The following is a 57671-nucleotide window of genomic DNA, read 5'->3' as shown; positions in this document are numbered from 1 at the left end:
GACGACGCGGGCTTCACGGTCGTACGCGAGGAGGACGGCCTGTTCCGGGTGCGCGGTGAGAAGCCGGAGCGCTGGGTGCGGCAGACCGACTTCAACAACGACGAGGCCGTCGGGTACCTCGCCGACCGGCTCAACCGGCTCGGTGTCGAGGAGGAGCTGGTCAAGGCCGGCGCCCGCGCCGGGGACGGCGTGGCCATCGGGCCCGAGGAGAACGCCGTCGTCTTCGACTGGGAGCCGACCGTCATGGCCGGCGCGGAAATGCTGGGCCGGCGTGGCGAGGACCACCGCCTGGAGGCGCAGCGGCCGGCGGTGCAGCGACGCCGGGACCGGCAGGCCGAGCGGGACGAGGCGCAGCAGGAGTTCGACGAATTCGAGCCGTTCTAGAACCGGCGTTCGCCCGCTGATCGACCGTCCGACCCGTTGCGGCAAGGGAGTGTTTCCCGGGCCGTGACGGGTCTTCTGTTGTCTCCTTGCTTGTCATGCACGTGCATCCCTGAATTCAGCGGGCGGACCGCCCGGGCGCGTGAGCTTCCCCTTGTCCAAGAGGCCAGCGAGGCAAGGGAGTTCGCCGATGACCGGTGCCGTATCGCCCGACCGACGCCGCTTTCTGACCGCATCAGCCGCCGTGCTCGGCGCCGCCGCCTCCGCCCAGCTGTGGCTGCCGTCCGCCGCCAGAGCGGCCGAAACCCCGCTGCCCGACGGGGTGTTCAGCCTCGGCGTGGCCTCCGGCGACCCGCTGCCCGACGGCATCGTGCTGTGGACCCGGCTCGCCCCCGACCCGCTGAACGGCGGCGGTATGCCCGAGCGCACGGTGTCGGTGGAGTGGGAGATCGCCGAGGACGCGCGGTTCAGCAGGGGCGTGCGGCGCGGAGTCGCCCAGGCACGGCCCGAGTACGGGCACAGCGTTCACGTGGATGTACGGGGGCTGCGTCCGGGGCGTGACCACTGGTACCGCTTCCGCACCGGCGGTCAGCTCTCGCCCACCGGCCGCACCCGCACCGCACCGAGCCGGCAGAGCTCCGGCGGCACCCTGCGCGTCGCGCTCGCCTCCTGCCAGAACTGGCAGCACGGCTACTTCACGCCGTACGCCGACATGCTGGCCCAGGACCCGGACGTCGTGGTGTTCGTCGGCGACTACATCTACGAGTCCGTACCGTCGGCGACGGCCCTGCGCCGGCACGAGGGGACCGGTGAGCCGTACAGCCTCACCCAGTACCGCAACCGGTACGCCCAGTACCGCACCGACCCGGACCTCGGGGCGATGCACGCGAACGCCCCGTTCGTGGTCACCTTCGACGACCACGAGGTCGACAACGACTTCGCCGGCGACATCCCGCAGGACCCCGACAAGCAGCCGCACGACGCGTTCGTGGCCCGGCTGACCGCGGCCTACCAGGCGTACTACGAGCACATGCCGGTCCGTGCGAGCGCCCTCCCGAACGGCCCCCACATCCGGATGTACCGCCACCTGGAGTTCGGCCGCCTGGCCCGGCTCAACGTGCTGGACACCCGGCAGTACCGCAGCGACCAGGCGACCAGCCAGGCTGGCGCCATGGACCCGTCGCTCACCATGCTCGGCGCGGACCAGAAGCAGTGGCTGCTGAACAACCTGCACAACTCGCCCGCCCGCTGGAACCTGATCGCCTCGCAGATCATGATGGCCGAGACCGATCTGCTGGTCGGCGAGGGCAAGCAGTGGTTCTACGACGCCTGGGACGGCTACCAGGCCGAACGCAACCAGTTCCTCAAGGAGTTCAGGAGCGTACGCAACCCGGTCGTGCTGACCGGTGACCGGCACCTGACGATGATCAGCGACCTGAAGGAGGACTTCGCCGACCCGGACTCCGCCGTCGTCGGCGCCGAGTTCGTCGGCACCTCCATCTCCAGCAACGGCGACCAGGACCAGGCCGCCTTCCGCAAGGAGTGGGACCCGCGCATGCCGGACAACCCGCACTGGAAGCTGCTCGACGCCCACCGCGGCTACCACCTCTTCGACATCCGCCGGGACGGCATCGACGCACGGGTCCGGGTCGTCGACACGGTGCGGCAGCCGAAGGCGACACCGAGCACACTGGCCAAGCTGCGGGTCGAGGCGGGCCGGCCCGGAGTGCGGCTGGTCTGACGCCCCGTACGGGATACGCCCTGGGTCTCACCGGAGTCCCAGGGCGTTTTTCTTGCCCTCGCCGAGACCGAAATGCTGCGGAATCTTGACCAGGAATTCCGCGCCAATGAGCTGCCGGGCGGGCTGTATTCGCGGCTGATACGCAATGGCGCTGTGATGCACATGAAGAACACGTGCAGCCCGTCGCCGCAGGACGTGAAGATCTGCACCCGAAGGCCGCGGCGCCGTGCGGTACACGGCACCCGTCACGTCGCGTACCGTTCACCAGACGTCTTCCAAGGAACTGGTGAAGGTCCTCGGTCACCGCTGAGCCGTCACCAGGTCACTCTCGGCAATCGCCAACTCCCTGTGGAGTTACTCACAGCAATTCCCGAGGTGCCCCTGGAAGGTCTCGCCGGTTCACCAGGGCCGCAAGGTGAATGACAGGTTGCGCGCACATATGCGGTGGCCATCGCTCACCTTGCATCGCGGTTACCCGGAGTGGGACCATTTGCAAGTTCCCAGTCGCCCCAAGGTAGGTCACCTGTGTCACAGCACATAGCCAAGCCCCGTACCACCGCAGTGATCCTGGCCGGCGGTACCGGTCAGCGCGTGGGTCTGTCGATCCCGAAGCAGCTGCTGAAGATCGCCGGCAAGGCAGTCATCGAGCACACGCTGACCACCTTCGAGAAGGCCGACTCGATCGACGACATCATCGTGCTGATGGCGCCGGGTTATGTGCCCGACGTGGAGAAGATCGTCGCCAAGGCCGGGTTCACGAAGGTCTCCAGGATCATCGAGGGCGGCTCGACGCGGAACGAGACGACCGAGCGCGCCATCTCCGCCCTCGGCGAGGGCCTGGCCGAGGGCGAGGACCTCAACGTCCTCTTCCACGACGCCGTCCGCCCGCTGCTGTCGCAGCGTGTCATCGACGACTGTGTGGCCGCACTCGAGCGCTACCAGGCGGTCGACGTCGCCATCCCGTCCGCGGACACCATCATCGTGACCCGCACGCACGGCGAGGACGGCGAGTTCATCACCGAGATCCCGGACCGCTCCCGGCTGCGCCGCGGCCAGACCCCGCAGGCCTTCAAGCTGTCCACGATCAAGCGGGCCTACGAGGTCGCGGCCGGCGACCCCAACTTCCAGGCCACGGACGACTGCACGGTCGTGCTCAAGTACCTGCCGGACGTGCCGATCCACGTCGTCGCGGGCGACGAGTACAACATGAAGGTCACCCAGCCCGTCGACGTCTTCATCGCCGACAAGCTGTTCCAGCTCGCCTCCACGGCCGCGCCGGAGCAGAACGGCGAGGAGGACTACCGCGAGCTGCTCACCGGCAAGACCGTGGTCGTCTTCGGCGGTTCGTACGGCATCGGCAAGGACATCTGCGAACTCGCCGGGTCCTACGGCGCGAACGTCTACGCGCTGGGCCGCTCCACCACCGGCACGCACGTCGAGAACCCGGAGGAGGTCGACGACGCGCTGTCCAAGGCGTACGCCGAGACCGGGCGCATCGACTACGTCGTCAACACGGCGGGTGTGCTGCGCATCGGCAAGCTGGCCGAGACCGACAACGCCACCATCGAGGAGGCGCTGAAGGTCAACTATCTGGCGCCGGTGCAGATCGCCCGTTCTGCTTACAAGTACCTCGCCGAGACCAAGGGCCAGTTGCTGCTGTACACCTCCAGCAGCTACACCCGCGGCCGCGCCGAGTACAGCCTCTACTCCTCGACCAAGGCCGCCATGGTGAACCTCACCCAGGCCCTGTCCGACGAGTGGGCCGGCGACGGCATCCGCGTCAACTGCATCAACCCGGAGCGCACCGCCACCCCGATGCGCACCAAGGCCTTCGGCCAGGAGCCGGCGGGCACGCTGCTGTCCTCCGAGGCCGTGGCCCGCACCTCGCTCGACGTGCTGCTGTCCGAGCTGACCGGCCATGTCATCGACGTCCGCCAGCAGGACCCGACGGCCGACGCGAGCAGGGCCTCCGGCTTCGAGCAGGCGCTGGCCGGCGTCCTGGACCGTCAGGACGGCGTGTAATATTGACGCCCATTAGATTTCAGTAATTCAGGCCTCTGTGTGCGCCCGTTAACGGGTTGTTCGCAGAGGCCTGAATCCGTACGCGAACAAAACCGGCATCCCCCTCCAAGAGCAGGTTTCCCAAGTGATTTCCACCGCTATACGCGTCGCCCGGGTGGGCAGCGCGGCCGAGCTGGCCGCGGCGGCCCTCATGATGCTGGGCTTCCCGGTGCTCATGCTGGCCGCGCTCGTCCCGAGCGTTCCCGCCTTCGCGGCCGCGGCCGCCGCGACGTATCTGGCGGACCACTATCTGCACCGCAAGGGCAGCTACCTGATCAACCGGCTCAGCAAGGTCCGGGCCGGTCTGTCGATCCGCTTCCTGATCCGGCAGCTGCTCCTGGTGCTGCTGCTGGCCCGGCTGTCCCTCTCGGACGACCTGATCTTCTACGGCGCGATCGCCTGCTTCATCGCCTTCTACGGCCTCCAGGCCCCGCACGGCGCCCTGGTCACCCTGATCCGCAACCGCCGCCGGATGCCGGTCGCCACCCGCAATGTCGACCTGGCCTCCCGCGTCCGCATCCCGGACGCCCCGCCGCGCGGGCTGCTGCACCGCTCGGCCGAGAAGATGCTCCACCTCGACCTCGCCGCGGTCGTCGGCGTGCTGGTCTCGGCCGCCGTCGACTCGGCCGTGGCCGGATTCGTCGGCATCGGTGTGACGCTGGTCCTGGGCTGCGGGTACGTCCTCGCCCTGATGCCGTACGTCCGCGGCCGCCGGATCCCGCCGCGCGCCGAGGTCGTCCTGGCCGCCGTCGACGACTGGCTGCGCGAGTACCGGCCCGAGACGGTGCTGTACTTCTCCGGCTCCAAGGACTCGGCGTACCAGGTCAACATGTGGCTGGAGACCATGGAGCAGCTGGACTCCAGGCCGCTGATCATCCTGCGCGAGCGGGCCATCCTGGACCGCATGGCGCCCACCACCGTCCCGGTCATCTGCGTGCCCGGAGGGGTGCACCTGATGAACATGGACCTGTCCACGGTGCGGGTCGCGCTGTACGCGGCGAACGTCGGCAAGAACATCCACATGCTGCGCGTCCCGACCATGAAGCACGTCTTCATCGGCCACGGCGACAGCGACAAGCTGGCCAGCGTCAACCCGTTCAGCAAGGTGTACGACGAGGTGTGGACGGCCGGCCGCGCGGGCCGCGACCGGTACGCCATCGCCGACGTCGGCGTCCGCGACGACGACATCGTGGAGGTCGGCCGCCCGCAGCTGGCGCCGATCGAGACCTGGCAGGGCGTGCCGGAGGGTCGTATCCCGACGGTGCTCTATGCGCCCACCTGGGAGGGCTGGGACGGCAACCCGGGCAACACCTCGCTCGTGCTCGCCGGCGAGAACATCGTGAAGAAGCTGGTGAAGGCCGACCCGCCGGTCCGCGTCCTGTACAAGCCGCACCCCTTCACCGGCACCGTCAGCAAGGAGGCCGGCGCCGCCCACCGGCGCATCACGGCGCTGGTCGAGCAGGCCGCCGCCGAGCGCGCCGCCGACCCGCGCTTCACCGCCGACGCAGCCGCGCAGGCCGCCGCCAAGGCCGAGCTGGCCCGGATCGAGGCCCGGCTCGCCGAACTGTCCGGCGCCGGCGGTGAGAAGGGCGACGAGGCCGAGGCGACCCGCGACGGCCTGATCGACGTACGCAAGCACGAGGAGATCGCCCGGCTGCGCGCCGAGTGGAACGACGCCTACTGGCGCTCCTTCCCGGCGTACGAGCACCGGGTCATCACGGGCGCCGAGCCGCGTCTGTACGACTGCTTCAACGTCTCCGACGCGATGGTCTCCGACATCTCCAGCGTGGTCTCCGACTTCATCGCGAGCGGCAAGCCGTACGCGGTCACGGACTCCGCGGAGCTGGGCGTGGAGGAGTTCAAGCGGCAGAACACCGCGGTGCGCGCCGCCACGATCCTGTCCAACAGCGCCGCCGAGCTGGGCGAGCTGCTGGCAGCGGTGCGCGACCCCGCGGCCGACCCGCTGGCCGAGGACCGGGGGGAGCTGAAGCGGTACCTGCTCGGACCGGACGAGCCGAAGTCCATCGACCAGTTCAACACCGCCGTGGCGAACCTCACGCTGAAGGCCGAGACCCGCAACCTCGGCCAGGAGTCCCGGGCCGCGGCCGGTGCCGTGGAGGAGGTCGAGCCGGAGGACGCCGAACAACCGGCGCGCTGACCGGCCACCCGTAACAACCCCTGTCGGCCCCCGAGAAGCACCTGCTTCTCGGGGGCCGAACGTTTTGCCCCCTTCGCTCGTACTGTGACTTGAGTCACCAACGTGGCTGACCAGGGCAACCGCTTGCCCCAGTGGACCGTCTACTAAGAAGCGATAGAGGAGATACGGGAGGAATCTTCCGTTAACTGGGGGGAAATGTGACCGTGACGCAGCCTGATGTCAGTGTGATCATCGGGGCGTACGAAGCGATGCCGTATCTGGTCGAGTGCCTGGCGTCGGTCGAGGCGCAGACCATCGATCCGGAGCGCATCGAGGTCATCGCGGTCGACGACGGGTCGACCGACGGTACGGGGGAGTACCTGGAGGAGTTCGCGGCCCGCGCGCCCATGCCGGTCACGGTGATCCGGCAGGAGAACTCCGGCGGGCCCAGCGGCCCGCGCAATGTCGGCCTGGGCAAGGCGGCCGGGCGGTACGTGTTCTTTCTCGACGCCGACGACCGGCTGGGCGCCGAGGCGCTGGAGCGGATGGTCGCCATGGCCGACCGCAACGGCACCGATGTGGTCCTCGGCCGGGTCGTGGGCGTCAACCGCTCGGCACCCAAGTCGATGTGGGGCAGGACGCTGGAGCGTACGGACGTCTTCTCGTCCAAGATCAAGTTCACGCTCAGCGCGCAGAAGCTGTTCCGCCGCGAGCTGCTGGAGCGGCACGGGATGCGGTTCGACGAGTCCCTGTGGACCGGCGAGGACGCGCTGTTCACGATGGAGGCGTATCTGCGGGCGAACGGCGTCTCCGTGCTCGCCGACTACACCTGCTACTACTTGGTGGGCCGCGAGGACGGCAAGCACGTGACGAAGAGCGGCAGTTACACCCTGCGCTTCGACTCCGCGCGCGCCCTGATGCAGCTGATCGCCGACCTGGTCCCGGCGGGTGAGCGACGCGACGCGCTGATGGTCCGCCCCTTCCTGGTCACGCTGCTGCCGCAGTTCGGGCCGAAGTTCCTCACGGACAGCGAGGAGGTACGGCGGCACAAGATGGAGCTGGCGAAGCCGCTGATGGAGGCGTACTGGCGGGACGGGATCGGACGCCGCATCAAGGTCCAGGAGCGGCTGCGGCTGCATCTGGTCGCCGAGCAGCGGCCCGAACTCCTCGTGGACGTCCTGCAGTTCCTCAAGGCCAAGAAGCAGCCGGCGGCTCTCCTGGAGAAGAAGGGCCGCCGCCTGTACCTGGCCTACCCCCACTTCCGCGACCGCGCGGCCGGCGTCCCCGACTCCGTCTACCTCGCCGAGCCGCACGAGGCCCGCCCCTTCCCGGGGTACCGCGAGGGGGGCGCCGAGTCCCTGCTGCGCAGGGCGGCGCGCAAGGCGCGGCGGATGCTGACGTCACGCTCGTCCACGCCCGGTGGACGGGCGGCTGCGGCATGAAAACGCGGGACGAGGCGGGGGAAAATCCCTCCGCCTCGTCCCGCAGTTCCAGGTGACGGCCGACTGCCGTCCCGATCTACTGCCGTCCGGACTGCAACGCGCGTCGCAGCGGGCGTCCCACCACCTTGCGGGCCTTCCGGTAGACGGAGGTGGTGCTCGGCGCGGGCGGCTTGGCGGCCGGCTTCTCGGTTGCCCGGGACTGCGCCAGCTCCTTCTTCAGCTTCGCGTTGTCCGCGGCCAGTTCACTCATCCGGCTCTGCAGCCAGCCGAACCGGGAGGTGAGCGAGGCGATGTCCGTGTCTATCCAGGGGCGGATGCCCGCCGGGAAGGGCAGCGCACGCAGCCGCTCCTCGAAGGCCGCGCCCCCGTCGCCGTGCGTGAACGTGTTGTCCAGCCCGTTCCGGCTCAAGAACCCCGTGAACCGCTCGAATCGCTCCTGGTGACCGCCCATGAACGCACCGAAGTCGGCCGTTTCGTACAACTGCGCCGGGTCCAGGTCCTCGGGCAGGTCGTGAATCGTGCGGTGCGGGATGTCGAAGTAGCGGCACAGCTCCAGCGTCCGCGAGTCACCGCACAGCACGGTCGCGGGCGTACCCGCGAGCAGGGCGGCGATGTTGCCGTGGATGCGTGAGCCGAAGGAGAAGTCGAAGTCGCGCAGGTCGTCGATCCAGGTGACGGGGTCGATGTAGACGCGGACCTTGTCCTCCCGGTACATCGGGTGGTCCGGGTGTGTCGGCATCGCGGTGACCAGACCGTTCGGTCCCGCCACCTCCCGCCAGTGCAGCTGCCGCGCGTCGGTGAGGTTCTGGCCGATGAAACGCAGGTGCGGATAGCGCTGGTGGGCGCGGGCGATGACCCGGTCCAGGCCCTGCGACTTCACCGCGCTGTGCGAGCCGTTGACCGCGACACGGGAGGCGGCGGTCAGGGCGGGTGCGTCCTTGTGGACGGCGAGGTCCTTGCCGTACATGAACAGCGACGGGCAGCCGATGACCTCGACGTTCCGGAACCCCATGTCCTTGAGGTACTTCTCGGTGAACTCGCCCCGCACCCCGATGGACGCGCTGCGGTCCAGCACCGCCGACACGAACTCCCGCACGCTCGGCTCCATGGCCTTCAGCCGGGACGGGTCGTAGTCCAGCCCCGCCTGCGCGCCGACGCCCATGACGACCACGGGGATGCGGAGCTGGGTGATGAGCCGGGTCAGCCGCTTCAGCATGGGCTCGAAGGAGGGGCGGAAGGCGTTCGCCAGGGGGACGACGAAGACGTCGTACTGCTCGTTGATCCGTCCGGCCGCGGCGACGTTGGTCCGAATCCCGTTCGAGACCACCTCGGTGTGCGGCGTCTGGAGGATCTTGTGTGCGGCGTCGCTGAAGATCAGGTTGCCGGAGTTGGTGGCGATCACGTCCCGGTGGAGGGCTTCTTCGACGGGAACGACGTCGAAGGGGCTCTTCCCCGATCTGAGGAGTATGCGCTGCACGCGACGATCTTGAGATGACACAGCGTTCAGATTAAGTTTGCTCTGTCTTCTATTGCCATAGACAACCTGTACAACCTTTTTGCCGTATGCGAACCGTGAGCAAACGGCTACGCCCCGCCTGTCCGGAGGCTGGACCGATGCGCGGCTCCCGTTCCCCTTCGCGTAGATTGCGGGCGGGGCAGCCGAACCTACGCGAGGGGACAGACAGCAAGGTGGCAGCGGCAAGGCAGGACGTGCACGAGGCCCGCAGGATCGTCGTCAAGGTGGGTTCCTCCTCGCTGACCACCGCGTCCGGCGGTCTGGACGCCGACCGGGTCGACGCACTCGTCGACGTCCTCGCCAAGGTGCGCAGCGGGGGAGAGAAGGAGATCGTGCTGGTCTCCTCCGGCGCCATCGCCGCCGGACTCGCCCCGCTGGGCCTGCGCCGCCGCCCCAGGGACCTCGCCCGCCAGCAGGCCGCCGCCAGCGTCGGCCAGGGGCTCCTGGTCGCCCGCTACACCGCCTCCTTCGCCCGCTACGGCACCCGAGTCGGCCAGGTCCTGCTCACCTCCGACGACATGAGCCGCCGCGCCCACCACCGCAACGCCTCCCGCACCCTCGACAAGCTCCTCGCCATGGGTGCCCTGCCGATCGTCAACGAGAACGACACGGTCGCCACCGACGAGATCCGCTTCGGCGACAACGACCGGCTCGCCGCGCTCGTCGCCCACCTCGTACGGGCCGATCTGCTGGTGCTGCTCTCCGACGTGGACGGCGTCTACGACGGCGACCCCACCAAGCCCGGCACCTCGCGGATAGCGGAGGTGGCGGGACCGGCCGACCTCGCGCAGGTCGAGATCGGCAGCGCCGGCAAGGCCGGCGTCGGCACCGGCGGCATGGTCACCAAGGTCGAGGCGGCCCGGATCGCCGCCGCCGCCGGCATCCCCGTGGTGCTCACCAGCGCGATCCATGCGGCCGACGCGCTGACCGGCCAGGACACCGGCACCTACTTCCACCCCACCGGCAAGCGCTCCGCGGACCGGCTGCTCTGGCTCCAGCACGCCTCCGCCCCGCAGGGCTCGCTCACCCTCGACGACGGCGCCGTGCGCGCGGTCGTGGAACGCCGCAAGTCACTGCTGCCGGCCGGAATCGCCGCCGTCGAGGGCGAGTTCAGTGCGGGCGACCCCGTCGAACTGCGTGACGGCGCCGGGCGCGCGGTGGCCCGCGGGCTCGTCAACTTCGACGCCAGGGAAATCCCCCGGTTGATAGGCCGCTCGACCCGGGAACTGGCGCGGGACCTGGGACCGGCCTACGAGCGGGAGGTCGTCCACCGGGACGATCTGGTGCTCCTCCACCGGTGAGGAACGACGATCGGGTGATCCTCGGCCGGTGAAGCGCGCGGTGCAGGCCGAAAACGGGGGGAACGCCCCGCAAAAAGCGCCCGCCCTGAGGTGGACGTTGCGCAAAACGGCCCCGCGAGCCCTGGCGGCCTGCTCAACTTTGTCTCAGGCACATCCCGCACGAGCACGGCTCGACCCCGGCTCGACACCGCGCAAAGGAGGCCGTCGTGAGACGAGTACGCCCTGGGGCAGCGGCGTCCCGCGGCGGTTCCCCCTCCCGCGACTCCGGCCGCCGCACTCCCGGCGAGGAGCGCGCCCTCACCAGCGTCGCAGCCGGGGAGCGGTACGCGGGCGAGGAGCCCGAGGACATCCCCCGCCTGTGGCACATCACCCTCAGCGTCTCCGGCGAGGCCGCCCCCGTCGAAGAGCTGCGGCGCGCCCTGGAACAGCTCGCCCACGACCACCCCTTCCTGCTGACCAGCCGGTACGCCGACGACCACGCCGAGATCCGGTACTGGGAGGAGGCCCGCGATCTGCACGACGCGGCCGCCGTCGCGCTGCGCCTGTGGGGCGAGCACCGGCAGACCGCGGGACTCCCGCCCTGGGAGATCGTCGGCCTGGAGGTCATCGACCGCGCCACCTACCACCAGCGCATCTCCGAGGGATATGGCCCACCACCGGCCAGCCCGGTGGGCGTCCACCCCTTTTGAGGGCATTCGAGCCTGTCTCGGGGTGTGGAACGGTCGATGGACGGTCCCGTCCGGCGCACTACCCTTCCCTCATGACCACGCTCTCGCCGTACGACTCCATGACCCCGGTCACCCGGGCCGCCTACCGTGCCAAGGCCGCCGCCGCCGACCTCGCGCCGCTGCCGCGGGCCGTGAAGGACGACGCGCTGCTCGCCATCGCGGACGCGCTCGAGGTCCGTACGAGCGAAATCGTCGAGGCCAACGCCAAGGACGTCGCCAAGGCCCGCGAGGCCGGCACCAGCGAGGCCATCGTCGACCGGCTGACCCTGACCCCGGAGCGCGTACGGGCCATCGCCTCCGACGTGCGGGACGTCGTCGCGCTGCCCGACCCGGTCGGCGAGGTCGTCCGCGGCTCCACCCTTCCCAACGGCATCGACCTGCGCCAGGTCCGCGTCCCGCTCGGCGTCGTCGGGATCATCTACGAGGCCCGGCCGAACGTCACCGTGGACGCCGCCGCCCTGTGCCTGAAGTCCGGCAACGCGGTACTGCTGCGCGGCTCGGCCTCCGCGTACGAGTCGAACACCGCCCTCGTCCGGGTCATCCGCGACGCCGTGGGCGGGTCCGGGCTGCCCGCCGACGCCGTACAGCTGGTGCCCGGCGAGAGCCGCGAGAGCGTGCGCGAGCTGATGCGGGCCCGCGGACTGGTCGACGTGCTGATCCCGCGCGGCGGCGCCTCGCTGATCCAGACGGTCGTCCAGGAGTCGACGGTCCCGGTCATCGAGACCGGCACCGGCAACTGCCACGTCTACGTCGACGCCCACGCCGACCTCGACATGGCCCTCGAGATCCTGATCAACTCCAAGGCACAGCGGGTCAGCGTGTGCAACGCTGCCGAGACGCTGTTGGTCCACCGGGCCATCGCCGCCGAGTTCCTGCCGCGCGCGCTGGACGCCCTCGCCGAGGCAGGGGTCACCGTGCACGCCGACGAGCGGGTGCTGGCGTACGCCAAGGACACCAAGGCGACCGTCGTCGAGGCCACCCCGGAGGACTGGGAGACCGAGTACCTGTCGTACGACATCGCCGCAGCCGTCGTCGACTCCCTCGACAAGGCCGTGGAGCACATCCGGCTGTGGACCTCCGGTCACACCGAGGCCATCGTGACGACCTCCCAGCAGGCCGCCCGCCGCTTCACCCAGCTGGTCGACTCCACCACGGTCGCCGTGAACGCCTCCACCCGCTTCACGGACGGCGGTCAGTTCGGCTTCGGCGCGGAGATCGGCATCTCGACGCAGAAGCTGCACGCACGCGGCCCGATGGGGCTGCCGGAGCTGACCAGCACGAAGTACATCGTCACCGGGGACGGACACATCAGGCGCTGAGAAGCGCGGCACCGGCATATGCGGCGGACACGCGCCCCCGGGGCGCGTCCGTGCCCGGCGGAGACGTCTCAGCAGGCGGATGAATTTCCATACCGTCTGCCCAAATTGACCCCCCAGGTCTACTCTGGAGCCGTGCCGGAGGACGTGGGGGGCACGCCGTTCCCTGACGGCTGGGAGCCCGACGACGACCACGACCGCGGGGTGTCGGACGAAGAGTTCGCCTCCGTGGTCTTCGACGAGGCCTTCGTACAGGCGGCCGTGGTGCACGAGCCGACCGCCGTCGAACGCCTCCTGGCCGCCGCGCAGGCCAGAGCCGAGGCCTCCGAGGCGGAGGCCCGCCGGGCACACGGCAGAGGCGAGCGGTACGACGACGGATACGGCGCCGACGACCCCGGTTTCGGCCGCGACCCGGACTTCGACGACCTGGACGACCCCGAGCTCCTCGACAGCCGCGACGGCATGCCGGGACCGTACGGAAAGCAGGTCCGCTGGCACCGCCCGGTCGCCTGGCTGCTCGCCCTGGTGATGGGCATCGGCATGGTCGCGCTGGCCTTCGCCGCGGTCTACCGGGGCGCCTCCTCGAGCCGCCAGGACCAGGTCCCGCCGCCTGCCTCCACCGGCCTGGAGCAGGGCACCTCGGCCGCCCCCTCCGCCTCCGCCGACTACTCCCAGCCGGCCGTCTCCGCGGTTCCGCGCACGCCCTGAACGCGCCCTGCGCAGGCATGCGCCATTCTGGTGAGTACCTGTCAGAAGTTGTGGTGTAGCAGGGCGTTTACCGGAGCTCCGGGAGACCTACTCTGAAGTTATGGGCGGGCCTGGAGAACCACCCGAGGGGACACCCGACGGCGCCTCCAACGGTGCGGAAGACGAATACCGATCCGTCGTCTTCGACGAGTCGTTCGTCCGCGCTGCCCGCCTCCAGGAGTTCTCCGCGCAGGAGCGCCTGACCGACCACGCGCCCGCGGTACGCCGCCGACCGCCCCTGCGCCGGGGGCTGTCCCGGCAGGCGCTCGTCCTGGTCGTGCTGATCGCCCTCGCCTTCGGCACCGCGATCTACATGGGTGTACGGCACCCCTACCAGACCCCGCAGGCCCGCCAGCCCGTCGAGCCCCTGCGGATGACCGTCATCCCGCTCGCCCCGCAGGGCAGCGTGCCCGGCGCCACCGACCCCGAACAGCTGTACGCCAACAGTCCGGCCGCGCAGTTCCGCACCGGCGCCGAGGGCATACCGCTGCCCGCCGCCCGGCGCACCACGAACTTCTCGGAGGGCCAGGTCGTCACCGCCCTGACCACCGCCAAGGACTACATCGTCCGCTCCTCGCTCTACCCCGAGGTGCTCACCGGCGAGCAGGTCCGGCCCGTGCGGGTCCTGCTCGACCCCGGCCAACTCGACCAGTTCGACCGCAGTTTCGAGGTGCCCTCCGCCGACGGCCGGCACGCCCCCACCGGCTGGCTGGTGCGCTTCGACCCCGCCCACGCCGAACTGGCCGACCGTGAGATCCGGGTGCAGGGCAGCCTGCAGGTCACCGAGCCCGACTCGGCCACCCTCGAGGTCACCGCGGACCACACCTTCGTGTACGCGCTGCGACCGGCCGACGCCGGTGCGAAGGCCGAGGCGTCGCTGTTCACGGTCCGCCGCGAGCTGCACTTCCGCTTCGACCGCGACGACCTGCGCCTGCACCAGGCCCAGCTGGTCGGCTCGCACGTCCAGGCAGGCCCGCTGTCCTGCGCCGAGGACGCCGCCGGCCGGCTGCGCCCGCTGCTCGCCGGCCAGACCCCGAAGGCCGGCGGCCCGGCCGGCACGGACCCGTACGCCCCGCACGGCGCGACGGCCCTGTGCGGAACGCTGGCGGACGGCGCCCAGCCGAAGGTGAACGCCGGACCGCCCTAGGGTTTGCCCTAGTCGCGCGGCGGCTGGTCCTTGGGCGGTGTGTCGGCGGAGCCGCCCGTGAAGCCGCCGAAGCCGCGCCGTACCCGGCTGCCCAGGTCGCCGGCGCCGCCCGCGATGTCGGTGACCAGCTTCATCAGCGGGTCCTTCGAGGCGCGCACATGGCCCGCATAGTGCGAGGCCGAATCGCGGAAGGAGTCCGAGACCGAGGTGTCCTTGTCCTCGTCGCGCCGCGGGTAGTGGCCGTCCATGATCCGCTGGTAGTCGCGGGAGGCCGCCCACTTCTTCAGCTCGGCCGCGCGCACGGTGGTGAAGGGGTGGGTGCGGGGCAGCGTGTTGAGGATCTTCAGCACGGAGTCGCGCAGGTCGCCGCCGGCCTCGTACTCCTCGGCCTGCTCCAGGAACGCGTCCACGTTCATCTCGTGCAGGTGGTTGCCGCCCGCGAGTTTCATCAGGCCGCGCATCGAGGCCTGGAGGTCCTGACCGACCAGCAGTCCCGCGCGGTCGGCGGACAGCTCCGACTTGCGGAACCACTCGCGCAGCGCGGTCACGATCGCCATGATCGCGACGCCGCCCAGCGGGATCCAGGCCACCCGCAGGGCGAGGTTGGTCAGGAACAGCAGGATGGTGCGGTAGACGGAGTGCCCGGACAGGGCGTGGCCGACCTCGTGGCCGATGACCGCCCGCATCTCCTCCTCGTCGAGCAGCTCGACGAGCCCGGTCGTGACGACGATGATCGGCTCGTCCATGCCGATGCACATCGCGTTGGGCTGCGGATCCTGGTTGACGTACATCGGCGGGACCTTCTCCAGGTCCAGGATGTAGCAGGCGTCCCGCAGCATGTCGTTGAGGTGGGTGAACTGCCGGTCCGAGACGCGTACCGAGTCGGACAGGAACAGCAGCCTCAGGCTCCGCTCGGGCAGCAGGCCGCTGAGCGCCTTGAAGGCCGTGTCGAAGCCGCTCAGCTTGCGCAGCGCGACCAGGGCGGAGCGGTCCGCCGGATGCTCGTACGCACGTGAGGAGATTCCCGGGAAGCGCCTGCGCTGCCGGCTCGGCACGTGCTCGTGCCCGTGCTGCTGGTGGCCGTCGTCGGACATGTCTTCCCCCATGTGCGTCGGTGTGCCCTGTGTGCTCTGCGCGCTGTTGTCCGCGCGCTGTTGTCTTTGCGCTTTCTTGTACGCCCCCGAAGCAAGGCCCAGCCTAGGCGGAGATACCGTGGACGGGCAGTACAGCGAAGGAGTCCCGCACCATGGAGCACCACCCCGCAGCCGCCTGGCTCACCGAGGCCGCGAGCGCCGCCCAGCAGCAGGGGGCGGGGAATCTTCTCCGGGTCGTACTGATCGTGATGGTGGTCGGTTGTGTGCTGACCGCCTGGTTCCTGCTTCGGGGTTACAGGCGGAAGGACGACTGAGCGCCCCGGAAGGTTGCCCGATGGCGGAGTCGGGGTGATCGCGGCCGAGGCGCCCGCTTACGATGAGCCGACGTCTTTATCCCGCCCACACGCGATAGGTTCTGCCGAAGATGAGCTTCCACAGCGCCGCAGCCCAGTTGGTCACCCTCGCCGCCGAGGGCGAGGAGCACGGCGGCAACCACGAGAGCCTGAATGCCCTGGTCACCGGCGGCGGCGCGTTCCTCGCCCTGATGCTGCTGCTGTGGATCACCACCCGCTTCAACCGCGACCGCTGAGTCCACAGACCGGGCCGGTAGGGTCTGCACGCATGGGAGAGCAGGACATGCCTACCGGTCCGGCACATGACACGACGAGCGGCAAGCGCCGCCTCGGCGTCATGGGCGGAACGTTCGACCCGATCCACCACGGGCACCTGGTCGCGGCGAGCGAGGTCGCCGCGCAGTTCCACCTCGACGAGGTGGTGTTCGTGCCCACCGGGCAGCCGTGGCAGAAGACCCACCGCAAGGTCTCCCTGGCCGAGGACCGCTACCTGATGACGGTCATCGCGACCGCCGAGAACCCCCAGTTCTCGGTGAGCCGTATCGACATCGACCGCGGTGGGCCCACCTACACCGTGGACACCCTGCGCGATCTGCGCGCGCTCAACCCCGACACGGACCTGTTCTTCATCACCGGCGCCGACGCCCTCGCCCAGATCCTGACCTGGCGGGACAGCGAGGAGCTGTTCTCCCTCGCCCACTTCATCGGCGTGACCCGGCCCGGTCACCACCTCAACGACCCCGGGCTCCCCGAGGGCGGCGTCTCCCTGATCGAGGTGCCCGCCCTCGCCATCTCCTCCACGGACTGCCGTGCGAGAGTCGCCAAGGGCGACCCCATCTGGTATCTGGTGCCGGACGGAGTCGTGCGCTACATCGCCAAACGAGAGCTGTACCGCGGCGAGTGAGCCGAGAGGGGCACCGGTGAACGACCGATACGACGCTGGTCACGGGGGCGACCAGTACGAGCTCGTCGGCTACGACGAGTACGGCCGGCCTGTGTACCGGCAGGTGCCGCAGCAGCCGTCCCCACAGCAGCCGTACGACCCTTACACACAGCAGGGTTACGGCTACGACCCGTACGCGACGGGCCAGCAGCAGCCGGTACCCCCGTACGACCCCTACGGGACGGGGCAGCAGCAGCCGGTGCCGTCGTACGACCCGTACGGGACCGGCCGGCAGCCCCGCGTCGCCGAGCAGACCGCCTACATCCCGCAGCAGGCGGGCCCGGTCGAGGAAGCCGTACGGGACGACCGGGATCACCGGGGCGACCCGGCGTACCAGGACGACCGGGACTACCGCACCGAGCAGTTCGCCTTCGTCGAGGACCCCGACGGGGACTCCGAGGACGTCATCGACTGGCTGAAGTTCACCGAGAACCGCACCGAGCGTCGCGAGGAGGCCCGGCGCCGCGCCCGCAGCCGCCTCATCGCCCTGGTCGTCGTCCTGGCGCTGGCCGCGACCGGCGGTGTCGGCTACCTCTGGTACGCCGGAAAGCTCCCCGGACTGTCGTCGTCCGACGACAAGACCGGCGGTACGACGACCGCGACCGCGCAGAAACGCGACGTGATCGTCGTCCACCTGCACGACACCAAGAAGGGCGGCACCTCCACGGCGCTGCTCGTCGACAACACCACCACCCAGCAGGGCACCACCGTCCTGCTGCCCAACGCCCTCGCCCTGACCGGCGACGACGGCACGACGACCCTGGCCAAGTCGGTCGAGGACGACGGCTCCTCCGGCACCCGCGAGGCCCTGGACACCGTCCTCGGCACCTCGATCCAGGGCACCTGGCGCCTCGACACCCCCTACCTGCAGAACCTCGTCGACCTCGTCGGCAACATCGAGATCGACACCAACGCCGACGTGCCCGACCCCGAGGCCAAGAAGAAGGGCGAGGCGCCCCTCGTCAGCAAGGGCGAGAGCCAGACCCTCAGCGGCAAGATGGCGGTCGCCTACGCCACCTACCGCGCCTCCGGCGAGGCCCAGAACGCCCAGCTGGAGCGGTTCGGGCAGGTCATGCAGGGCGTGCTGCGCAAGATGTCCTCCGACGCCCAGGCCGCGACGACCACCGTGCAGACCCTCGCGCAGATCCTCGACCCGTCGCTCACCGACAAGGACCTCGGGACCTTCCTCGCGGGCCTCTCCGACCTCGCCAAGGGCGGCGACTACAAGACGGCCATGCTGCCCGTCCAGACCGACGGCACACTGAGCGCCCAGGCCAGCGACAGTGTGGTCAAGGACGTCCTCGGCGGCACCGCGAAGAGCCCCGACCAGGACGCGGCCGTCCGGGTCTCCGTGCGCAACGCCAGCGGTGTGAAGGACAACACGGAGAAGGCCCGGGTGGTCCTCCTCAACGGCGGATTCACCTTCCTGGAGGCCGGTACGGCAGGCAGCGCCCAGGCCGCCTCCGAGATCACCTACGCGGACGCCGCCGACAAGGAGAACGCCACCGAGGTCGCCAAGACCCTGGGGCTTCCGGAGGACGCGGTGGTCAAGGGCAAGGTCTCCGCGAACGCGAACGTGTCGGTGGTGCTCGGGCAGGACTACGAGCCGGCCTCGGGCGGTTAATCGCGTGGGGTGCCGTCGGCGGTCCGTGAGACCCTTGAGGACAAGTGACCGCCGACGGAAAGCCATGTAGTGACCGCAACAGACCGATCTCTCGAGCTCATCAACACCGCCGCCCAGGCGGCCGCCGACAAGCTCGCGCACGACGTCATCGCCTACGACGTGAGCGATGTGCTGTCGATCACGGATGCCTTCCTGCTGGCGTCCGCGCCCAGCGACCGCCAGGTCAAGTCGATCGTCGACGAGATCGAGGAACGGCTCCAGAAGGAACTCGGCGCCAAGCCGGTACGCCGCGAGGGCGACCGCGAGGCCCGCTGGGTGCTGCTGGACTACGTCGACATCGTCGTCCACGTCCAGCACAGCGAGGAGCGGGTCTTCTACGCCCTGGAGCGGCTGTGGAAGGACTGCCCCGAGCTCGAGCTGCCCGCCGACGCCAAGGCCACCCGTGGCAAGGCCGAGGAGCACGCCAAGCTGAAGGCCGCCGAGGAGGCCGCCGAGGCGGGCGGTGAGTGGCGGTGAGCGCCACCGGGGAGGTGACCGGCGCGAAGCCGGGCCGCGGCCGCCGCGTCATCCTCTGGCGGCACGGCCAGACCTCCTGGAACGTGGAGCGCCGCTTCCAGGGCACCACCGACGTCGAGCTGACCGAGACCGGCCTGGCCCAGGCCCGCCGCGCCGCCCGGCTGCTGGCCTCCCTCAAGCCCGATGCGATCGTCTCCTCGGACCTGCAGCGGGCCGCGAACACGGCCGCCGAGCTGGCCGCGCTGACCGGCCTGGAGGTCAACCACACCGAGGCCCTGCGCGAGACCTACGCGGGCGTCTGGCAGGGCCTGACGCACGACGAGATCATCGCCCGGCACGGCGAGGAGTACGCCGTGTGGAAGCGCGGTGAGCCGGTGCGCCGCGGCGGCGGCGAACTGGAGACCGAGGTCGCCGACCGCGCCGCCCCGGTCGTGCTCCGGCACGCCGAGAAGCTGCCCGACGACGGCACGCTGGTCGTGGTCAGCCACGGCGGCACCATCCGCACCACCATCGGCCGTCTCCTCGGCCTGGAGTCCCGCCACTGGGAGAGCCTCGGCGGGCTCTCCAACTGCTGCTGGTCCGTCCTCGGCGAGGGCGCCCGCGGCTGGCGGCTGCTCGAGCACAATGCCGGCACGCTGCCGGAGCCGGTGCTCGGCGACGACGACTGAGCGGCGGAGTCCACCAGGGGCCCGGATTTCACTTTCCGGCAGGTCGCAGGCTAAAGTTCTTCTTGTTCGCCCCGCCGAGCGGGGCGAAACACCATGCGGCTCCGCCGCGTGGCGCCAGGGGCTATAGCTCAGTTGGTAGAGCGCCTGCATGGCATGCAGGAGGTCAGGAGTTCAATTCTCCTTAGCTCCACGGACGAATCCCGTCCCCCTCAGGGGGCGGGATTTTTCGTTGTCGCCCGCTTGAGCAGTCGGGGCCCGGGAGGCGTATACCTCTCTGGGAGGCGCGCCCGGGCTGCCGTGTCCGGACTGGTACCAAGGCGTCGCTGACCGTATTGGTCCGGTCGTGGCAGAATCAAACGGCCGGAAGGGGGCGCGGCCCGACGGGAGGGAGTAGCGATGCCTGCGAGCATCCTCGAGGAGGTCGGCCACCTCCTCGGCGGAGCGGCGTTGATACGGGACACGATCACCCGCCTCAGCTGCCCTTCCTGCGGTTCCGCGCATGTCGCCCAGGTCCTCGGGGACAACGGTGGCATCTCGTACGTGTGCACGGCCTGCGGCCACAGCTGGAGCTGATCGATGGGTGCACACAGGCGGAAGTGCGACTGGTGCGGCAGCGGCACGCCGATCGTCCGCGACATGGAACCGGTGAACCCCGACTACCAGTACTGGTGCGAGGAATGCGCGCGGGCGCTGATCATAAAGGGCGACCCGATCGAGACGTACCGCGAACTGGAGGGCGAGCCGATCTACGGCCGCCTCCTGGAGGAGCACTGCACGCTCAAACGGTTCTACTCGTTCGTGACGGCCTGACCTCTGCTGCGACCCTGCCCGCCGAGGCCGCGGCGAGCCCGAGGAAGAGACAGCCCGTGGCCGCGTAGAGACCCGAGAGAATGAACTCGACGCCGCCCTGGTCGAGTTCGGGCCGCCCCGGGCCATGTGGTACCCACCACAGGGCGTACGAGCAGAACACCAGCAGCGTGCCGACGGCGACCGCACGGTGTCCGCGCGCTGCCAGAACGAGCACCACGGGTACGCACCACACCCAGTGGTGCGACCACGACACCGGGCTGACGAGCAGCGCCGTCACCGCACAGCAGGCCACCGCCCACGCCCGTTCGCCCCGCAACTCCGCCACCACCGCCACCGCCAGCCCCGCCCCGGCGACGACGGCCGCGACGGCAGCCCAGACGGCGCCGGGATCCGGCGTGTGCAGCAGCCGGGCGAGGACGCCGCGCAGGGCCTGGTTCGCCGTCTCCTCGGCATACCCGACCCGGCCGGTCCGGAAGACCATGTGGGTCCAGAACCGCCACGAGTCGTACGGCAGGACGGCCGCCGCGAGGACGGTCGCGCCGGCGAACGTGACCGCCGCCCCGCGCGCGTGCCGCAGCCAAGGGCCGCTGCGACGCCCCCGGTGCGCCACGACACCGGTGGCGAGCAGGAAGACGGCGAACAGAGCGGGCGTCAGCTTGACGGCCGCCGCGAGCCCGATGCCCACGCCCGCCCAGCGGTCGGGACGCCGTGCCAGATCCCACAGCACCAGCACCGCGAGCAGCAGATTGACCTGCCCGTACCGCAGCGTCGTCCACACCGGCTCGCACCACACGGCGACCGCCGAGACCCACCAGACCGTCGCCACGCGCGCGTGCCCCACGAGCCGCAGCGACAGCCGCACCAGCACCACAAGGAGGGCGAGGTTCCCGGCCGTCGCCAGCGTGCGCAGGCTCTCCGTGTCGGGGAGTGTCAGCGGGGTGAACAGCAGGGCCGCGAACGGCGGGTAGGTGGCGGGCAGTTGCGCCCAGGTCGCCCGCAGCGCGTACAGATCGCCGCCCGCCCGTACGGTCGCGCCCTCGGCCCGGTACACCATCAGGTCGAGCATCGAGACGTGCGCGGCCCGCTGGGCGATCCAGAACGCCGCGAAGGAAACGAGGCACGCCGTAAGGGCTACCGGCACCCGACGGTGGACGGCGGAGAACGCGATCACGGTCACGGGGGTCGACCATAGCGGTCGTATCGGCTCAGAACGGAAACGATTTGGTGATGCCCCGGGTAGACCGTGTAAAGTTGGCGTCGCCGCCGGGGAAACCGGGCGGAACAATACAAGGGGCTATAGCTCAGTTGGTAGAGCGCCTGCATGGCATGCAGGAGGTCAGGAGTTCAATTCTCCTTAGCTCCACGAGTGCGAGGGCGACCTGCGTCCGCTGAAAAGCGCGGACCGGGTCGCTCTCGTCGTTTTCTGCGCGGCTGCGCCGCGCGTGGCGGGGTCTCTGCCACCCGCGACCCCCATGGGCCGTCCATGCGGCCGTCGGCCCGGAGCAAGCGCGGCACGGCCGACCGGAGTTGAAGGGGCCACCCCTGGACGGGACGGCCCCTTCCTGCGTGCTCAGCGGCCGAGGGCGCGGCGGCCGCGGCCCTGGGAGAGGACCGGGAGGTTGCTGCGGGCGGGCGCCTGGGAGCGGGTGTCCTCCTCGATGCGCAGGGCGAGGGCCGGGCAGCGGCGGACCGCGCGCAGCGCCTTCGCCTCGGCGTAGCGCGGGACCTGGGCCTGCGCGACCGTCGGGAAGCCGTCGGCGCCGAGTTCGAAGACCTCCGGGAGGATGTCGGCGCACAGCCCGTGGCCCCGGCACAGCGTCCAGTCGACGTAGATCTTCTGACGGCTGGGACCGTTCTCCTCGGACTCGCCGCCGCCCGGGATGCCCGTCGGGGCCCTGCCGCCCTCGAAGAGCGGCAGAACGCCCTGCACGGGTCGTCCGCAGCCGTTTCCGAGGACATGGGCCGCCAGGTCGTCGGTGAAGGCCTTGACGGTCGACTCCAGGAACATCGCCGAGCCGTCCGGGTGCGAGCATGCGCCGCGCCGTTTCACGTTCTTGGCGACCTGCTTGAGCGCCTCCAGGGCGGCCGGACCGCCGCCGTTGAGGATGTCCTCCATGCCGCGCGCGGCGGCCGGCAGACCGAGGTAGCAGGGACCACACTGGCCCGCGCTCTCCTCCGCCAGCCACTGCGCCACCCGCAGCGACTCGCCGAGCGGGCAGGTGTCCTGACTGATCGGCAGGATCGCGCCGGCACCGAGCGAACCGCCCACCGCGTCGAGCGAATTGCGGGAGACGATCGCCTCGTTGACCGTCGCCGCGTCGATCCACTTGCCGTGGTAGCCGCCGGTGAGCACACCCTGCGGGACGGGCGGGGCGCCGGCCAGCTGGAGGACGTAGCGCAGCGGCACGCCCGTGGGGACCTCGATCACCATGGGGCGGGCGACCGCGCCGGAGACCGTGAGCATGACGGTGCCCGGCTCGTCGTACAGGCCGGTGTTGCCGTAGCGCTCCGGGCCGATGCGGGCGGCGATCGCCAGCTGGGCGAACGTCTCGGCGTTGGACAGGAGTGTGGGCGCGCCGCCGACGCCGCTCTGCGAGGCGCTGATCTTGCGGCCGGGCGGGATCGCCGGGCCGCCGTCGATGGAGCGGATCAGGGATGCGGCGGCTCCCGTGACCATACGGACCGGATTCCGCTGCACGCGCGCGCGGAGTGCCGATCGGCGTCCGTTGCTCAGGCCGCGTTCGGCGAGCGCGGCCTCCATGGAGCGTTGCGTGGACTCACGGGTGACCCCCACCACGAGCGTGCGGGCACCCAGTGCCTCGGCGCACAGCAGGGCGCCGTCGAGGATCAGATGCGGGGCACGGTTGATCAGCACCGTGTCCTTGCGGCAGGCCGGTTCGTCCTCGCTGCCGTTGACGACGACCACCGGCCGGACGCCGCGCTTGATCGCCGACTCGGCGACCGAGCGCAGCTTCTTGTGGAAGGGGAAGCCCGCGCCGCCGCGGCCCTTGAGGTTGATGCGTTCGGCGAGCTGCGCGAGCTGCTCGCCGCCCATGGGTTCGAGCGGCCCGTGCACCTTCAGGTGCATGGGCAGATCGAGTCTTTCGACAAGGTCGAAGCCCGACGTGAGCTGGGGAAGACCGACCACGCGGACTTCTGGGACGTCGGGCAGGGCCTCGTTCACTTATAGCCTCCGGAAGGCGTGTTCCAAGCTTCGCCCGAACCCGGTGCGTCGAAGTCGTAGGACGCACCGGGCAGTGTTTCAGTGGTGGGACCGCTGTTGTACGTGTCACTCGGGTTGTACGTGTCATTGAGGGTGTTCGACTCACCGGTGTCGTACACATCACTCCCGCCGTACCCGCTGGCGCCCGGATTGCCATAGGCCGGGATGTTGTATCCCGTGTCCTGGAGGGGGTCGTAGGCCGACGGGGGCGCCTCGCCGACGGGGGGCGGGGACGGGATCGGCCAGGATCCGGACGTGCTGCCGCCGGAGTCCATGCGCGGGAGCGCCTCCGTGGGCTGTGCGTCGAACGGCAACTCCATACGGGCGGTCTGGTCGGCTGCGAAGGACTGCTGGGGGCGTGGAGGTGCCGAGACGGCGCGGTACGCCGCCGAGAAACCGTTCGCCGGTTCCGGGCGGGCAGGGCGCTCGGCGGTCTCGTACAGCGGTCCTGAAGGTGCCGCCGTACGCGGCTGGGAGTCTCGCTGGTTCTCGTAGCCCGGCAGCGCGGACTCGCCCGCCCGGGCCCGGCTCTCCTCCAGTTGCTCCCGGCGGGGCGCCCGCTCGGTTCCCAGGAGCGCGGTGATCCGGTCGGCGACCCGGCGCTTGACGGGGCGGGGCGCCGCGCGCAGCGCGAGGGCCGCCCCGACGCCGATCAGGGACAGTACGTACAGGAACACGAAGAACGGCTTTGCCGAGCGACCCGCGTAGAGGCCGTGGACCAGCGCCGCACACCACGCCGGGTAGGCGAGCATGTGCATGGCCCGCCAGCGTGCCGCGACGGGCGCCGGGGACGCGAAGCGGTTGCGCAGGATGCCGGTGATGGCCACGAAGATCATGATCAGACCGGCCAGGGTGCCGAGTCCGATGAGGAAGCCTCTGCCCATGACCTCGTCGTCGTTGGCGAGGAGGAGCCCGAAGGGGATCACCGCGGCGATCCACGTGGTGTGGTCCAGGGCCAGCTTGGTCACGATGTGGACCAGCAGGAAGACGATCGAGGCGACGGCGGTGGTCCGGTGCACCGCCTGCGCCAGGATCCGTCGGCGGGCGTCGAGGAGGATCCGGTCCTGGGCGACGAGTCCCCAGATCACCGAGCAACTGAGGCAGACCAGTGACAGGACGCCCGCGCCGAAGTCGAGGAAATAAGCGAACGAGTCGTCCGCCGTGCTGTCGTCCGTGGTCACGACATTCCTCCCGACATCACGACGAAGGGCGGGAACAACAGAACGGCAGCGGCCGCCTCGAGGGCCGGCCGGCCCGGCCGGGGAAGCGGGCTGCTAAGAGGACAAGGGTCCATGGGGTGACTCCGAGCGGTATGGGAATGCGGTCCCGTGCCGCACTCTAGGCGCCGCCATACCGATGGGTACGAGGTTTGAGTTATTGCGCTGTTATCAAAGGACAATGAGCTTGTTGTGATGTCCCTTAGCGGCGGTTACGCGAAGTAACCTTTGACCATTGTTCAGTGTTCCGGGGGTGACACCGGTGCCGGACGTGCCCGAAAGGCCGTCGCGGGCCGCTCGACGGCTGCGGTACCCTGGCGCCATGCGTGCCGTACGCCTTCTGCTTAGCGGGCCGCGCTGATCAGTCCCGGCCACCGGGTCAACCGAGTGGGCCGGAATCGGCGCGGCGTCCCCTCCTGTGCGAGGGGATTTTTCGTTTCCTGACGTGACAGCCGCTGGCAGAGACGATCGATGGAGCTTTGAGGATCATGAGCGAGACGAACCCCGCTGCCGCCGCAGCCGTGCCGGCGGAGGCCGCGCCGCACCGCTACACGGCCGCCATGGCGGCCGAGATCGAGGCACGCTGGCAGGACTTCTGGGACGCCGAGGGTGTCTACGCGGCCCCGAACCCCGAGGGTGACCTGGCGGGTGACCCCGAGACGGTCGCCAAGCCCAAGAAGTTCATCATGGACATGTTCCCGTACCCCTCCGGTGCGGGCCTGCACGTCGGCCATCCCCTGGGCTACATCGCCACCGATGTGTTCGCCCGGTTCCAGCGGATGACCGGCCACAACGTCCTGCACACCCTGGGCTTCGACGCCTTCGGCCTGCCCGCCGAGCAGTACGCCGTGCAGACCGGCACGCACCCGCGCGTGTCCACCGAGGCCAACATCGAGAACATGAAGTCCCAGCTGCGCCGGCTGGGCCTGGGCCACGACAAGCGCCGGTCGTTCGCGACGATCGACCCGGACTACTACAAGTGGACCCAGTGGATCTTCCTGCAGATCTTCAACTCCTGGTACGACGACGAGGCGAACAAGGCCCGCCCGATCTCCGAGCTGATCGCCCAGTTCGTCAGCGGCGAGCGCGCGCTGCCCGGTGGGCGCTCCTGGAACGAGCTGAGCGCCGCCGAGCGCGCCGACGTCCTGAGTGAGTACCGCCTGGCGTACGCCTCCGACGCGCCGGTCAACTGGTGCCCCGGCCTGGGAACCGTGCTGGCCAACGAGGAGGTCACCGCCGACGGCCGCTCCGAGCGCGGCAACTTCCCCGTCTTCAAGGCCAAGCTGCGCCAGTGGAACATGCGCATCACGGCGTACGCCGACCGGCTGCTGGACGACCTGGAGCAGCTGGACTGGCCCGAGGCCATCAAGCTGCAGCAGCGCAACTGGATCGGCCGCTCCGAGGGCGCCCGCGTCGACTTCCCGATCGACGGCGAGCGCATCACGGTCTTCACCACACGCCCGGACACCCTGTTCGGCGCGACCTACATGGTGCTGGCGCCCGAGCACCCCCTGGTCGAGAAGTTCACGCCCCAGGAATGGCCCGAGGGCACCCACCAGGTGTGGACCGGCGGCCACGCGACCCCGGCCGAGGCCGTCGCCGCGTACCGCGCGCAGGCCGCCTCGAAGTCCGACGTCGAACGGCAGGCCGAGGCCAAGGACAAGACCGGCGTCTTCATCGGCGCGTACGCGACCAACCCGGTCAACGGCGAGCAGGTCCCCGTCTTCATCGCCGACTACGTCCTGATGGGCTACGGCACCGGCGCGATCATGGCCGTTCCGGCGGGCGACCAGCGCGACTTCGAGTTCGCGCGCGCCTTCGAGCTGCCGATCCACTGCATCGTCGAGCCGACCGACGGTCGTGGTACGGACACCTCGACATGGGAGGACGCCTTCTCGTCGTACGACGCGAAGATCGTCAACTCCGCCAACGACGAGATCTCCCTGGACGGCCTGGGCGTCGTCGACGCCAAGGCGCGCATCACCGAGTGGCTGGAGCGCAAGGGCATCGGCGAGGGCACCGTCAATTTCCGCCTGCGCGACTGGCTGTTCAGCCGCCAGCGCTACTGGGGCGAGCCCTTCCCGATCGTCTACGACGAGGAGGGCATCGCCCACGCGCTGCCCGAGTCGATGCTGCCGCTGGAGCTGCCGGAGGTCGAGGACTATTCGCCGCGCACCTTCGATCCGGACGACGCCGACACCCAGCCCGAGACGCCGCTGTCGCGCAACGAGGAGTGGGTCAACGTCACCCTGGACCTGGGCGACGGGCCGAAGAAGTACCGGCGCGAGACCAACACCATGCCCAACTGGGCCGGTTCCTGCTGGTACGAGCTGCGCTACCTGGACCCGCACAACGACCAGAAGCTGGTCGACCCGGAGATCGAGCAATACTGGATGGGTCCGCGCGAGGGTCAGCCGCACGGCGGCGTCGACCTGTACGTGGGCGGCGCCGAGCACGCCGTGCTGCACCTGCTGTACGCGCGCTTCTGGTCCAAGGTGCTGTACGACCTGGGGCACGTCTCCTCGGCGGAGCCGTTCCACAAGCTGTTCAACCAGGGCATGATCCAGGCCTACGTCTACCGCGACAGCCGCGGTATCGCGGTGCCGGCCGCCGAGGTGGAGGAGCGCGACGGCGCTTACTACTACCAGGGTGAGAAGGTCTCCCGGCTGCTGGGCAAGATGGGCAAGTCCCTGAAGAACGCGGTCACTCCGGACGAGATCTGCGCCGAGTACGGTGCCGACACGCTGCGGCTGTACGAGATGGCGATGGGCCCGCTGGACGTCTCCCGGCCGTGGGACACGCGCGCGGTGGTGGGCCAGTTCCGGCTGCTGCAGCGGCTGTGGCGCAACATCGTCGACGAGGCCACCGGTGAGGTGACGGTCGTCGACGGGGAGCCCGACGAGGAGACGCTGCGGGCGCTGCACAAGGCGATCGACGGTGTGCGCGGGGACCTGGAGGGCATGCGGTTCAACACCGCCATCGCCAAGGTCACCGAGCTGAACAACCACCTGACCAAGGCGGGAGGCCCGGTGCCGCGGTCTGTCGCCGAGCCGCTGGTGCTGATGGTCGCGCCGCTGGCGCCGCACATCGCCGAGGAGCTGTGGCGGAAGCTGGGGCACACCGATTCGGTGGTGCACCAGGACTTCCCCGTCGCCGACCCGGCGTACGTGGTCGACGAGACCGTGACCTGTGTCGTGCAGGTCAAGGGAAAGGTCAAGGCGCGGCTGGAGGTGTCGCCGGCCATCTCCGAGGAGGAGCTGGAGAAGGCGGCACTGGCCGACGAGAAGGTCGTCGCCGCGCTGGGCGGGGCCGGGATCCGCAAGGTGATCGTGCGGGCGCCGAAGCTGGTGAACATCGTTCCGGCGTAGGCGGCTGCGGCTGACGGTCGTCCCCTAAGGGCTGGTTCGCTGGTCCGTGCGGGGAGGTTCGGGGTTCTGTGCGGGCAGGTTCGGGGTTCTCCTGGAACTCCGGGCCTGCCCGCCTCGTTTACCGTTGAAGAGCGACGCGGTGCCGGCCGCGGCGGGGTTGAGGAGGAGCATCGTGGAAGCAGTGTTCGCAGTGTTCGCCCTTCTCCTCGTGCTCTTTGTGGTGCTCGGCGCCTATGCCACCGTGAAGGTCGTCGGCGCCGCCAAGCGCGGCGTGGACCGCACCATCACGCAGGCCCGCCGCACCGTCGAGGACCACACGCTGCGAGCCAAGTCCTTCGCCCAGCCCGGCCCCGCGGGCGAGATCGCCCAGCTGCGGCTGTCACTGCGGACATCGATGCGGGCCACCCAGGACGCGCTGCACGCGGGTGCGGCCGAGGACGAATCCCTGAAGGAGGCCCTCGGTCTCTTCCAACGGCTCAGCGCGCACGGGCACGAACTGGACGACGAACTCAGGCGCCTGGAGTCCGAACCGGACCGGACGACGCTCGCCGAGCGGCTGCCCACGCTGCGCGAGCGCACCGAGCGCATCACACGGTCGGCCGACTCACTGCGCTGGGCCGCCCGCGACCGGGCCCACCGCTTCGCGGACGACGACCTGGACTCCCTGAGCACACAGATCGACGTCGAGGCCGGCGCCCTGCGGCACTGGACCACCTCCGACACCTCGGCGACGCCGCCCCCGTGGCCGGAGGCACCGGCGGCCGACGCGGCGGCGCCCCAGCAGACCTGGCCGGAAACCCCGCAGCCGAACACGGCCGAGGAACCGACACGCCCCGCCATCACCCCGCCGGGCCCGCGCCCCACCTACCCCTGGCAGAAGAAGCCCCGCCCCGAGAGCACGACCTGAACCTCCCGCTCCCGCCCGTTTCCGTGGCGAGCCGAGGCCGGCCCCGGCACAGGTGAGAGGGCCGGGCTGCCGCCCGGGCGCTACGCCAGGTAACCTCCAGCTCATGTCCCGCCATGTCGCGATCGTCACCGATTCAACGGCCTACCTGCCGCCACGGACGATGGAGCGCCATGGCATCACCGCGGTGCCCCTGACCGTGGTCCTCGGTGACCGGGCCCTCGAGGAGGGCACCGAGATCTCGACCCGCTCCCTGGCCCAGGCGCTCCAGAAGCGACGCCCCGTCACCACCTCACGCCCCAGCCCCCAACTCTTCGCCGAGACCTACCGCAAGGTCGCCGAGGCCGGCGCCACCGGCATCGTCTCCCTGCACCTGTCCGCCGAACTGTCCGGCACCTACGACGCGGCGGTCCTGGCGGCACGGGAGGCTCCGGTGCCGGTGCGCGTGGTGGACACCGGGATGATCGCGATGGCGCTCGGCTTCTGCGCGCTGGCCGCGGCGGACGCGGTGGACGCGGGCGGCACGGTGGACGAGGCGGTCACGGCCGCGGAGAAACGGGCCGACGGGACGTCCGCCTACTTCTATGTCGACACCCTCGACTATCTGCGCCGCGGCGGCCGGATCGGCACCGCGCAGGCGCTCTTCGGCTCCGCGCTCGCCGTGAAGCCGCTGCTCCAGCTGAACGGCGGCCGTATCGAACCCCTGGAGAAGGTCCGCACGGCGTCGAAGGCGATCGCCCGGCTGGAGGAGATCGCGGCCGAGCGGGCGGGCGGTGCGCAGGTCGACATCGCCGTCCACCATCTCGCCGCGGCCGACCGCGCGTCGGCCCTGGCGGACCGCTTGCGGGCGCGGGTTCCGGGGCTGGCCGACCTGCATGTGAGTGAGGTGGGGGCGGTGATCGGGGCGCATACGGGGCCCGGGTTGCTGGGCGTTGTGGTGTCGCCGCGGTGAGGGGGCGTCGGCACGCTGTGTTCACCCGTGTGGGTGGCGAGGTTTTCCACAACTGGGCGGTAGTCCCCGGGAATTGAGCAAGATCATCGCGAGGGTGCGGCAGTGCCGGATCCTCGTCGCATGGCACTTCGATCACGCACTCGCGCAGCATCCGTCACCAGCGGACCGGGCCGAGGTCCCGCCTCCGACGGCCGTACCCTCCATCGTCATCGCCATCACCGTCGCCGTCCACCGGCGCGGGGCCGGAGCCGCAGTCGGCATGCGTCCGCAGAGGAACTCCGTCGACGGGCCGAGGTGCTCTTCGCCGAACGGGCCGGGGAATGGCGGGAGTCGGGAGCGGGGCCTCCGGTCGAGGAGCGGTCAAGTTCTGGGGAGGCCAGGGGGCCGGAGGCGAACCCCGGTGGCGAGGAGACGTCAACTGCGCCTGTCGGGGCGGGGGCCGGGTCCTGGCGGGAGCGGGCCGGACTTGCCGTGCGGGAGCGGATGCCGCTGTGGTTGCAGGCGAGGTGTGGCCTGGAGCGGCGGAGCGTGCTTGCGCTCACCGTGGTGCTCGTCGTCGCCGCCGGCTTCGCCGTGCAGCACTTCTGGACGGGGCGGACGCAGTCCGTGCAGGCGCCCGAGGTGGTCAAGGCGGCGGCTCCGTACGGAGTTCAGGAGGCCGAGCCTGCCGCGTCGGGCTCGCCGCCAGGCCCGGCCGGCGCCACCGGCACGCCCGTTGCCGAGATCGTGGTGGACGTCAGCGGAAAGGTGCGCGAACCCGGGATTCACCGGCTGCCGGCCGGTTCGCGGGTCGCCGACGCACTGCGCGCGGCCGGTGGGGTGCGTCCCGGCACGGACATCGACGGCCTCAACCGCGCACGCCTCCTCGTGGACGGTGAGCAAGTGGTCGTCGGCGGACCCCCACCCGTGTCGGCACCGGGTGCCCCCGCCGGAGTACCCGCGGGAGCAGCACCCGGGGTCCCGGCGGGACCCGTCTCCTTGAACACCGCCACGGTGGAACAGCTCGACACGCTGCCCGGCGTCGGCCCCGTGCTCGCGCAGCACATCATCGACTACCGCACGCAGCACGGTGGCTTCCGCTCGGTGGACGAACTGCGGGAGGTCAACGGCATCGGCGAGCGACGGTTCGCCGACCTGCGGGATCTGGTACGGCCATGAGGCAGGAGCAGGAGCAGGAGCAGGAGCAGGAGCAAGGCCAGGGCGTTTCTCTCGTCGCCCGTCGAGCCGTGCACGCGGCCTCCGGCAAGCGGCTGGGAGCCGCCCATCCGCGGCAGGAGGGCCCGACGGACCTCCGCCTCGTACCGCCCGCCCTCGCGGCGTGGGCGACCGCGGCGTTGGCGCTGCATGCCGCGCCGGGACTGCTCACCGGTGTCGTGGTCACCTGCCTGGCCGTGGCCGGTGGGCTGCTGCTCCGGCGGCGGGTCGGAAGGGGTGAAAGAGGCCGATGGGGCGGAAGAGACCGGCGTCCGGCGGTCGAGCGGCCGCGGCCGCGTGTCCCGGTCGCCGCCGTGCTGCTCTGTGTCGCCGCGGCCGCAGCGTCGGCCGGGCTGCACGGGGCGGACCTGCGCCGGGGGCCGGTGCCGGGGCTGGCGCGGCAGTTCGCCTGGGTGTCCGCCGAGGTGGAGGTCACCTCCGATCCCCGGCTGACCCGGCCCCGCGTCTCGGGAAATCGCCTGGCTCCGGCCTCCGTGCTGCTGCACGCGCAGGTGCGAGGCGTGGAGGTGACGCCAGGGACGCCGACGGTGACGCGGACACCGGTACTGGTGATCGTCGACGCCGAGCGGGGTGCCGGGCGTGAGTGGCTCAAGCTGCTGCCCTCCACGCGGGTCAGGGTGACCGGGCGGCTGGCGCCCGCTGCGGTGGGCGGCGACCGGATCGCGGCGGTGCTGCGGGTCCGGGATCAGCCGGTGCCCGAGGTGGTGGGGGAGCCGTCGGGGGCGCAACGGCTCGCGGGGCGGTTGCGTCAGGGGCTGCGGGAGGCCACCGACGGACTGCCGGCGGACGCGCGTGCGCTGTTGCCGGGGTTGGTCGTCGGGGACACCTCGCGGATCACACCGGAGCTGGACGAGGCCTTCAAGGAGACCGACCTCGCGCACACACTCGCCGTGTCCGGGAACAACCTCACGATCATTCTCGCCCTGCTCCTGGGGCCGCCCGGCCTGGCGCAGCGCAGTGAGCGCCGTGGCCTCGCACCCCGGCTCGGCATCCCGCTCCGGGCGACCGCGGTGCTCGGCGGAGCGCTCACGCTGGGCTTCGTGGTCGTGTGCAGACCCGACCCGAGCGTGCTGCGGGCCGCGGCCTGCGGAGCCGTGGCACTGCTCGCCCTGGCGACCGGTCGCCGCAGATCGCTGATCCCGGCACTGGCCATGGCAGTGCTGCTGCTGGTGCTGTACGACCCTTGGCTGGCCCGCAGTTACGGCTTCCTGCTGTCGGTGCTGGCCACCGGCGCTCTGCTCACCCTCGCGCCTCGCTGGAGCGCCGCGCTGCAACGGCGCCGGGTGCCGCCCAGGCTCGCCGAGGCGCTGGCCGCGGCGGGCGCGGCGCAGGCGCTGTGCGCGCCGGTCGTCGCGGTGTTGTCGGCGCGGGTGAGCCTGGTGGCGGTGCCCTGCAACCTGCTCGCGGAGTTCGCGATCGCGCCGGCCACGGTACTGGGCTTCGCGGCACTCGCGGCAGCGCCGGTGGCGATGCCGGTGGCCAAGGCGCTGGCGTGGGGCGCGAGTTGGCCTGCCGGGTGGATCGCGGACGTCGCCCGGACCGGGGCGGCGCTGCCCGGCGCCGGAGTGGACTGGCCGGGCAGCTGGGCCGGGGCGGCACTGCTCGCCCTGGTCACGGTGGGCGTCGTGGTCGTCGGCCGGCGGCTGCTGAGGCACCCGTGGCTGTGCGCGGCCTGCGGGGCGCTGCTGGCGCTGGCCGTGGTGCAGCCGCCGCCGCTGACCAGGGTGATCACGGGCTGGCCGCCGCCGGGCTGGCGGCTGGCGATGTGCGACGTGGGGCAGGGCGACGCGACGGTGCTCGCGGCGGGCGAGGGAACCGGGGTCGTCGTGGATGCGGGCCCGGACCCGAGGCTGGTCGACCGGTGCCTGCGCGACCTCGGCATCACCAGGATCCCCCTGGTGGTCCTCACCCACTTCCACGCCGACCATGTGGCCGGGCTGCCCGGCGTTCTGCGGGGGCGGGCGGTGGGGGCGGTCGAGACGACGGGGTTCGAAGAACCCTCGGACCAGGCGGAGTTCGTCAGAAGACAGGCGGCTGCCCGGGGGATTCCGGTCCGGCATGCCCTCGCGGGGGAGCAGCGGCGCACCGGGGACCTGTCCTGGCAGGTGCTGTGGCCGCCGCCGCGTCCGGCACCGGTCCCGGACGGTCCGAACGATGCCAGTGTCGCCCTGCTCGTACGGTCGGGAGGGCTGCGGATGCTGCTGCTCGGGGACCTCGAACCCCCGGCCCAGCAGGCCTTGTTGCGGTCACCGGCGGCCGGGGTGCTGGGCGGCGTGGACGTGCTCAAGGTGGCCCACCACGGCTCCGCCTACCAGGACCCGGACCTGATACGCCGGGCGGCCCCGCGACTGGCGCTGATCTCCTGCGGTGCGGACAACGCCTACGGACATCCCGCTCCCAGCACGGTCGCTGCGCTGCGGGACGGGGGAGCGGCGGTGCTGCGGACGGATCTGGACGGGGCGATGGCGGTCGTCGGTGCGGGCGCGGAGTTGCGCGTGGCGCGAGACTGAAGGCATGAACTCCGCACAGGTTGATGCCTACCTCCGCCGCCTGGGGGTCGCAAACCCGGCCTGGCCCACCGTCGACGTTCTGCGCGAACTGCATCTGCGCCATCTGCAGACCGTGCCCTTCGAGAACCTGTCGATCCACCTCGGCGAGAAGATCGTGCTGGAGGAGAAGCGGCTGCTGGACAAGGTGGTGGGGGCGCGGCGCGGCGGGTTCTGCTACGAACTGAACGGGGCGTTCGGCGCGCTGCTCGGCGCGCTGGGGTACGACGTGACGCTGCTGGCGGGACGCGTGTACGGGGAGGGGAGGCGGCTTGGGATCCCGTACGACCACCTCGCGCTGCGGGTGCGGACGGTCGACGCGGGCGAGTGGCTCGCCGACGTCGGGTTCGGTGCGCACTTCCACTATCCGCTGGCCTTCGAGGAGACCCGCGAACAGACGGATCCCGGTGGGATCTTCCGGATCGTCGAGGCGGGGCCGGACGCGGCGGGCGTACGGGGCGGCCCGGGCGCTGCGGGTGCGGCCGGGGCGGCCGACCTGGACGTCGTCAGGGACGGCAACCCCGTGTACCGGCTGGATCTGCGGCCGCGGGTGCTCGGAGACTTCGTGACCGGGGCCTGGTGGCACAGCACGTCGCCGGAGTCGCATTTCGGGAAGTCGCTGGTCTGCTCGCGGGTCACGGAGGACGGTGGGCGGATCACGCTGAGCGGGCGGCGGCTCAAGGTGACGGCAGCCGACGGGAAGCGCGACGAGCGGGAGCTCGCCGGGGACGAGGAGGTGCTCGCGGTGTACCGGGAGCGGTTCGGGATCGAGCTGGACCGGGTGCCTGCCGTGCGGCATCCCGGCCGGGCGGGCTGACCTGCTTGTTCGATTCCGGGAGCGGTGCCGGAAAATGGCTGCCGTGAGTGATGCGAGACATGTGCTGGTGCTGCCGGACCGCGATGCCGCGGAAGAGGTGGCCCAGGCGCTCGGGGAGCGGTTCGGGCTGGACGAGGAGCCGCGACTGCTGCGGGACGCGCTGGCCGGTGAGGACGACGCCGAGGACGCGCAGTGGCTGGTCGTGCTGCGGGACGAGGAGGGGCGGCTGGATCCCGGCGAGCTGGACGAGTTCGCGGGGGAGTGGGACGGGTGGCGGGAGGAACCGTAGCCCTGCCGGGCGGAGTGGCGCGGATCCGGTTGGCGTGGTCTCCCTTGGCGTGGCCTCCTTGGCGCGGTCGTCTCCCGTGGCGTGGCCTCCTTGGCGTGGCCCAACCTTGACGTGTGGCACCCCGTGGCGTGGCCCCCTTGGCCCGGACCCCGTTGTCAGTGGCCCGTGGGATGCTTGTCGCGATGGCCAGGAAGACTGCGAATGACGACCCTCTCGCCCCCGTGACGCTTGCCGTGGGCCAGGAGGACCTCCTGCTCGACCGTGCCGTGCAGGAGGTGGTGGCCGCCGCCAGGGCCGCCGACGCCGACACGGACGTACGTGACCTGACGCCGGACCAGCTGCAGCCCGGCACACTCGCGGAGCTGACCAGCCCGTCGCTCTTCGCGGAGCGCAAGGTCGTCGTCGTACGCAATGCGCAGGACCTGTCCGCCGACACGATCAAGGACGTGAAGGCGTATCTGGGGACGCCCGCCGAGGAGATCACCCTCGTGCTGCTGCACGCGGGCGGAGCCAAGGGCAAGGGGCTGCTGGACGCCGCGCGCAAGGCGGGCGCGCGGGAGGTGGCCTGCCCCAGGATGACGAAGCCGGCGGACCGGCTGGCCTTTGTCAGAAGTGAGTTCCGTGCGCTCGGGCGGTCGGCCACGCCCGAGGCCTGCCAGGCGCTCGTCGACGCCGTCGGGAGCGATCTGCGGGAGTTGGCGTCCGCGGTGTCCCAGCTGACCGCGGACGTCGAGGGGACCATCGACGAGGCGGTGGTCGGGCGGTACTACACCGGGCGGGCCGAGGCATCGAGCTTCACGGTCGCCGACCGGGCGGTCGAGGGGCGGGCGGCGGAGGCCCTGGAGGCGCTGCGCTGGTCGCTGGCGACCGGAGTGGCGCCGGTGCTGATCACGAGTGCGCTCGCGCAGGGGGTGCGGGCGATCGGGAAGCTGTCCTCGGCGCGCGGCGGGCGGCCGGCCGATCTCGCGCGGGAACTGGGTATGCCGCCGTGGAAGATCGACCGGGTGCGGCAGCAGATGCGGGGGTGGACGCCGGACGGGGTCGCGGTCGCCCTGCGGGCGGTTGCCGAGGCCGATGCCGGGGTGAAGGGCGGCGGGGACGATCCCGAGTACGCCCTGGAGAAGGCGGTCGTGACGATCGCGCGGGCGGCTCGGTCGAGAGGGCGGGCATAGTTCCCCGGCGTTTTTCCAGGCATTCCCCCACGTTCCCAGTGTTCCCTGGCGGCAGTGACGGGGTGAACGGAGGAGAATCGGGTGTATCAGCCGTACATCGCCGGACATGGGAAAGGTGGCGATCAGGCATGGCTGAGCACCCGCACGCAACTCTCGTCCGCAAGGGCTACGAGGCCTTCACGCGTGGTGACATGGACGCCCTGCGAGGGCTGATGACGTCGGACTGCACGCACCATGTGCCCGGCAGCCACCCCCTGTCGGGTGACTTCAAGGGGCAGGACGCGGTCATCGACATGTACGGCCGGCTCTTCCAGGAGACGGCGGGGACGATGCAGGTCGAGCTGCGCACCGTACTCGTCGACGGCCGGGGTCACGCGGTTGCCGTGCATCACATCACGGCGGAGCGCCAGGGCAAGCGCCTCGACGAGGACGGAGCGATCGTCTTCCGGATCGTCGGAGACAAGATGAGCGATCTCGACGAGTGCGTCGCGGACATCGACAAGGGCAACGACTTCTGGTCGTGACCGCGCATCGGCCCGCTCGGCCCGCTCACACCGAAGGCCCCGGCGCCCGCTCCGGGGAAGAGCGAGGTGCCGGGGCCTTCGGTTCAAGCTGGTGAGCCCGTACCCGCGTGGCGAACGCAGGCCGCGTACGGACTCGGGGTGCCGGTCGGGAGCGGATGAGAGAGGGCCCGCTCTGGGTCCTGCCGACGATCAGACCAGATGAGAGGTTCAGCCCTTGAGGGCAGCGACCTTGGAAGCCAGCGCCGACTTCTTGTTGGCGGCCTGGTTCTTGTGGATGACGCCCTTGGAGACGGCCTTGTCGAGCTGACGCGCGGCAGCGCGCTGGTACTCGGTGGCCTTCTCGACGTCACCCGCGGCAGCAGCCTCACGGGCCTTGCGGATCGCGGTCTTCAGGGAGGACTTGACGGCCTTGTTGCGCAGCCGAGCCTTCTCGTTGGTCTTGATCCGCTTGATCTGGGACTTGATGTTCGCCACGAATGAGCCTTTTCAGGTTCTGGCACGAGGCCGCACGGGACCCGCACCGGTGATTTTCTTGGGGTGCGCCTCGCGCTGAGAGGGCATGAGGCACAGCCACCCAGGCTACCAGTGGCCCTCTTGGTGGCCCAAACCGGTCGCCGGTCCCGGCCCGTGGGACCATGGAGACTACGTATCGATCCGACCCGAGACCGTTACCTGCGGATACCTCAAGAATCAGGACCCTGCGTGCCCGCGACCCCTAACCATGTGCCCGAGCCGAGCCGTACCGACCCGGCTCTGATCCGCAATTTCTGCATCATCGCGCACATCGACCACGGCAAGTCCACGCTCGCCGACCGGATGCTCCAGCTGACCGGTGTGGTCGAGCAGCGGCAGATGCGTGCTCAGTACCTCGACCGGATGGACATCGAGCGCGAGCGCGGCATCACGATCAAGTCCCAGGCCGTGCGCCTGCCCTGGGCGCCGACCCACGACAAGGGCAACACGCACATCCTCAACATGATCGACACCCCAGGGCACGTCGACTTCACGTACGAGGTCTCGCGGTCGCTCGCCGCCTGCGAGGGGACCATCCTCCTCGTCGACGCCGCCCAGGGCATCGAGGCGCAGACCCTCGCCAACCTGTACCTGGCGATGGAGAACGACCTCACGATCATCCCCGTACTGAACAAGATCGACCTGCCGGCCGCGCAGCCGGAGAAGTTCGCCGAGGAGCTCGCCAACCTGGTCGGGTGTGAGCCGGACGACGTGCTGAAGGTCTCCGCCAAGACCGGACTCGGCGTCGAGGCCCTGCTCGACAAGGTGGTCGCCGAGATCCCGGCGCCCGTCGGTGTCGCGGACGCGCCCGCGCGGGCCATGATCTTCGACTCGGTCTACGACTCCTACCGCGGTGTAGTGACGTACGTGCGTGTGATCGACGGGCAGCTCAACAAGCGTGAGCGGATCCGGATGATGTCCACGAACGCGACGCACGAGCTGCTGGAGATCGGCGTCAGCTCGCCCGAGATGCTCCCGGCGGACGGGCTCGGCGTCGGCGAGGTCGGTTACCTGATCACGGGTGTGAAGGACGTCCGGCAGTCCAAGGTCGGTGACACCGTCACCAGCCAGGCCAAGGGCGCCACGGAGGCGCTCGGTGGCTACAAGGACCCCAAGCCGATGGTCTTCTCCGGCCTGTATCCGCTGGACGGCTCCGACTACCCGTTGCTGCGTGAGGCCCTCGACAAACTCCAGCTCAACGACGCCGCCCTCGTCTACGAGCCGGAGACCTCCGCCGCCCTCGGCTTCGGCTTCCGCGTCGGCTTCCTGGGCCTGCTGCACCTCGACGTGATCCGGGAGCGGCTGGAGCGCGAGTTCGGCCTCGACCTGATCGCGACCGCGCCGAACGTGGTCTACCGGGTCGTGATGGAGGACGGCAGCGAGCACACCGTCACCAACCCGAGCGAGTTCCCCGAGGGCAAGATCAACGAGGTGTACGAGCCGGTCGTACGCGCCACGATCCTCGCGCCGACCGAGTTCATCGGCTCGATCATGGAGCTGTGCCAGACCCGGCGCGGCACCCTCCTCGGCATGGACTACCTGTCCGAGGACCGGGTCGAGATCCGGTACACCCTGCCGCTGGCCGAGATCGTCTTCGACTTCTTCGACCAGCTGAAGTCCAAGACCCGCGGGTATGCCTCGCTGGACTACGAGCCCACCGGCGAGCAGACCTCCAGCCTCGTCAAGGTCGACATCCTGCTGCACGGCGACAAGGTCGACGCCTTCTCGGCGATCACCCACAAGGACCAGGCGTACGCGTACGGCGTGCGGCTCGTCGCCAAGCTCAAGGAACTGATCCCGCGGCAGGCCTTCGAGGTGCCGGTGCAGGCCGCCATCGGTTCCCGGGTGATCGCCCGCGAAACCATCCGCGCCATCCGCAAGGACGTCCTCGCCAAGTGCTACGGCGGTGACATCTCCCGTAAGCGGAAGCTGCTGGAGAAGCAGAAGGAAGGCAAGAAGCGGATGAAGATGGTGGGTTCCGTGGAGGTTCCGCAGGAGGCCTTCATCGCGGTGCTCTCCAGCGATGACAGCGCGGGATCGGCCAAGGGCAAGAAGTAGCCGCCGGTAACAAACGAATACCTCACAAATCATGCGCAACAGGGGCCTGCCGTCCACGACGGCGGGCCCCTGTTGCATGCATACGGCCGTCCTTCTGGAGGAAGTGACAAAGCGCGGAGTCTTACGCAGTGGCCGGTCGGCCTCTACCCTGATCCCTGCTCGATAGTTACTCGCGAGTTAAACAACAGCGCGCGAGTGAAAACTGCCGCACCGAAGGCGCATGCCGCCCTGAGCCAGCCGCACTGTCGCGGGCCCCGGAGGATGTCGTGAGCGACACACAGACTTTGATCGAGAACCGTCCGCCGTCCGTCGCGGGCCTCTTCCTGGAGCGCGTGGCGGCCACACCGGACGCCGAGGCATACCGCTACCCGGTCCCGCCGGCCTCCGGCCAGGGGCCGGACGACTGGAAGTCCCTGAGCTGGGGACAGACCGCCGAGCGGGTGTACGCGATCGCCGCCGGGCTGATCGAGCTGGGCGTCCAGCCGGAGCAGCGGGTCGCCCTGGCCTCCGCCACCCGGATCGAGTGGATCCTCGCCGACCTCGGCATCATGTGCGCGGGCGCGGCCACCACCACGATCTACCCGCAGACCAACGCCGACGAGTCGGCGTTCATCCTCGCCGACTCCGGCAGCCGGGTCCTCGTCGCGGAGAACGCCGAGCAGCTGGCCAAGGCGCAGGAGAAGCGCGCCGAGCTGCCCGGGCTCACGCATGTCGTGGTCATCGACGCCGACGGCGTGGAGACCGGCGACTGGGTGCTCAGCCTCGCCGATCTGGAGGCCCGGGGCGCGGCCCGGCTGGAGAAGGACCCCGACCTGATCAAGGAGCGGGTCGGCGCGATCACCAAGGACCAGCTGGCCACCCTGATCTACACCTCCGGCACCACCGGCCGGCCCAAGGGTGTCCGCCTCCCGCACGACAACTGGTCGTACATGGCGAAGGCGACCGCCGCGACCGGGCTGATCAGTGCGGAGGACGTGCAGTACCTGTGGCTGCCGCTCGCGCATGTCTTCGGCAAGGTGCTCACCTCCGGGCAGATCGAGGTCGGGCACGTCACCGCGGTCGACGGGCGGGTCGACAAGATCATCGAGAATCTGCCGGTGGTGCAGCCGACGTACATGGCGGCCGTGCCCCGCATCTTCGAGAAGGTCTACAACGGCGTCGCCGCGAAGGCCCGGGCCGGCGGCCCCGCCAAGTACAAGATCTTCCAGTGGGCGGCCGGCGTCGCCCGCGAGTACGCCAAGGTCTCGCAGGACAACTTCCGCCGCACCGGTACCGCGTCCGTCCCCTTCGGGCTCGGCGCCAAGCACAAGGTCGCCGACGCGCTCGTCTACTCCAAGCTGCGGGAGGCCTTCGGCGGGCAGCTGCGGGCGTGTGTGTCGGGGTCGGTCGCGCTGGCCCCGGAGATCGGATTCTTCTTCTCCGGCGCCGGCATCCACATCCTGGAGGGCTACGGGCTCACGGAGTCCTCCGCGGCGTCCTTCGTCAACCCCGGCGAGGCCTACCGGACGGGCACGGTCGGCAAGCCGCTGCCCGGCACGGAGGTCCGCATCGCGGAGGACGGCGAGATCCTGCTGCGCGGCCCCGGGATCATGGAGGGCTACCACGGGCTGCCCGAGAAGACCGCCGAGGTGCTGGAGGCCGACGGCTGGTTCCACACCGGTGACATCGGCGAGCTGTCGCCCGACGGATATCTGCGGATCACCGACCGGAAGAAGGACCTGTTCAAGACCTCGGGCGGCAAGTACGTGTCGCCGACCGAGATCGAGGGGTCGTTCAAGTCGGTGTGTCCGTACGTCTCCAACATCCTCGTGCACGGCGCGGACCGGAACTTCTGCACCGCGCTGATCGCGCTCGACGAGCCGTCGATCCTGCAGTGGGCCAAGGAGAACGGGCTGGAGGGCAAGTCGTACGCCGAGGTCGTTGCCGCGCCGGCCACGGTCGAGATGGTCGACGGGTACGTGCAGCAGCTCAATGCCGGGCTGCAGCGGTGGCAGACGGTCAAGAAGTTCCGGCTGCTGCCGCGGGACCTGGACGTGGAGCACGGCGAGATCACGCCGAGCCTGAAGCTGAAGCGGCCGGTCGTCGAGCGGGAGTACCAGCACCTGCTGGACGAGATGTACGCCGGGACGCGGGAGGCGTAGCGGCCGGTCCTCCGGGAAGTGTCGGGTCCGTCTGCGGGTGCTCGAATCTGTCCGGCTTCTGTCGGGCTTCGAACGCACCCGTAGCACGGTTCCCGCCCATGGCGGCCCACTTCGGTAACTCCGCGCTTATGGGCGTGCCTCATCTGTCACCCTGTCGGCAACGATCGAGGCGTATTCGTCCGAACTGCTCGGGGAGCTGTAGATGGGGGCCATTCCGGCGCAGCGGGAGACCGTTTCCCTTGCCTCTGATGTGCCTGCGCACGCCTTTGACCCGCCGGCGTACGAGGGTGGGCCGCAGGACGCCGCACGGATGCGCGCCACCCTGCACGGCGGCCCGCTCGCGCCGGGCGCCGCGCGCGGTCTGCTGCGGGTGGCGTTCCAGCAGTGGGCGGGTCTCGGGCTGCCCGGCGCGGACCGGCTGACCGACCGGCTGGCCCATGACGCCATGGTCGTCGTCAGTGAGCTCGTCACCAACGCCGTGGTGCACGCCGGCACCGACGTCGAGCTGGTCTGCTGCCTGCAGCCCGAGTCGGGCGCCGTCGTCGTGGAGGTCTGCGACCACCACCCCTCGCGTGCGCCGCGCGACGGGGAGAGCGAAGCGGCGTACGAGGCCGCGGAGTACGGCCGCGGGCTGCGCCTCGTCTCCGCGATGTCCGAGGCCTGGGGCGTCAGCTATCGCCGGGGCGCCAAGACGGTGTGGGCGCGGGTGCCGGCCGAGGGGAGCGCGGACGCCGACGCCCTGGAACGGACGGGCTTTCCCGGTGCCGAACTCCTCGCGCCCGAGCCCCATCGGTCCGAGCGGGACCGGGACTGGCTGGGCCGGGGCGCGCTGTCCTTCCTCGCCGAGGCCTCCGACCTGCTCGCCGGACAGCTCGACGAGGACCTCGTCGCCGCGCTCACCGGCCAGCTGATCGTGCCGCGGCTGGCCGACTGGTGCGCGGTGTGGCTGGAGGACGAGGCGCTGGGCGGCCGGGGTGGCTGGGGCGACGCCACCGGGGCGCCCGGGCCGCGGCTGGCCCGGGTCTGGCACAGCAGCGAGGAACGCATCGAGGAACTCCGCCGGTGCCTGGAGCAGGAACCGCCGCGTCCGTCGGACGGGTTATCGGCGGGGCCGGTGGCTTATCCGTGGCCTGGAGAGGGTCTCGGGGTCCGCGGGGCGGATGGTGCTGGGGCTGGTAAGGCCCTTGACATTCCTGGGGCGCAGGCCGACAGCCGTGCGCTCGCCGGGCGGGACGTTTCCGGTGCCGCGGCGGCGTCCGGCGCGGGAGGCGAGCAGGCCGGGGAGGAGGGCCACGAAGCGGAGGGGGCCGCCCTGGCGTACCGGCTGGTCGCCGGTGGGCGGCCGCTCGGCACGCTCGTCATCGGGCGGGTCGGCGTCCCGCGGTTCCCGGACGAGATCACCGGGCTCGTCGAGGACCTCAGCCGCCGCGTGGCGCTCGCCATCGGCGCGGCCCGGCAGTACGCCCGGCAGGCCACCATCAGTGCCGTACTCCAGCGCGGACTGCTGCCCGGCGCCGTCGCCGAGATCCCCGGCGTACGCAGTGCCCTCGTCTACGAGCCCTGCGACAAGGGCGGACCGAGCGGCGACTTCTACGACCTGTTCCCGGCCGGCGACGGCCGCTGGTGCTTCGCCGTCGGCGACGTCCAGGGCAAGGGCCCCGAGGCCGCCGTCGTCATCGGCCTGGCCCGCCCCTGGCTGCGGCTGCTGGCCCGCGAGGGCTACCGCGTCGCCGACGTCCTCGACCGCCTCAACCAGCTCCTCCTCGACGACGCCACGGAGGCCGCGGACGCGGCCGCCCGCGCCCTGGTGGGCCCGGTCGGCCCCGGCGACGGCCCGCAGACCCGCTTCCTGTCCCTCCTCTACGGCGAGCTGGTCCCCTTCGACGGCGGAGTCCGCTGCACCCTCGCCTCCGCCGGACACCCCCTGCCGCTGCTCCTCGGCTCCGACGGCGACGTCCGTACGGCCGCGCAGCCGCAGACCCTCCTCGGGGTCGTCGAGGACGAGACGTACACGAGTGAGACGTTCGAGCTGCGGCCCGGCGACAGCCTGCTGTGCGTCACGGACGGCGTGACCGAGCGGCGCTGCGGCTCGCGCCAGTTCGACGACGGGGACGGGCTGGCGACGGCACTGGCCGGCTGCGCGGGGCTGAGCGCCGAGCTGATCGCGGAGCGGATCAAACGGCTGGTGCACGACTTCGGCGGGCGCCCGCCGGAGGACGACCTGGCCCTGCTGGTCCTGCAGGCGGAGTAGTACGTCATTCGGGTGCTGGACAATGGAGGACATGCCTTCCGCACTCCCCGACGGCGAGCCCGTCCCCGACGACGGCGCGCTGCCCGCGCCCGCGCTCGCCGGGGCCGCGGACCGCCCCCTCGGGTTCTACCTGCACGTCCCGTACTGCGCGACCCGCTGCGGCTACTGCGACTTCAACACCTACACGGCGACCGAGCTGCGCGGCACGGGCGGCGTCCTCGCCTCCCGCGACAACTACGCCGACACCCTGATCGACGAGATCCGCCTGGCCCGCAAGGTCCTCGGCGACGACCCGCGCGAGGTCCGCACGGTCTTCGTCGGGGGCGGTACGCCCACGCTGCTGGCAGCCGACGATCTCGTACGGATGCTGGGGGCGATCCGGGACGAGTTCGGGCTGGCGTCGGACGCGGAGGTCACGACGGAGGCGAATCCGGAGTCCGTCGACCCGGCGTATCTCGCCACGCTCCGGGACGGCGGCTTCAACCGCGTCTCCTTCGGCATGCAGAGCGCGAAGCAGCATGTGCTGCGTGTGCTGGACCGTACCCACACGCCGGGGCGTCCCGAGGCGTGCGTGGCGGAGGCCCGCGCGGCGGGCTTCGAGCACGTCAACCTGGACCTGATCTACGGCACGCCGGGCGAGTCGGACGACGACTGGCGGGCGTCGCTGGACGCCGCGCTGGGCGCCGGGCCGGACCACATCAGCGCGTACGCCCTGATCGTCGAGGAGGGCACGCAGCTGGCGCGTCGCATCCGCCGGGGCGAGATACCGATGACGGACGACGACGTGCACGCCGATCGGTACCTGATCGCGGAGCAGCGGCTGTCCGAGGCCGGCTTCGACTGGTACGAGGTGTCCAACTGGGCCACGTCCGAATCCGCCCGCTGCCTGCACAACGAGCTGTACTGGCGCGGCGCGGACTGGTGGGGCGCGGGACCGGGGGCGCACAGTCACGTCGGGGGCGTGCGGTGGTGGAACGTGAAGCATCCCGGCGCTTACGCGGCGGCGCTGGCTGCGGGACGGTCGCCGGGGGCAGGACGTGAGGTCCTCTCCGACGAGGACCGCCGGGTGGAGCGCATCCTGCTGGAGCTGCGGCTGCGGGAGGGGGTGCCGTTGTCGCTGCTGCGGGAGGCGGGGCTGGCGGCTGCGCGCCGGGCGCTGTCGGAGGGGCTCCTCCAGGAGACACCGTACGAGCAGGGCCGCGCGGTGCTGACGCTGCGCGGGCGGCTGCTGGCGGATGCGGTGGTCAGGGACCTGGTGGACTGATCACTCCGGCGGGTGAGGTCAAGGACGTCAAGCCCCACCGCTACCCGTGACGAAGTCGATCAGCTCCTCCACCCGTCCCAACAGCTCCGGCTCCAGATCCCGGTAAGACCGCACCCGCCCCAGAATTCCCTGCCAAGCCGCACCGGTGTTTTCCGGCCACCCCAGCGCCCGGCACACGCCCGTCTTCCAGTCCTGCCCGTGCGGCACCCGCGGCCACCCCGCGATCCCCAGCGACGACGGCTTCACCGCCTGCCAGATGTCGATGTACGGGTGCCCGACGACGAGCGCGTGCTCGCTGGTCACCGCCTCCGCGATGCGCCACTCCTTGGTGCCCGGCACCAGGTGGTCCACCAGGACGCCGAGCCGGGCGTCGGGGCCGGGGGCGAAGGCGTCGACGATCGACGGCAGGTCGTCGATGCCCTCCAGGTACTCCACGACGACGCCCTCGATGCGCAGGTCGTCGCCCCAGACCTTCTCGACCAGCTCGGCGTCGTGCCGGCCCTCGACATAGATGCGGCCGGCGCGGGCCACGCGCGCGCGTGCGCCAGGGACGGCGACCGAACCGGATGCCGTACGGGTGGGACGTACCGGACGGGAAGCAGGTCTCACCAACGTCACCACCCGGCCCTCCAGCAGGAACCCGCGTGGCTCCAGCGGAAACACCCGGTGTTTGCCGAAGCGGTCCTCCAGGGTGACCGTGCCCGCCTCGCAGCGGATCACCGCGCCGCAGAATCCGGTGCCGGGTTCCTCGACCACCAGGCCGGGTTCGGCCGGGACCTCCGGGACGGGCTGGGGCTTCTTCCACGGCGGGGTCAGGTCCGGAGAGTACGAACGGGGGTGCGGGCCCGAAGGGCCCTCGTTGGAGGGGTGGTGGCGGGAGACGGGCGGGCGCATTCGGATGACGATAGGAGAAGCCGGCGGGCGGTGCCTATGACACGCCGAAACGCGTCGCCAGGGCGTCGCGCTGCCGCCGTACGAACGCTGCGTCCACCACCGCTCCGTGTCCGGGCACGTACAGCGCGTCCGCGCCGCCGAGGTCGAGCAGGTGGTCCAGGGCGGCGGGCCAGTGGGACGGTACGGCGTCGGAGCCCGCCTGCGGTTCGCCGGACTCCTCGACCAGGTCACCGCAGAAGACCACCTCCGGGTCACCCGGGACCAGCACCACCAGATCGTGGGCCGTGTGGGCGGGGCCTACGTTGGCCAGCAGGACCTGGCGGTCGGGGCCCAGGTCGAGGGTCCACTCGCCGCTGACATGATGCCGGGGCGGCACCAGGGTGTCGGCCGCCTCCTGCGCCGTATCCGCGTCGAGGCCGTTGTGGACGGCGTCCGCGCGCAGCTCCTCGCGGCCGCGCCGCCCGCCGAGCACGGCGTCCACACCGACCGCCCCGAACACCTCCGCACCCGCGAACGCGGCCGCCCCGAAGACATGGTCGAAGTGGGGATGGGTGAGCGCGAGATGGGTCACACGGTGCCCGGCGAGCTCCTCCGCCTCCGCCCGCAGCCGGGCCCCCTCCGCAAGGCTCGACCCGGCGTCGATCAGCAGCGCCGCGCCCCGGCCGACCACCAGCCCCACCGTGCAGTCCCAGCCGGGCAGGCGGCACCGGCCGACACCGGCCGCCAGCCGCTCCCACCCGAGCTCTTCCCAAGTCACCGTCATACGGCGACGCTAGCCCCAGGCGCCCGCATGCCACGACCTCGCAGGACCGGCCTTGCCCGGGCCGTACCCGACGGCCGTACACTGGGCCGGGTAAGGCTGGCACTCGCATGCGCCGAGTGCCAGGGGGAGCGCCAAGGGGACGACGTGCTGGAGGTGTGCGCCATGCTCAGTGAACGACGGCTTCAGGTGCTGCGCGCCATCGTCCAGGACTACGTCGGTACCGAGGAGCCGGTCGGCTCCAAGGCCCTCACCGAGCGGCACAGCCTCGGCGTCTCCCCGGCGACCGTCCGCAACGACATGGCGGCCCTGGAGGACGAGGGGTACATCGCCCAGCCGCACACCAGCGCCGGGCGCATCCCGACGGACAAGGGCTACCGGCTCTTCGTCGACAAGCTGGCCGAGGTCAAGCCGTTGACCGCGCCGGAGCGGCGCGCGATCCAGAACTTCCTCGACGGTGCCGTCGATCTCGACGATGTGGTGGCCCGGACCGTGCGGCTGCTCGCGCAGCTCACGCGGCAGGTCGCGGTGGTGCAGTATCCGTCACTGACCCGGTCCACGGTGCGGCACGTGGAGCTGCTGTCGTTGGCTCCCGCGCGCGTGATGCTGGTCCTGATCACGGACACGGGCCGGGTGGAGCAGCGTATGGTCGACTGCCCGGCACCGTTCGGCGAGTCGTCCCTGGCGGATCTGCGGGCACGGCTCAACAGCAGGGTCGCGGGCCGGCGTTTCACGGACGTGCCGCAGTTGGTGCAGGATCTGCCGGAGGCCTTCGAAGTCGAGGACCGCGGCACGGTCCAGACGGTACTCTCCACCCTCCTGGAGACGCTCGTCGAACAGACCGAGGAGCGGCTGATGATCGGCGGCACCGCCAATCTGACCCGCTTCGGACATGACTTCCCCCTCACCATCCGGCCGGTGCTGGAGGCGCTGGAGGAGCAGGTCGTGCTCCTCAAGTTGCTTGGTGAGGCGAAGGATTCGGGCATGACCGTGCGCATCGGGCACGAGAACGCCCATGAGGGACTCACCTCCACGTCGGTGGTGTCGGTCGGCTACGGTTCGGGCGGCGAGGCAGTCGCCAAGCTCGGCGTGGTCGGACCGACCCGCATGGATTACCCGGGAACGATGGGAGCGGTACGCGCAGTGGCACGGTACGTCGGACAGATCCTGGCGGAGTCGTAAGTGGCCACGGATTACTACGCCGTTCTCGGCGTGCGCCGCGACGCGTCGCAGGAAGAGATCAAGAAGGCCTTCCGGCGGCTCGCTCGCGAGCTGCACCCGGACGTCAACCCCGATCCGAAGACGCAGGAGCGGTTCAAGGAGATCAACGCCGCTTACGAGGTGCTGTCGGACCCGCAGAAGAAGCAGGTCTACGACCTCGGCGGCGACCCGCTCTCGCAGAGCGGCGGCGCGGGCGCCGGCGGCTTCGGTGCGGGCGGCTTCGGGAACTTCTCGGACATCATGGATGCGTTCTTCGGTACGGCGTCGCAGCGCGGGCCGCGCTCGCGTACGCGCCGGGGCCAGGACGCGATGATCCGTATCGAGGTCGAGCTGGACGAGGCGGCCTTCGGTACGACGAAGGACATCCAGGTCGACACGGCCATCGTGTGCGCCACGTGCAGTGGTGAGGGCGCGGCGCCGGGGACCTCCGCCCAGACGTGTGACATGTGCCGCGGTCGCGGTGAGGTGTCGCAGGTCACGCGGTCGTTCCTGGGGCAGGTCATGACCTCCCGGCCGTGTCCGCAGTGCCAGGGCTTCGGCACCGTGGTGCCCAACCCGTGCCCGGAGTGCGCGGGCGACGGCCGGGTGCGGTCGCGTCGGACGCTGACGGTGAAGATCCCGGCCGGTGTCGACAACGGCACGCGGATCCAGCTCGCCGGCGAGGGCGAGGTCGGCCCCGGTGGCGGTCCGGCCGGTGACCTGTACGTCGAGATCCACGAGCTGCCGCACCCGACCTTCCAGCGCCGCGGCGACGACCTGCACTGCACGGTCACGATCCCGATGACGGCGGCGGCCCTCGGCACGAAGGTGCCGCTGGAGACCCTCGACGGCATGGAGGAGGTCGACATCCGCCCCGGCACCCAGTCCGGCCAGTCGATCCCCCTGCACGGGCGGGGCGTCACGCACCTGCGCGGCGGCGGGCGTGGCGACCTGGTCGTCCACGTCGAGGTCCAGACCCCGACCAAGCTCGACCCCGAGCAGGAGCGCCTCCTGCGGGAGCTGGCCAAGCTGCGCGGCGAGGAACGGCCTCAGGGGCAGTTCCAGCCGGGGCAGCAAGGGCTGTTCTCGCGGCTCAAGGATGCGTTCAACGGGCGCTGAGGGTCCGCGTTGCCGTTGGCCTATGCCAGACGGGCGGCCGGATTCGGACTTGTTCGGAGGACGTGACAACATGCCGTCATGTCCTCCGCACTGACCGATCTCTTCCCGCTTCCGATCGTGCAGGCCCCCATGGCGGGCGGCGTCTCCGTGCCGCAGCTTGCGGCTGCCGTGTCCGAGGCGGGCGGGCTCGGGTTTCTGGCCGCCGGGTACAAGACGGCCGACGGCATGTACCAGGAGATCAAGCAGCTGCGGGGACTCACCGGCCGTCCCTTCGGCGTGAACCTGTTCATGCCGCAGCCCGAGTACGCCGAGCCGGCCGCCGTGGACGTCTACGCCCACCAGCTGGCCGGCGAGGCCGCCTGGTACGAGGCCGAGCTGGGCGATCCGGACAGCGGGCGGGACGACGGCTACGACGTCAAGCTCGCGGTGCTGCTCGACAACCCGGTGCCGGTGGTCTCCTTCCACTTCGGCTGCCCCAGCCGCGAGGTCCTGGACGCCCTGCGCCGCGCCGGAACCCTCACCCTGGTCACCGCCACCACGCCCGACGAGGCCCGCGCCATCGAGCGGGCCGGCGCCGACGCAGTGATCGTCCAGGGCGTCGAGGCCGGCGGCCACCAGGGCACCCACCGGGACATCCCCGAGAACGACGGCTCCGCCCTCGGGCTGCTCTCCCTGATCGCCCAGGTCCGCGAGGCCGTCGGACTTCCCCTCGTCGCCGCCGGCGGCATCATGCGCGGCAGCCAGATCGCCGCCGCCCTCGCCGCGGGCGCGAGCGCCGCCCAGCTGGGCACCGCCTTCCTCGCCACGCCCGAGTCCGGCGCCAACGCCGTGCACAAGCAGGCGCTGACCAACCCCCTCTTCGTCCGTACGGCACTCACCCGAGCCTTCTCCGGGCGGCCCGCCCGCGGGCTCGTCAACCGCTTCATGCGGGAACACGGCCCGTACGCCCCCGCCGCCTACCCGGAGGTCCACCACCTCACCTCCCCGCTGCGCAAGGCGGCCGCCAAGGCGGGCGACGCGCAGGGCATGGCGCTGTGGGCGGGGCAGGGCCACCGGATGGCGCGCGAGCTGCCAGCCGGGCGGCTGGTGGAGGTGCTGGCCGCCGAACTGGCGGCCGCCAGGACAGCGTTGTCCTCCCGGGGCGGTGCCGGATGACCGCGCCCGTCTTCGTGGTGGACCGGCTCGACGACAACGGGCCCGAGTTCGTGCTCGACGGCCCCGAGGGGCGGCACGCCGTCTCCGTCAAGAGACTGCGGCCCGGTGAGGACGTCGTCCTCACCGACGGACGCGGCCACTGGGCGGAGGGGGTTGTCAAGGCCGCCGAGGGCAAGGACCGGCTGGTCGTGCAGTTGCACGCGGTGCGCGAGGAACCGGAGGAGTCCCCCCGTATCACCGTCGTCCAGGCCCTCCCCAAGGGTGACCGCGGCGAGCTGGCCGTGGAGACGATGACCGAGGTCGGCGTCGACGCGATCGTGCCGTGGGCGGCCGCCCGCTGCATCACCCAGTGGAAGGGCGAGCGCGGAGCCAAGGCGCTGTCGAAGTGGCGGGCCACGGCTCGCGAGGCCGGCAAGCAGTCCCGCAGGGTGCGCTTCCCGGAGGTCGGGGAGGCGGCGACGAGCAAGCAGGTCGCCGCGCTGCTGGCCGGGGCCGACTTCGCCGCCGTACTGCACGAGAGCGGCGACGAACCGCTCGCCGCCGCCGAACTGCCCGCCGACGGCGAGATCGTGCTGGTCGTCGGGCCCGAAGGCGGCGTCTCCCCCGAGGAGTTGGCGCTCTTCGAGGAGGCGGGCGCGAAGGCCTACCGCCTCGGGCCGACCGTGCTGCGCACCTCGACCGCCGGTACGGCCGCGGCCGCGCTGCTCCTCGGCCGCACCGGACGCTGGTCCTGACCCGGGTGAGGGAGGACGTCATGGAACTCGCCCAAGTGCGGCTGCTGGTCGGCGACTTCGCCGCCTGCTACCGCTTCTGCGCCGACGTCCTCGGCCTCAAGCCGCAGTCGGGCGCGACCGAGGGGCCGTACGAGAAGTTCAGTCCCGCCACCGGATCGGCGGGCATCGCCCTCCAGTACCGGAACCTGGTGGAACTGCAGGAGTGGCTGCTGCTGCGCGGCTGACCACCGAGGGCACCGAGTGGCCGTATGTGCCCTACCGCGACGGCCGGGGCAGTGGCAGGCTGCCGTCCATGGGGGCACTGCGGTGGATTCGGGGTCGGCCGCGCGGGACGCGGGTGGTGGCTGTGGCGGGAGCCGTGGTGGTCGGCGTGGGCGGGATCGTGGCCTGCGAACCGGGTGCCATGAGCTCGGCGACGGTGGCCTACACGACCGACGAGCTGGTGACGCGGGAACTGCAGCGGCAGAAGGCCGACGTCCAATGGCTCAGCTGCACCGCCGACTTCGGCAACAGGACCGGGTCGACCCCGTCCGCGAGCGTCGACACCGTCGCGGACGTCGACTGCCAGGGCCGGACCACCGACGGCAAGGACATCACCGTCACCGGCAAGGTGACCCGTGCGGTCGACGGCGCCTGTGTACGCGGTGACCTCACCGCCGAGGTGGACGGCAAGGAGTGGTTCCACGTCACCGGGCTCGGCGACTGCAACGCCACCAGCGCCCCGCCGGCCGGCAACCGGCCTGGCGGCGGGCCCACCACCACCGTGACCGTCACCAAGACCGTCTGGTGCCACAGCGATCCGAACTGCTGGCCGGAGGGCAAGTGAGGAGAGGACGGCAAGTGATCCAAAGCCCTGTGCGCGGGCCCCGCCCCTGCATAGGGTGATCGGGTGACAGAGTCCGCAGCGCCCGCCCCGTCGGCGTATCTCCGGTTTCCGCACCTGCACGGCGATGTGGTCGCCTTCACCGCCGAGGACGACGTCTGGATCGCCCCCCTCGATGGCGGCCGGGCCTGGCGGGTGAGCGCCGACAACGTCCCGGTCACCATGCCGCGCATCTCGCCCGACGGCACCACCGTCGCCTGGACCTCGACCCGCGACGGCGCCCCCGAGGTGCACATCGCCCCCGTCGACGGCGGCCCGGCGAGGCGGCTCACCCACTGGGGCAGCATGAAGACCGAGGTCCGCGGCTGGACCCCGGACGGACAGGTCCTCGCCCTCACCACGCACGGCCAGGCCAGCCTGCGCCGCACCTGGGCGCACGCCGTCCCGCTGGACGGCGGCCCGGCGGCCCGGCTGCCGTACGGGCCGGTCGGCGAGGTCGCGTACGGACCGCACACCGTGCTGCTGTCCGCGCCGATGGGACGCGAGGCCGCCAAGTGGAAGCGGTACCGGGGCGGTACGGCGGGCAAGTTGTGGATCGACCGGGAGGGGGACGGGGAGTTCGTACGGCTTCATGAGGAGCTGGACGGGAACATCGAATACCCGGTGTGGGTGGGGGACCGGATCACCTTCCTGTCCGACCACGAGGGCACCGGCGCGCTCTACTCCTCCCTCGCCGACGGCTCCGACCTGCGCCGGCACACCCCCCTCGACGGCTTCTACGCGCGGCATGCCGCGAGCGACGGCACCCGTGTCGTCTACTCCTGCGCCGGTGAACTCCGGCTGCTGGACGACCTCGACGGGGCCGAGCCGCGCCGGCTCGAGCTGCGGCTCGGCGGGCAGCACACCGACCGGCAGCCGTACCCGGTGAACGCCTCCCGCTGGTTCGGTTTTGCATCCCCTGACCACACCGCGCGCGGCAGTGCGGTCTCCGTGCGCGGCGGGGTGCACTGGGTGACGCATCGCTCCGGCCCCGCCCGCGCGCTGGCCGCCGAACCCGGCGTACGGGCCCGGCTGCCGCGCACCTTCCGCGCGGAGGGCGAGGAGTGGGTGGTGTGGGTGACGGACGCCGAGGGCGAGGACGCCCTGGAGTTCGCGCCCGCCACCGGACTGACCCCCGGCTCCGTCCCGCGCCGGCTCGCCGCCGGGCAGCTCGGCCGGGTCCTGTCGCTCGCCATGGCGCCCGACGGCAGCCGTGCCGCCGTCGCCGCGCACGACGGGCGGCTGCTGCTGGTCGAACGGGAGACCGGCGAGGTGCGGGAGGTCGACCGCAGCGACAACGGAGACGTCTCCGGGCTGGTCTTCTCGCCGGACTCGGCGTGGCTCGCCTGGTCCCACCCCGGCCCCCACCCGCTCTGCCAGCTGAGGCTCGCCAACACCACCGACCTGTCGGTCACCGAGGCGACCCCGCTGCGCTTCCAGGACTACGCGCCCGCCTTCACCGCCGACGGCAAGCACCTCGCCTTCCTCTCCAACCGCTCCTTCGACCCCGTCTACGACGAGCACGTCTTCGACCTGGCGTTCGTCGTCGGCGACCGCCCCCACCTGATCACCCTCGCCGCGACCACGCCCTCGCCGTTCGGTCCGCAGCGGCACGGCCGCCCCTTCGAGACGCCGGACAAGGACGAGACACCCGACAGCGAGGGCACCCCGACGACCCGGATCGACCTCGAGGGGCTCGCCGACCGGATCGTGCCGTTCCCGGTCGAGGCCGGCCGCTACTCCAACCTGCGCGCCGCGAAGGACGGTGTGCTGTGGCTGCGGCACCCCGTGCAGGGCGTCCTCGGCTCTTCCCGGGCCACCCCGGACGACCCCGACCCCAAGACCGAGCTGGAGCGCTACGACCTCGCCCAGCACCGTCTGGAGCACCTCGCCGCCGACGCCGACCACTTCGAGGTCAGCGGCGACGGAAAACGGGTCCTGCTGTGGACCGACGGCCGGCTGAAGGTCGTCCCCAGCGACCGGCGCGCCTCGAACGACGACGACAGCGACACCAACGTCACCGTCGACCTCGGCCGGGTACGGCAGATCATCGACCCGGCGGCCGAGTGGCGGCAGATGTACGAGGAGACCGGCCGCATCATGCGGGACCACTTCTGGCGGCCCGACATGAACGGCGTCGACTGGGACGGTGTCCTCGACCGCTACCGGCCGGTCCTCGATCGGATCGCCACCCACGACGACCTCGTGGACCTGCTGTGGGAGGTACAGGGCGAGCTCGGCACCTCCCACGCCTACGTCATGCCGAACGGCGGCTACGGCAACGGGCCCCGCCAGGGACTGCTCGGCGCGGACATCTCCCGGCACGCCGACGGCAGTTGGCGTATCGACCGGATTCTCCCCTCGGAGACCTCCGACCCCGACGCCCGCTCCCCGCTCGCCGCGCCCGGCGTCGCGGTGCGCGCCGGGGACGCCATCGTGGCCGTGGCCGGGCGCGCGGTGGATCCGGTGACCGGGCCGGCGCCGCTGCTCGTCGGTACGGCCGGCCGGCCCGTCGAGCTGACCGTCTCGCCGTCCGGCGGCGGCGAGGTACGGCACGCGGTGGTCGTCCCGGTCGCCGACGAGGAGCCGCTGCGCTACCACGCCTGGGTCGCCGACCGGCGGGCCTACGTCCACGAGCGGTCCGGCGGCCGACTCGGCTACCTCCACGTGCCCGACATGCAGGCGCCGGGCTGGGCGCAGATCCACCGGGACCTGCGGGTGGAGGTGGCCCGGGAAGGGCTCGTGGTGGACGTACGGGAGAACCGGGGTGGCCACACCTCCCAACTGGTCGTCGAGAAGCTGGCCCGGCGGATCGTCGGCTGGGCCGTGCCGCGCGGGATGCGGCCGTACAGCTATCCGCAGGACGCGCCGCGCGGGCCGGTGGTCGCCGTCGCGAACGAGTTCTCCGGCTCCGACGGCGACATCGTCAACGCGGCGATCAAGGCGCTCGGGCTCGGCCCGGTGGTCGGCACCCGCACCTGGGGCGGTGTCATCGGCATCGACAGCCGCTACCGGCTCGTCGACGACACGCTGATCACTCAGCCGAAGTACGCGTTCTGGCTGGAGGGTTACGAGTGGGGCGTGGAGAACCACGGTGTGGACCCGGACGTGGAGGTCGTGCAGCGACCGCAGGACTATGCGGCGGGGCGCGACGTGCAGCTGGACGAGGCGGTGCGGATAGCGCTGGCCGCGTTGGAGGAGGCGCCCGCGAAGGTACCGCCGAGCCTGCTGTGACCGTGCGCTGAGGCTGGCCGGGGGTGGGTGCGCAGCCCGGCGTCAGCGGGGTGCCTCCCCCACTCTCGGCTTCGCTCGAGCGGGGGGACCCCCATCGCCCACCCGTGCCGCCCTGGGGGTCCCCCCAGGCCCTTAAGGCACTGGGGGAGGCACGACTGCCCGCAGCTACGTCGGCGCTACGATGCCCCTCGTACACGCCCGACCCCCGGAGGGAACCGCATGGCAGGGGAAGCGCAGGACGACTGTCTGTTCTGCAAGATTGTCGAGGGGCACATCCCGGCGACGATCGTCCGTGAGACGGATACCACCGTTGCGTTCCGGGACATCAACCCCCAGGCGCCCACGCACGTCCTGGTGATCCCCAAGGCGCACTACCGGGACGCCGCCACGCTCGCCGCCGCCGCGCCGGAGCTCGCCGCGGACGTGCTGCGCGAGACGCAGGCGGTCGCCGACGAGGACAAGCTGGAGAGCTACCGCGTCGTCTTCAACACGGGCAGCGGCGCCGGCCAGACCGTCTGGCACGCCCACGCCCATGTCCTGGGCGGCCGCGGCATGGAATGGCCCCCCGGATAAGTCGCCGTGTCCGTACGAGAACTGGTGGTCCTCGGCACCGCCAGCCAGGTCCCCACCCGGCACCGCAACCACAACGGCTACCTGCTGCGCTGGGACGGCGAGGGCATCCTGTTCGACCCCGGCGAGGGCACCCAGCGCCAGATGCTGCGCGCCGGGGTCGCCGCCCACGACCTGAACCGGATCTGCGTCACGCACTTCCACGGGGATCACTCCCTCGGCCTCGCCGGAGTGATCCAGCGCATCAACCTCGACCAGGTGCCGCACCCGGTCACCGCGCACTACCCCCGCTCCGGACAGCGCTTCTTCACCCGCCTCCGGTACGCCACCGCCTACCGGGAGACGGTCGACCTCACCGAGGCGCCGGTGCACCAGGACGGCGATCTCGCGGTGACGTCGTCGTACACGCTTCAGGCCCGCAAGCTCTCTCACCCCGTCGAGTCCTACGGCTACCGGCTGATCGAGCCCGACGGCCGCCGCATGCTGCCCGACCGGCTCGCCGCGCACGGCATCAAGGGGCCGGACGTGGGACGGCTCCAGCGGGCGGGAGTGCTCGCGGACGTCCGTCTGGAAGACGTGAGCGAGGTGCGCCGCGGACAGCGGTTCGCGTTCGTCATGGACACCCGGCTGTGCGACGGGGTGTACGCGCTCGCCGAGGGCTGCGACATGCTCGTCATCGAGTCGACGTTCCTCGACGAGGACATCGAACTCGCCGTGGAACACGGGCATCTGACGGTCGGTCAGGCTGCCCGGGTGGCCGCCGAGAGCAACGTACGGCACCTCGTCCTCACCCACTTCAGCCAGCGCTACTCCGAACCGGAGGAGTTCGAGCGGCAGGCGCGGGCCGCCGGGTTCGAGGGGGAGCTGAGCGTGGCGCACGACCTACAGAGAGTGCCGGTTCCGAAGCGTCGGTGAAACGCCCGTACGATGCTTTGATGCCTCTCCCGAAAGCCGAACTGCACCTCCATATCGAAGGCACCCTGGAGCCCGAGCTCGCTTTCGAGCTCGCCGCACGCAACGGTGTGACCCTGCCGTACGCGGACACCGAAGAGCTCCGCGAGGCGTACCGGTTCGAGGACCTCCAGTCCTTCCTGAACCTGTACTACGAGCTCATGGCCGTCCTGTGCACCGAGCGGGACTTCGAGGACCTCGCGGACGCCTACCTCGCCCGCGCCGCCGCGCAAGGGGTGCGGCACGCGGAGATCTTCTTCGACCCGCAGGCGCACCTCGTGCGGGGGGTGGCGATGGGGACCGTGGTCGAGGGGCTCTGGCGGGCACTCGGCCGCAGCCAGGAGACGCACGGGATCTCCACCCGGCTGATCATGTGCTTCCTGCGGGACGAGTCCGCCGAGTCGGCGATGGAGACGCTGGACGCCGCGGGGCCCTACCTGGACCGGATCACCGGTGTCGGGCTGGACTCCGCCGAGGTCGGGCATCCGCCGGTGAAGTTCCGCGAGGTGTACGAGGCGGCCGCCGCCCTCGGGCTGCGGCGGGTGGCGCACGCCGGTGAGGAGGGGCCTCCGGAGTACATCACCGAGGCCCTGGACGTGCTCGGCGTCGAGCGGATCGACCACGGCCTGCGCTGCCTGGAGGACCCGGCCCTGGTCGAACGGCTCGTGCGCGACCGCGTCCCGCTGACGCTGTGCCCGCTGTCCAACGTGCGGCTGCGTGCCGTGGACGTCCTGGAACAGCACCCGCTGCCCGCCATGCTCGACGCCGGCCTGCTGTGCACGGTCAACTCCGACGACCCCGCCTACTTCGGCGGCTACGCCGGCGACAACTTCGACGCGGTGCGTCAGGCCCTCGGGCTGGACGAGGAACAGCTGCGCGAGCTGGCCCGCAACTCCTTCACCGCCTCCTTCCTGGAGCACGACGAGGAGCGGCGGGCGCGGTATCTCGCGGAGGTCGAGGCCTATGAGTTCGGCTGATCGCTAGTCCATTGCGGACCCCGGTGCGGCGAATGTCTGCCGGGGGCCTGCCGTGTCGTAGGCCGAGCGGTCGGCGGGGAGGGACGGGGCGTCCACCGGGATCTCCAGGACGTCCATGACCGGTGCGGGGCGCGTCGCGCGCAGTGCCACGGCCGTCATCGGGACGGCGATCACCAGCAGCCCGGCGGCCAGGACCAGGCCCATCGCCGGGAAACCCGCCTGTGCCGAGAGGACGC

General features: G+C 71.0%; 49 protein-coding genes, 2 tRNA genes and 1 pseudogene (2 of these 52 cut by a window edge). 43 read left to right on the top strand and 9 right to left on the bottom strand.

What is annotated here, in order from left to right; genetic code table 11:
• From obgE to ACFVJQ_RS21705, 5 genes are all read left to right on the top strand, one after another.
• Nucleotides 1–384: the end of a GTPase ObgE gene (gene obgE / locus ACFVJQ_RS21725; RefSeq protein ID WP_385513807.1), read on the top strand. The gene continues 1053 nt to the left of window position 1, outside the view; only the last 384 of its 1437 coding nucleotides appear in the window; its start codon lies beyond the left edge, outside the window; its stop codon occupies nt 382–384.
• 187 nt (nt 385–571) lie between these two features.
• Nucleotides 572–2122 carry an alkaline phosphatase D family protein gene (locus tag ACFVJQ_RS21720; protein WP_385513806.1) on the top strand — a complete coding sequence of 517 codons (1551 nt, stop codon included), beginning with the start codon at nt 572–574 and terminating at the stop codon, nt 2120–2122.
• 525 nt (nt 2123–2647) lie between these two features.
• Complete coding sequence (locus ACFVJQ_RS21715) at nt 2648–4144, top strand: D-ribitol-5-phosphate cytidylyltransferase (RefSeq protein ID WP_385513804.1); 1497 nt, start codon at nt 2648–2650, stop codon at nt 4142–4144.
• Between the two features lie 124 nt (nt 4145–4268).
• Nucleotides 4269–6341, top strand: a complete 2073-nt coding sequence (locus ACFVJQ_RS21710) for a hypothetical protein (RefSeq protein WP_385785935.1) — start codon at nt 4269–4271, stop codon at nt 6339–6341.
• A 197-nt stretch (nt 6342–6538) separates the two neighbouring features.
• Nucleotides 6539–7762 (top strand): glycosyltransferase family 2 protein, encoded by a 1224-nt coding sequence (locus tag ACFVJQ_RS21705; RefSeq protein ID WP_385513802.1) that lies wholly within the window; start codon nt 6539–6541, stop codon nt 7760–7762.
• Between the two features lie 76 nt (nt 7763–7838).
• Here the strand turns inward: ACFVJQ_RS21705 and ACFVJQ_RS21700 are convergent, their stop codons facing one another.
• A complete protein-coding gene (locus ACFVJQ_RS21700; RefSeq protein WP_385513801.1) occupies nt 7839–9239 on the bottom strand; it encodes a polysaccharide pyruvyl transferase family protein in 1401 nt (466 codons plus the stop codon).
• A gap of 233 nt (nt 9240–9472) precedes the next feature.
• Between ACFVJQ_RS21700 and proB the strand changes: the two genes are divergently transcribed.
• From proB to ACFVJQ_RS21675, 5 genes are all read left to right on the top strand, one after another.
• Nucleotides 9473–10579, top strand: coding sequence for a glutamate 5-kinase (proB, locus tag ACFVJQ_RS21695; protein ID WP_385786098.1), 1107 nt, complete (start codon nt 9473–9475; stop codon nt 10577–10579).
• Between the two features lie 206 nt (nt 10580–10785).
• Nucleotides 10786–11268 (top strand): hypothetical protein, encoded by a 483-nt coding sequence (locus ACFVJQ_RS21690; protein ID WP_385785931.1) that lies wholly within the window; start codon nt 10786–10788, stop codon nt 11266–11268.
• Between the two features lie 71 nt (nt 11269–11339).
• On the top strand, nt 11340–12626 hold the full coding sequence (locus tag ACFVJQ_RS21685; RefSeq protein ID WP_385513799.1) for a glutamate-5-semialdehyde dehydrogenase: 1287 nt from the start codon (nt 11340–11342) through the stop codon (nt 12624–12626).
• A 105-nt stretch (nt 12627–12731) separates the two neighbouring features.
• On the top strand, nt 12732–13331 hold the full coding sequence (locus ACFVJQ_RS21680) for a hypothetical protein (protein ID WP_385513798.1): 600 nt from the start codon (nt 12732–12734) through the stop codon (nt 13329–13331).
• Between the two features lie 100 nt (nt 13332–13431).
• On the top strand, nt 13432–14517 hold the full coding sequence (locus ACFVJQ_RS21675; protein ID WP_385513797.1) for a hypothetical protein: 1086 nt from the start codon (nt 13432–13434) through the stop codon (nt 14515–14517).
• An 8-nt stretch (nt 14518–14525) separates the two neighbouring features.
• Here the strand turns inward: ACFVJQ_RS21675 and ACFVJQ_RS21670 are convergent, their stop codons facing one another.
• The gene (locus tag ACFVJQ_RS21670) at nt 14526–15623 is read right to left on the bottom strand and encodes a M48 family metallopeptidase (protein ID WP_385513796.1); all 1098 of its coding nucleotides are present in this window, start codon (nt 15621–15623) and stop codon (nt 14526–14528) included.
• A 140-nt stretch (nt 15624–15763) separates the two neighbouring features.
• Between ACFVJQ_RS21670 and ACFVJQ_RS21665 the strand changes: the two genes are divergently transcribed.
• From ACFVJQ_RS21665 to ACFVJQ_RS21625, 9 genes are all read left to right on the top strand, one after another.
• Nucleotides 15764–15925 carry a hypothetical protein gene (locus ACFVJQ_RS21665; protein ID WP_165396471.1) on the top strand — a complete coding sequence of 54 codons (162 nt, stop codon included), beginning with the start codon at nt 15764–15766 and terminating at the stop codon, nt 15923–15925.
• A 110-nt stretch (nt 15926–16035) separates the two neighbouring features.
• A complete protein-coding gene (locus tag ACFVJQ_RS21660; protein WP_224736814.1) occupies nt 16036–16200 on the top strand; it encodes a hypothetical protein in 165 nt (54 codons plus the stop codon).
• Between the two features lie 32 nt (nt 16201–16232).
• The gene (gene nadD / locus ACFVJQ_RS21655; RefSeq protein WP_224736815.1) at nt 16233–16868 is read left to right on the top strand and encodes a nicotinate-nucleotide adenylyltransferase; all 636 of its coding nucleotides are present in this window, start codon (nt 16233–16235) and stop codon (nt 16866–16868) included.
• Between the two features lie 16 nt (nt 16869–16884).
• Complete coding sequence (locus ACFVJQ_RS21650; protein ID WP_385785924.1) at nt 16885–18531, top strand: LCP family protein; 1647 nt, start codon at nt 16885–16887, stop codon at nt 18529–18531.
• A gap of 69 nt (nt 18532–18600) precedes the next feature.
• A complete protein-coding gene (gene rsfS, locus ACFVJQ_RS21645; RefSeq protein ID WP_385513794.1) occupies nt 18601–19047 on the top strand; it encodes a ribosome silencing factor in 447 nt (148 codons plus the stop codon).
• A complete protein-coding gene (locus ACFVJQ_RS21640; RefSeq protein ID WP_385785920.1) occupies nt 19038–19715 on the top strand; it encodes a histidine phosphatase family protein in 678 nt (225 codons plus the stop codon). Before rsfS ends, ACFVJQ_RS21640 begins: the two co-directional genes overlap by 10 nt.
• A gap of 117 nt (nt 19716–19832) precedes the next feature.
• Nucleotides 19833–19905 (top strand) — tRNA-Ala (locus ACFVJQ_RS21635).
• Between the two features lie 206 nt (nt 19906–20111).
• Entirely contained in the window at nt 20112–20288 is a 177-nt protein-coding gene (locus ACFVJQ_RS21630; protein WP_129802364.1) for a hypothetical protein, read from the top strand.
• 3 nt (nt 20289–20291) lie between these two features.
• Complete coding sequence (locus ACFVJQ_RS21625; RefSeq protein ID WP_003976229.1) at nt 20292–20525, top strand: hypothetical protein; 234 nt, start codon at nt 20292–20294, stop codon at nt 20523–20525.
• Here ACFVJQ_RS21625 and ACFVJQ_RS21620 read toward each other — a convergent pair.
• Nucleotides 20494–21702: a glycosyltransferase 87 family protein gene (locus ACFVJQ_RS21620; protein WP_385785917.1), complete on the bottom strand. Its 1209-nt coding sequence runs from the start codon at nt 21700–21702 to the stop codon at nt 20494–20496. The genes ACFVJQ_RS21625 and ACFVJQ_RS21620 overlap by 32 nt on opposite strands.
• 113 nt (nt 21703–21815) lie before the next feature.
• Between ACFVJQ_RS21620 and ACFVJQ_RS21615 the strand changes: the two genes are divergently transcribed.
• Nucleotides 21816–21888: transfer RNA gene (locus tag ACFVJQ_RS21615), tRNA-Ala, on the top strand.
• A gap of 207 nt (nt 21889–22095) precedes the next feature.
• On the opposite strand, the gene ACFVJQ_RS21610 is transcribed toward ACFVJQ_RS21615, so the two are convergent.
• Complete coding sequence (locus tag ACFVJQ_RS21610; RefSeq protein WP_385513791.1) at nt 22096–23709, bottom strand: NADH-ubiquinone oxidoreductase-F iron-sulfur binding region domain-containing protein; 1614 nt, start codon at nt 23707–23709, stop codon at nt 22096–22098.
• Nucleotides 23706–24929, bottom strand: coding sequence for a cytochrome b/b6 domain-containing protein (locus tag ACFVJQ_RS21605; RefSeq protein ID WP_385513790.1), 1224 nt, complete (start codon nt 24927–24929; stop codon nt 23706–23708). Before ACFVJQ_RS21605 ends, ACFVJQ_RS21610 begins: the two co-directional genes overlap by 4 nt.
• A gap of 524 nt (nt 24930–25453) precedes the next feature.
• Between ACFVJQ_RS21605 and leuS the strand changes: the two genes are divergently transcribed.
• From leuS to ACFVJQ_RS21560, 9 genes are all read left to right on the top strand, one after another.
• Nucleotides 25454–28333, top strand: coding sequence for a leucine--tRNA ligase (leuS, locus tag ACFVJQ_RS21600; protein WP_385785913.1), 2880 nt, complete (start codon nt 25454–25456; stop codon nt 28331–28333).
• A gap of 172 nt (nt 28334–28505) precedes the next feature.
• Nucleotides 28506–29240 carry a hypothetical protein gene (locus ACFVJQ_RS21595; protein ID WP_385513788.1) on the top strand — a complete coding sequence of 245 codons (735 nt, stop codon included), beginning with the start codon at nt 28506–28508 and terminating at the stop codon, nt 29238–29240.
• Nucleotides 29241–29343: 103 nt separating this feature from the next.
• Complete coding sequence (locus ACFVJQ_RS21590) at nt 29344–30189, top strand: DegV family protein (protein ID WP_385785910.1); 846 nt, start codon at nt 29344–29346, stop codon at nt 30187–30189.
• Nucleotides 30190–30309: 120 nt separating this feature from the next.
• Entirely contained in the window at nt 30310–31347 is a 1038-nt protein-coding gene (locus tag ACFVJQ_RS21585; protein WP_385785907.1) for a helix-hairpin-helix domain-containing protein, read from the top strand.
• A 68-nt stretch (nt 31348–31415) separates the two neighbouring features.
• Complete coding sequence (locus ACFVJQ_RS21580; RefSeq protein ID WP_385786095.1) at nt 31416–33914, top strand: ComEC/Rec2 family competence protein; 2499 nt, start codon at nt 31416–31418, stop codon at nt 33912–33914.
• 4 nt (nt 33915–33918) lie between these two features.
• Entirely contained in the window at nt 33919–34767 is an 849-nt protein-coding gene (locus ACFVJQ_RS21575) for an arylamine N-acetyltransferase (protein ID WP_385513784.1), read from the top strand.
• A 43-nt stretch (nt 34768–34810) separates the two neighbouring features.
• Nucleotides 34811–35056 carry a hypothetical protein gene (locus ACFVJQ_RS21570; RefSeq protein WP_224740161.1) on the top strand — a complete coding sequence of 82 codons (246 nt, stop codon included), beginning with the start codon at nt 34811–34813 and terminating at the stop codon, nt 35054–35056.
• Between the two features lie 182 nt (nt 35057–35238).
• On the top strand, nt 35239–36228 hold the full coding sequence (gene holA, locus ACFVJQ_RS21565; RefSeq protein WP_385513783.1) for a DNA polymerase III subunit delta: 990 nt from the start codon (nt 35239–35241) through the stop codon (nt 36226–36228).
• 128 nt (nt 36229–36356) lie between these two features.
• Nucleotides 36357–36752 carry a nuclear transport factor 2 family protein gene (locus ACFVJQ_RS21560; RefSeq protein ID WP_385513782.1) on the top strand — a complete coding sequence of 132 codons (396 nt, stop codon included), beginning with the start codon at nt 36357–36359 and terminating at the stop codon, nt 36750–36752.
• A 207-nt stretch (nt 36753–36959) separates the two neighbouring features.
• Here the strand turns inward: ACFVJQ_RS21560 and rpsT are convergent, their stop codons facing one another.
• Nucleotides 36960–37226 carry a 30S ribosomal protein S20 gene (rpsT, locus tag ACFVJQ_RS21555; RefSeq protein WP_009188551.1) on the bottom strand — a complete coding sequence of 89 codons (267 nt, stop codon included), beginning with the start codon at nt 37224–37226 and terminating at the stop codon, nt 36960–36962.
• A 228-nt stretch (nt 37227–37454) separates the two neighbouring features.
• Between rpsT and lepA the strand changes: the two genes are divergently transcribed.
• The 4 genes from lepA to hemW all read left to right on the top strand — a co-directional run bounded on the left by lepA (nt 37455) and on the right by hemW (nt 44979).
• On the top strand, nt 37455–39323 hold the full coding sequence (lepA, locus tag ACFVJQ_RS21550) for a translation elongation factor 4 (RefSeq protein ID WP_224740162.1): 1869 nt from the start codon (nt 37455–37457) through the stop codon (nt 39321–39323).
• 266 nt (nt 39324–39589) lie between these two features.
• Nucleotides 39590–41464, top strand: coding sequence for an AMP-dependent synthetase/ligase (locus ACFVJQ_RS21545; RefSeq protein WP_385513781.1), 1875 nt, complete (start codon nt 39590–39592; stop codon nt 41462–41464).
• Nucleotides 41465–41666: 202 nt separating this feature from the next.
• On the top strand, nt 41667–43715 hold the full coding sequence (locus tag ACFVJQ_RS21540) for a SpoIIE family protein phosphatase (RefSeq protein ID WP_385785900.1): 2049 nt from the start codon (nt 41667–41669) through the stop codon (nt 43713–43715).
• A 31-nt stretch (nt 43716–43746) separates the two neighbouring features.
• Nucleotides 43747–44979, top strand: coding sequence for a radical SAM family heme chaperone HemW (gene hemW / locus ACFVJQ_RS21535; protein ID WP_385513779.1), 1233 nt, complete (start codon nt 43747–43749; stop codon nt 44977–44979).
• A gap of 27 nt (nt 44980–45006) precedes the next feature.
• On the opposite strand, the gene ACFVJQ_RS21530 is transcribed toward hemW, so the two are convergent.
• A complete protein-coding gene (locus tag ACFVJQ_RS21530) occupies nt 45007–45873 on the bottom strand; it encodes a DUF3097 domain-containing protein (protein ID WP_385513778.1) in 867 nt (288 codons plus the stop codon).
• Nucleotides 45874–45907: 34 nt separating this feature from the next.
• Nucleotides 45908–46636 (bottom strand): MBL fold metallo-hydrolase, encoded by a 729-nt coding sequence (locus tag ACFVJQ_RS21525; protein WP_385513777.1) that lies wholly within the window; start codon nt 46634–46636, stop codon nt 45908–45910.
• Nucleotides 46637–46798: 162 nt separating this feature from the next.
• Between ACFVJQ_RS21525 and hrcA the strand changes: the two genes are divergently transcribed.
• The 10 genes and pseudogenes from hrcA (at nt 46799) to ACFVJQ_RS21475 (ending at nt 57435) form a co-directional block, all read left to right on the top strand.
• The gene (hrcA, locus tag ACFVJQ_RS21520; RefSeq protein WP_224740168.1) at nt 46799–47815 is read left to right on the top strand and encodes a heat-inducible transcriptional repressor HrcA; all 1017 of its coding nucleotides are present in this window, start codon (nt 46799–46801) and stop codon (nt 47813–47815) included.
• Entirely contained in the window at nt 47816–48952 is a 1137-nt protein-coding gene (gene dnaJ, locus ACFVJQ_RS21515) for a molecular chaperone DnaJ (RefSeq protein WP_365758892.1), read from the top strand.
• 78 nt (nt 48953–49030) lie between these two features.
• Nucleotides 49031–50107 carry a nitronate monooxygenase gene (locus tag ACFVJQ_RS21510; RefSeq protein WP_385513776.1) on the top strand — a complete coding sequence of 359 codons (1077 nt, stop codon included), beginning with the start codon at nt 49031–49033 and terminating at the stop codon, nt 50105–50107.
• On the top strand, nt 50104–50841 hold the full coding sequence (locus ACFVJQ_RS21505; RefSeq protein ID WP_385513775.1) for a 16S rRNA (uracil(1498)-N(3))-methyltransferase: 738 nt from the start codon (nt 50104–50106) through the stop codon (nt 50839–50841). Before ACFVJQ_RS21510 ends, ACFVJQ_RS21505 begins: the two co-directional genes overlap by 4 nt.
• Nucleotides 50842–50861: 20 nt before the next feature.
• Nucleotides 50862–51032, top strand: a pseudogene (locus ACFVJQ_RS21500) (VOC family protein); the annotation flags it as partial.
• A 101-nt stretch (nt 51033–51133) separates the two neighbouring features.
• A complete protein-coding gene (locus ACFVJQ_RS21495) occupies nt 51134–51667 on the top strand; it encodes a hypothetical protein (protein ID WP_385513827.1) in 534 nt (177 codons plus the stop codon).
• Nucleotides 51668–51730: 63 nt separating this feature from the next.
• Nucleotides 51731–54937 (top strand): S41 family peptidase, encoded by a 3207-nt coding sequence (locus ACFVJQ_RS21490; protein ID WP_385785894.1) that lies wholly within the window; start codon nt 51731–51733, stop codon nt 54935–54937.
• 219 nt (nt 54938–55156) lie between these two features.
• Nucleotides 55157–55510, top strand: coding sequence for a histidine triad nucleotide-binding protein (locus ACFVJQ_RS21485; protein ID WP_385513773.1), 354 nt, complete (start codon nt 55157–55159; stop codon nt 55508–55510).
• Between the two features lie 6 nt (nt 55511–55516).
• Nucleotides 55517–56422 (top strand): ribonuclease Z, encoded by a 906-nt coding sequence (locus ACFVJQ_RS21480; RefSeq protein WP_385513772.1) that lies wholly within the window; start codon nt 55517–55519, stop codon nt 56420–56422.
• 20 nt (nt 56423–56442) lie between these two features.
• Complete coding sequence (locus ACFVJQ_RS21475) at nt 56443–57435, top strand: adenosine deaminase (protein WP_385513771.1); 993 nt, start codon at nt 56443–56445, stop codon at nt 57433–57435.
• Between the two features lie 3 nt (nt 57436–57438).
• Here ACFVJQ_RS21475 and ACFVJQ_RS21470 read toward each other — a convergent pair whose 3' ends face one another.
• On the bottom strand, nt 57439–57671 hold the 3' portion of the coding sequence (locus ACFVJQ_RS21470) for an MFS transporter (RefSeq protein WP_385785890.1). It continues 1024 nt past the right edge of the window; 233 of the gene's 1257 nt are visible here — the last part of the coding sequence; its start codon lies off the right edge, out of view; the stop codon is at nt 57439–57441.

The organism is Streptomyces sp. NPDC127197 (genome assembly GCF_042672405.1).
GTDB classification, from domain to species: Bacteria; Actinomycetota; Actinomycetes; order Streptomycetales; family Streptomycetaceae; genus Streptomyces; species Streptomyces flavusporus.
Note: the sequence above shows the minus strand (reverse complement) of the source record. Positions and strands in the feature narration are given on the sequence as shown.

Excerpts from the sequence above, each read along its gene's own strand:
- ACFVJQ_RS21510 (WP_385513776.1), top strand. The coding sequence starts at position 49,031 with ATGTCCTCCGCACTGACCGATCTCTTCCCGCTTCCGATCGTGCAGGCC.
- hrcA (WP_224740168.1), top strand. The coding sequence starts at position 46,799 with ATGCTCAGTGAACGACGGCTTCAGGTGCTGCGCGCCATCGTCCAGGAC.
- ACFVJQ_RS21530 (WP_385513778.1), bottom strand. The coding sequence starts at position 45,873 with ATGCGCCCGCCCGTCTCCCGCCACCACCCCTCCAACGAGGGCCCTTCG.
- ACFVJQ_RS21485 (WP_385513773.1), top strand. The coding sequence starts at position 55,157 with ATGGCAGGGGAAGCGCAGGACGACTGTCTGTTCTGCAAGATTGTCGAG.
- ACFVJQ_RS21630 (WP_129802364.1), top strand. The coding sequence starts at position 20,112 with ATGCCTGCGAGCATCCTCGAGGAGGTCGGCCACCTCCTCGGCGGAGCG.
- ACFVJQ_RS21665 (WP_165396471.1), top strand. The coding sequence starts at position 15,764 with ATGGAGCACCACCCCGCAGCCGCCTGGCTCACCGAGGCCGCGAGCGCC.
- nadD (WP_224736815.1), top strand. The coding sequence starts at position 16,233 with ATGGGAGAGCAGGACATGCCTACCGGTCCGGCACATGACACGACGAGC.
- ACFVJQ_RS21590 (WP_385785910.1), top strand. The coding sequence starts at position 29,344 with ATGTCCCGCCATGTCGCGATCGTCACCGATTCAACGGCCTACCTGCCG.
- ACFVJQ_RS21495 (WP_385513827.1), top strand. The coding sequence starts at position 51,134 with ATGGGGGCACTGCGGTGGATTCGGGGTCGGCCGCGCGGGACGCGGGTG.
- hemW (WP_385513779.1), top strand. The coding sequence starts at position 43,747 with ATGCCTTCCGCACTCCCCGACGGCGAGCCCGTCCCCGACGACGGCGCG.
- ACFVJQ_RS21625 (WP_003976229.1), top strand. The coding sequence starts at position 20,292 with ATGGGTGCACACAGGCGGAAGTGCGACTGGTGCGGCAGCGGCACGCCG.
- ACFVJQ_RS21675 (WP_385513797.1), top strand. The coding sequence starts at position 13,432 with ATGGGCGGGCCTGGAGAACCACCCGAGGGGACACCCGACGGCGCCTCC.
- ACFVJQ_RS21525 (WP_385513777.1), bottom strand. The coding sequence starts at position 46,636 with ATGACGGTGACTTGGGAAGAGCTCGGGTGGGAGCGGCTGGCGGCCGGT.
- ACFVJQ_RS21475 (WP_385513771.1), top strand. The coding sequence starts at position 56,443 with ATGCCTCTCCCGAAAGCCGAACTGCACCTCCATATCGAAGGCACCCTG.
- ACFVJQ_RS21720 (WP_385513806.1), top strand. The coding sequence starts at position 572 with ATGACCGGTGCCGTATCGCCCGACCGACGCCGCTTTCTGACCGCATCA.
- ACFVJQ_RS21505 (WP_385513775.1), top strand. The coding sequence starts at position 50,104 with ATGACCGCGCCCGTCTTCGTGGTGGACCGGCTCGACGACAACGGGCCC.
- ACFVJQ_RS21575 (WP_385513784.1), top strand. The coding sequence starts at position 33,919 with ATGAACTCCGCACAGGTTGATGCCTACCTCCGCCGCCTGGGGGTCGCA.
- ACFVJQ_RS21660 (WP_224736814.1), top strand. The coding sequence starts at position 16,036 with ATGAGCTTCCACAGCGCCGCAGCCCAGTTGGTCACCCTCGCCGCCGAG.
- ACFVJQ_RS21685 (WP_385513799.1), top strand. The coding sequence starts at position 11,340 with ATGACCACGCTCTCGCCGTACGACTCCATGACCCCGGTCACCCGGGCC.
- ACFVJQ_RS21540 (WP_385785900.1), top strand. The coding sequence starts at position 41,667 with ATGGGGGCCATTCCGGCGCAGCGGGAGACCGTTTCCCTTGCCTCTGAT.
- ACFVJQ_RS21560 (WP_385513782.1), top strand. The coding sequence starts at position 36,357 with ATGGCTGAGCACCCGCACGCAACTCTCGTCCGCAAGGGCTACGAGGCC.
- ACFVJQ_RS21585 (WP_385785907.1), top strand. The coding sequence starts at position 30,310 with ATGGCACTTCGATCACGCACTCGCGCAGCATCCGTCACCAGCGGACCG.
- ACFVJQ_RS21670 (WP_385513796.1), bottom strand. The coding sequence starts at position 15,623 with ATGGGGGAAGACATGTCCGACGACGGCCACCAGCAGCACGGGCACGAG.
- holA (WP_385513783.1), top strand. The coding sequence starts at position 35,239 with ATGGCCAGGAAGACTGCGAATGACGACCCTCTCGCCCCCGTGACGCTT.
- leuS (WP_385785913.1), top strand. The coding sequence starts at position 25,454 with ATGAGCGAGACGAACCCCGCTGCCGCCGCAGCCGTGCCGGCGGAGGCC.